Source organism: Gilvimarinus polysaccharolyticus (genome assembly GCF_001187555.1).
GTDB classification, from domain to species: Bacteria; Pseudomonadota; Gammaproteobacteria; order Pseudomonadales; family Cellvibrionaceae; genus Gilvimarinus; species Gilvimarinus polysaccharolyticus.
Window position 1 is genome coordinate 176307 of record NZ_LFIJ01000001.1, and the last position, 56676, is coordinate 232982.

General features: G+C 50.8%; 55 protein-coding genes and 1 tRNA gene (1 of these 56 cut by a window edge). 42 read left to right on the top strand and 14 right to left on the bottom strand.

Translation table 11 applies throughout. The features are described from left to right. Nucleotides 1–375: hypothetical protein (locus GILYN3_RS16690; RefSeq protein WP_198147252.1), on the bottom strand; the 375-nt coding region annotated here is incomplete at its 3' end. 600 nt (nucleotides 376–975) lie between these two features. Here GILYN3_RS16690 and carA point away from each other — a divergent pair. From carA to greA, 3 genes are read left to right on the top strand one after another with little or no spacing between them, the layout of a single operon-like run. Further along, entirely contained in the window at nucleotides 976–2121 is a 1146-nt protein-coding gene (gene carA, locus GILYN3_RS00660) for a glutamine-hydrolyzing carbamoyl-phosphate synthase small subunit (protein WP_084004981.1), read from the top strand. Nucleotides 2122–2155: 34 nt separating this feature from the next. Continuing rightward, nucleotides 2156–5377: a carbamoyl-phosphate synthase large subunit gene (gene carB, locus GILYN3_RS00665; protein ID WP_049721065.1), complete on the top strand. Its 3222-nt coding sequence runs from the start codon at nucleotides 2156–2158 to the stop codon at nucleotides 5375–5377. Beyond that, the gene (greA, locus tag GILYN3_RS00670; RefSeq protein ID WP_049721066.1) at nucleotides 5374–5850 is read left to right on the top strand and encodes a transcription elongation factor GreA; all 477 of its coding nucleotides are present in this window, start codon (nucleotides 5374–5376) and stop codon (nucleotides 5848–5850) included. Before carB ends, greA begins: the two co-directional genes overlap by 4 nt. 87 nt (nucleotides 5851–5937) lie before the next feature. Here greA and yhbY read toward each other — a convergent pair whose 3' ends face one another. Next, nucleotides 5938–6240 (bottom strand): ribosome assembly RNA-binding protein YhbY, encoded by a 303-nt coding sequence (yhbY, locus tag GILYN3_RS00675; RefSeq protein ID WP_049721067.1) that lies wholly within the window; start codon nucleotides 6238–6240, stop codon nucleotides 5938–5940. A 632-nt stretch (nucleotides 6241–6872) separates the two neighbouring features. On the opposite strand from yhbY, the gene ftsH reads away from it, so the two are divergent. From ftsH to GILYN3_RS00730, 11 genes are all read left to right on the top strand, one after another. Further along, nucleotides 6873–8807, top strand: a complete 1935-nt coding sequence (gene ftsH / locus GILYN3_RS00680) for an ATP-dependent zinc metalloprotease FtsH (RefSeq protein WP_049722496.1) — start codon at nucleotides 6873–6875, stop codon at nucleotides 8805–8807. Between the two features lie 154 nt (nucleotides 8808–8961). After that, a complete protein-coding gene (gene folP / locus GILYN3_RS00685) occupies nucleotides 8962–9867 on the top strand; it encodes a dihydropteroate synthase (RefSeq protein WP_084004983.1) in 906 nt (301 codons plus the stop codon). 2 nt (nucleotides 9868–9869) lie between these two features. Beyond that, the gene (gene glmM / locus GILYN3_RS00690) at nucleotides 9870–11207 is read left to right on the top strand and encodes a phosphoglucosamine mutase (RefSeq protein ID WP_049721069.1); all 1338 of its coding nucleotides are present in this window, start codon (nucleotides 9870–9872) and stop codon (nucleotides 11205–11207) included. 121 nt (nucleotides 11208–11328) lie between these two features. Further along, nucleotides 11329–12084, top strand: coding sequence for a triose-phosphate isomerase (gene tpiA, locus GILYN3_RS00695; protein ID WP_049721070.1), 756 nt, complete (start codon nucleotides 11329–11331; stop codon nucleotides 12082–12084). Nucleotides 12085–12105: 21 nt separating this feature from the next. Then, a complete protein-coding gene (gene secG, locus GILYN3_RS00700; protein ID WP_049721071.1) occupies nucleotides 12106–12528 on the top strand; it encodes a preprotein translocase subunit SecG in 423 nt (140 codons plus the stop codon). A gap of 155 nt (nucleotides 12529–12683) precedes the next feature. Further along, nucleotides 12684–12768, top strand: a tRNA-Leu gene (locus tag GILYN3_RS00705). 163 nt (nucleotides 12769–12931) lie between these two features. Beyond that, complete coding sequence (locus GILYN3_RS00710) at nucleotides 12932–14179, top strand: tyrosine-type recombinase/integrase (RefSeq protein ID WP_049721072.1); 1248 nt, start codon at nucleotides 12932–12934, stop codon at nucleotides 14177–14179. 288 nt (nucleotides 14180–14467) lie between these two features. Beyond that, entirely contained in the window at nucleotides 14468–15241 is a 774-nt protein-coding gene (locus tag GILYN3_RS00715; protein WP_049721073.1) for a hypothetical protein, read from the top strand. A 128-nt stretch (nucleotides 15242–15369) separates the two neighbouring features. Beyond that, the gene (locus GILYN3_RS00720) at nucleotides 15370–15660 is read left to right on the top strand and encodes a helix-turn-helix transcriptional regulator (RefSeq protein ID WP_049721074.1); all 291 of its coding nucleotides are present in this window, start codon (nucleotides 15370–15372) and stop codon (nucleotides 15658–15660) included. Continuing rightward, nucleotides 15660–16271 carry a hypothetical protein gene (locus GILYN3_RS00725; RefSeq protein WP_049721075.1) on the top strand — a complete coding sequence of 204 codons (612 nt, stop codon included), beginning with the start codon at nucleotides 15660–15662 and terminating at the stop codon, nucleotides 16269–16271. Before GILYN3_RS00720 ends, GILYN3_RS00725 begins: the two co-directional genes overlap by 1 nt. 83 nt (nucleotides 16272–16354) lie before the next feature. Further along, complete coding sequence (locus GILYN3_RS00730) at nucleotides 16355–19270, top strand: DUF927 domain-containing protein (RefSeq protein WP_049721076.1); 2916 nt, start codon at nucleotides 16355–16357, stop codon at nucleotides 19268–19270. Between the two features lie 321 nt (nucleotides 19271–19591). Here the strand turns inward: GILYN3_RS00730 and GILYN3_RS00740 are convergent, their stop codons facing one another. Both GILYN3_RS00740 and GILYN3_RS00745 read right to left on the bottom strand, forming a co-directional pair. Next, entirely contained in the window at nucleotides 19592–19909 is a 318-nt protein-coding gene (locus GILYN3_RS00740; protein ID WP_049721078.1) for a hypothetical protein, read from the bottom strand. An 18-nt stretch (nucleotides 19910–19927) separates the two neighbouring features. Then, entirely contained in the window at nucleotides 19928–20488 is a 561-nt protein-coding gene (locus tag GILYN3_RS00745) for a hypothetical protein (protein ID WP_049721079.1), read from the bottom strand. A gap of 106 nt (nucleotides 20489–20594) precedes the next feature. On the opposite strand from GILYN3_RS00745, the gene GILYN3_RS00750 reads away from it, so the two are divergent. After that, a complete protein-coding gene (locus tag GILYN3_RS00750) occupies nucleotides 20595–20810 on the top strand; it encodes a helix-turn-helix domain-containing protein (RefSeq protein WP_049721080.1) in 216 nt (71 codons plus the stop codon). 1055 nt (nucleotides 20811–21865) lie between these two features. Here the strand turns inward: GILYN3_RS00750 and GILYN3_RS00760 are convergent. The 3 genes from GILYN3_RS00760 to GILYN3_RS00770 form a co-directional block, all read right to left on the bottom strand. Further along, nucleotides 21866–22588 carry a 4'-phosphopantetheinyl transferase family protein gene (locus tag GILYN3_RS00760; RefSeq protein ID WP_049721082.1) on the bottom strand — a complete coding sequence of 241 codons (723 nt, stop codon included), beginning with the start codon at nucleotides 22586–22588 and terminating at the stop codon, nucleotides 21866–21868. Continuing rightward, nucleotides 22585–23037, bottom strand: coding sequence for a hypothetical protein (locus GILYN3_RS00765; RefSeq protein ID WP_049721083.1), 453 nt, complete (start codon nucleotides 23035–23037; stop codon nucleotides 22585–22587). Before GILYN3_RS00765 ends, GILYN3_RS00760 begins: the two co-directional genes overlap by 4 nt. A 305-nt stretch (nucleotides 23038–23342) precedes the next feature. Then, nucleotides 23343–23846 (bottom strand): DUF2141 domain-containing protein, encoded by a 504-nt coding sequence (locus GILYN3_RS00770; protein ID WP_049721084.1) that lies wholly within the window; start codon nucleotides 23844–23846, stop codon nucleotides 23343–23345. Between the two features lie 175 nt (nucleotides 23847–24021). Here GILYN3_RS00770 and GILYN3_RS00775 point away from each other — a divergent pair, with 175 nt between their 5' ends. The 4 genes from GILYN3_RS00775 to GILYN3_RS00790 are packed head-to-tail and all read left to right on the top strand — an operon-like array spanning nucleotide 24022 to nucleotide 27588. Further along, nucleotides 24022–24957 carry a dialkylrecorsinol condensing enzyme gene (locus tag GILYN3_RS00775; protein WP_232305485.1) on the top strand — a complete coding sequence of 312 codons (936 nt, stop codon included), beginning with the start codon at nucleotides 24022–24024 and terminating at the stop codon, nucleotides 24955–24957. 32 nt (nucleotides 24958–24989) lie between these two features. Then, on the top strand, nucleotides 24990–26138 hold the full coding sequence (locus GILYN3_RS00780; protein ID WP_049721086.1) for a beta-ketoacyl-ACP synthase III: 1149 nt from the start codon (nucleotides 24990–24992) through the stop codon (nucleotides 26136–26138). A gap of 56 nt (nucleotides 26139–26194) precedes the next feature. Beyond that, on the top strand, nucleotides 26195–26599 hold the full coding sequence (locus GILYN3_RS00785) for a hypothetical protein (RefSeq protein WP_049721087.1): 405 nt from the start codon (nucleotides 26195–26197) through the stop codon (nucleotides 26597–26599). Further along, nucleotides 26599–27588, top strand: coding sequence for a BtrH N-terminal domain-containing protein (locus GILYN3_RS00790; RefSeq protein ID WP_049721088.1), 990 nt, complete (start codon nucleotides 26599–26601; stop codon nucleotides 27586–27588). The genes GILYN3_RS00785 and GILYN3_RS00790 overlap by 1 nt, the downstream gene beginning before the upstream one ends. Here the strand turns inward: GILYN3_RS00790 and GILYN3_RS00795 are convergent. Genes GILYN3_RS00795 through GILYN3_RS00815 form a run of 5 tightly spaced genes read right to left on the bottom strand, consistent with a single transcriptional unit; the run spans nucleotide 27585 to nucleotide 31927 of the window. Then, a complete protein-coding gene (locus tag GILYN3_RS00795) occupies nucleotides 27585–28436 on the bottom strand; it encodes a hypothetical protein (RefSeq protein ID WP_049721089.1) in 852 nt (283 codons plus the stop codon). The genes GILYN3_RS00790 and GILYN3_RS00795 overlap by 4 nt on opposite strands. Beyond that, nucleotides 28433–29593: a beta-ketoacyl synthase N-terminal-like domain-containing protein gene (locus tag GILYN3_RS00800; RefSeq protein WP_049721090.1), complete on the bottom strand. Its 1161-nt coding sequence runs from the start codon at nucleotides 29591–29593 to the stop codon at nucleotides 28433–28435. The genes GILYN3_RS00795 and GILYN3_RS00800 overlap by 4 nt, the downstream gene beginning before the upstream one ends. Beyond that, entirely contained in the window at nucleotides 29594–29863 is a 270-nt protein-coding gene (locus GILYN3_RS00805; RefSeq protein ID WP_049721091.1) for a phosphopantetheine-binding protein, read from the bottom strand. Beyond that, nucleotides 29856–31028, bottom strand: coding sequence for an ABC transporter permease (locus GILYN3_RS00810; protein ID WP_049721092.1), 1173 nt, complete (start codon nucleotides 31026–31028; stop codon nucleotides 29856–29858). Before GILYN3_RS00810 ends, GILYN3_RS00805 begins: the two co-directional genes overlap by 8 nt. Next, the gene (locus GILYN3_RS00815) at nucleotides 31025–31927 is read right to left on the bottom strand and encodes an ABC transporter ATP-binding protein (protein WP_049721093.1); all 903 of its coding nucleotides are present in this window, start codon (nucleotides 31925–31927) and stop codon (nucleotides 31025–31027) included. Before GILYN3_RS00815 ends, GILYN3_RS00810 begins: the two co-directional genes overlap by 4 nt. 411 nt (nucleotides 31928–32338) lie before the next feature. Here GILYN3_RS00815 and GILYN3_RS00820 point away from each other — a divergent pair, with 411 nt between their 5' ends. The 21 genes from GILYN3_RS00820 (at nucleotide 32339) to GILYN3_RS00920 (ending at nucleotide 50839) form a co-directional block, all read left to right on the top strand. Then, nucleotides 32339–33088, top strand: coding sequence for a beta-ketoacyl synthase chain length factor (locus tag GILYN3_RS00820; RefSeq protein WP_049721094.1), 750 nt, complete (start codon nucleotides 32339–32341; stop codon nucleotides 33086–33088). Beyond that, on the top strand, nucleotides 33072–33860 hold the full coding sequence (locus GILYN3_RS00825) for a lysophospholipid acyltransferase family protein (RefSeq protein ID WP_198147253.1): 789 nt from the start codon (nucleotides 33072–33074) through the stop codon (nucleotides 33858–33860). The genes GILYN3_RS00820 and GILYN3_RS00825 overlap by 17 nt, the downstream gene beginning before the upstream one ends. Then, the gene (locus GILYN3_RS00830; protein WP_049721096.1) at nucleotides 33853–34110 is read left to right on the top strand and encodes a phosphopantetheine-binding protein; all 258 of its coding nucleotides are present in this window, start codon (nucleotides 33853–33855) and stop codon (nucleotides 34108–34110) included. The genes GILYN3_RS00825 and GILYN3_RS00830 overlap by 8 nt, the downstream gene beginning before the upstream one ends. Before the next feature lie 11 nt (nucleotides 34111–34121). Beyond that, nucleotides 34122–34370: an acyl carrier protein gene (locus GILYN3_RS00835; RefSeq protein ID WP_049721097.1), complete on the top strand. Its 249-nt coding sequence runs from the start codon at nucleotides 34122–34124 to the stop codon at nucleotides 34368–34370. Continuing rightward, nucleotides 34367–34927: a COG4648 family protein gene (locus GILYN3_RS16585; protein WP_157484823.1), complete on the top strand. Its 561-nt coding sequence runs from the start codon at nucleotides 34367–34369 to the stop codon at nucleotides 34925–34927. The genes GILYN3_RS00835 and GILYN3_RS16585 overlap by 4 nt, the downstream gene beginning before the upstream one ends. Further along, entirely contained in the window at nucleotides 34924–36312 is a 1389-nt protein-coding gene (locus tag GILYN3_RS00845) for an AMP-binding protein (RefSeq protein ID WP_049721099.1), read from the top strand. The genes GILYN3_RS16585 and GILYN3_RS00845 overlap by 4 nt, the downstream gene beginning before the upstream one ends. Further along, nucleotides 36312–36659, top strand: a complete 348-nt coding sequence (locus GILYN3_RS00850) for an ApeI family dehydratase (RefSeq protein ID WP_049721100.1) — start codon at nucleotides 36312–36314, stop codon at nucleotides 36657–36659. The genes GILYN3_RS00845 and GILYN3_RS00850 overlap by 1 nt, the downstream gene beginning before the upstream one ends. Next, nucleotides 36656–37429, top strand: a complete 774-nt coding sequence (locus GILYN3_RS00855) for a glycosyltransferase family 2 protein (protein WP_084004989.1) — start codon at nucleotides 36656–36658, stop codon at nucleotides 37427–37429. Before GILYN3_RS00850 ends, GILYN3_RS00855 begins: the two co-directional genes overlap by 4 nt. Beyond that, entirely contained in the window at nucleotides 37416–38384 is a 969-nt protein-coding gene (locus GILYN3_RS00860; RefSeq protein ID WP_049721101.1) for an LpxL/LpxP family acyltransferase, read from the top strand. The genes GILYN3_RS00855 and GILYN3_RS00860 overlap by 14 nt, the downstream gene beginning before the upstream one ends. Next, nucleotides 38374–39921, top strand: coding sequence for an HAL/PAL/TAL family ammonia-lyase (locus GILYN3_RS00865; RefSeq protein ID WP_049721102.1), 1548 nt, complete (start codon nucleotides 38374–38376; stop codon nucleotides 39919–39921). Before GILYN3_RS00860 ends, GILYN3_RS00865 begins: the two co-directional genes overlap by 11 nt. Further along, a complete protein-coding gene (locus tag GILYN3_RS00870; protein ID WP_049721103.1) occupies nucleotides 39914–40354 on the top strand; it encodes an acyl-CoA thioesterase in 441 nt (146 codons plus the stop codon). Before GILYN3_RS00865 ends, GILYN3_RS00870 begins: the two co-directional genes overlap by 8 nt. Further along, nucleotides 40351–41043 (top strand): outer membrane lipoprotein carrier protein LolA, encoded by a 693-nt coding sequence (locus tag GILYN3_RS00875; protein ID WP_049721104.1) that lies wholly within the window; start codon nucleotides 40351–40353, stop codon nucleotides 41041–41043. Before GILYN3_RS00870 ends, GILYN3_RS00875 begins: the two co-directional genes overlap by 4 nt. A gap of 5 nt (nucleotides 41044–41048) precedes the next feature. Further along, the gene (locus tag GILYN3_RS00880) at nucleotides 41049–43379 is read left to right on the top strand and encodes an MMPL family transporter (protein ID WP_049721105.1); all 2331 of its coding nucleotides are present in this window, start codon (nucleotides 41049–41051) and stop codon (nucleotides 43377–43379) included. Between the two features lie 10 nt (nucleotides 43380–43389). Then, complete coding sequence (locus tag GILYN3_RS00885; protein ID WP_049721106.1) at nucleotides 43390–44637, top strand: NAD(P)/FAD-dependent oxidoreductase; 1248 nt, start codon at nucleotides 43390–43392, stop codon at nucleotides 44635–44637. Between the two features lie 3 nt (nucleotides 44638–44640). Next, nucleotides 44641–45150, top strand: a complete 510-nt coding sequence (locus GILYN3_RS00890) for a hypothetical protein (protein ID WP_049721107.1) — start codon at nucleotides 44641–44643, stop codon at nucleotides 45148–45150. Between the two features lie 2 nt (nucleotides 45151–45152). Next, nucleotides 45153–46331 carry a beta-ketoacyl-ACP synthase gene (locus GILYN3_RS00895; protein WP_049721108.1) on the top strand — a complete coding sequence of 393 codons (1179 nt, stop codon included), beginning with the start codon at nucleotides 45153–45155 and terminating at the stop codon, nucleotides 46329–46331. After that, entirely contained in the window at nucleotides 46328–46810 is a 483-nt protein-coding gene (locus GILYN3_RS00900; RefSeq protein ID WP_049721109.1) for an ApeP family dehydratase, read from the top strand. The genes GILYN3_RS00895 and GILYN3_RS00900 overlap by 4 nt, the downstream gene beginning before the upstream one ends. After that, nucleotides 46807–47532: a 3-ketoacyl-ACP reductase FabG2 gene (locus GILYN3_RS00905; protein ID WP_049721110.1), complete on the top strand. Its 726-nt coding sequence runs from the start codon at nucleotides 46807–46809 to the stop codon at nucleotides 47530–47532. The genes GILYN3_RS00900 and GILYN3_RS00905 overlap by 4 nt, the downstream gene beginning before the upstream one ends. Then, a complete protein-coding gene (locus GILYN3_RS00910) occupies nucleotides 47532–48758 on the top strand; it encodes a beta-ketoacyl-ACP synthase (RefSeq protein ID WP_049721111.1) in 1227 nt (408 codons plus the stop codon). The genes GILYN3_RS00905 and GILYN3_RS00910 overlap by 1 nt, the downstream gene beginning before the upstream one ends. Then, nucleotides 48755–49984 carry a beta-ketoacyl-ACP synthase gene (locus GILYN3_RS00915; protein WP_049721112.1) on the top strand — a complete coding sequence of 410 codons (1230 nt, stop codon included), beginning with the start codon at nucleotides 48755–48757 and terminating at the stop codon, nucleotides 49982–49984. Before GILYN3_RS00910 ends, GILYN3_RS00915 begins: the two co-directional genes overlap by 4 nt. A gap of 87 nt (nucleotides 49985–50071) precedes the next feature. Further along, a complete protein-coding gene (locus GILYN3_RS00920; protein WP_049721113.1) occupies nucleotides 50072–50839 on the top strand; it encodes a sulfite exporter TauE/SafE family protein in 768 nt (255 codons plus the stop codon). 20 nt (nucleotides 50840–50859) lie between these two features. On the opposite strand, the gene GILYN3_RS00925 is transcribed toward GILYN3_RS00920, so the two are convergent. Then, on the bottom strand, nucleotides 50860–52221 hold the full coding sequence (locus tag GILYN3_RS00925) for a DUF1501 domain-containing protein (RefSeq protein WP_049721114.1): 1362 nt from the start codon (nucleotides 52219–52221) through the stop codon (nucleotides 50860–50862). A 9-nt stretch (nucleotides 52222–52230) separates the two neighbouring features. Continuing rightward, nucleotides 52231–54132: a DUF1800 domain-containing protein gene (locus tag GILYN3_RS00930; protein ID WP_084004991.1), complete on the bottom strand. Its 1902-nt coding sequence runs from the start codon at nucleotides 54130–54132 to the stop codon at nucleotides 52231–52233. Between the two features lie 406 nt (nucleotides 54133–54538). Here GILYN3_RS00930 and GILYN3_RS00935 point away from each other — a divergent pair, with 406 nt between their 5' ends. Together GILYN3_RS00935 and GILYN3_RS00940 are read left to right on the top strand one after the other, a co-directional pair. Then, the gene (locus tag GILYN3_RS00935; protein ID WP_049721115.1) at nucleotides 54539–56524 is read left to right on the top strand and encodes an endo-1,4-beta-xylanase; all 1986 of its coding nucleotides are present in this window, start codon (nucleotides 54539–54541) and stop codon (nucleotides 56522–56524) included. Between the two features lie 139 nt (nucleotides 56525–56663). Further along, on the top strand, nucleotides 56664–56676 hold the 5' end (the start) of the coding sequence (locus tag GILYN3_RS00940) for a hypothetical protein (RefSeq protein WP_049721116.1). Its footprint extends 233 nt past the window's final position; the window shows 13 of its 246 coding nt (coding positions 1–13); it begins with the start codon at nucleotides 56664–56666; its stop codon lies beyond the right edge, outside the window.

Here is a 56676-nt window from a genome sequence, read left to right on the forward strand (position 1 = left end):
TAACGCCGCGATCATGCCGGCGGCAAGCCACAAACCGAATAAGCGCCATGCGGCAACGGCGGACTCACCGCCCAAGTGCAGAAAAAATTCGGCATTAAAGCCTGCGCCGCTGAACTGGATCAGACCGAGATAGGCTAGGCGAGTGAGTAGGGCTGCGCTAAGTACAGTGAGGGTGATGATGTTGCCGATATGACGTGGTAAAGCGCGCAGCCCATAAAGTAGCAAGGTAATACCGCCGGCGCCCATGCTAATACTGAGCGTGCTATAAACATTTAGCTGTTGCATTAGCGCCGCGGCGTAAAGTATTGGTGTGGCAATCAGGCTGGTAAGTAGAAGCAATAAGAAAAAGCGCTTTTGGCTGCTGGGGCTGGGCATAGAGTGGCGCCTAATGTACGAGAGCTAAGAAAGTAATGTTGATATGGGCGCCATTTTTTAGGCGTGTCATCACAATGAAATAAAGTGGCGAATGATAGCATAATGGCCGGCACTGAGATGTGCCGAGGTTAACTCTCGGCTCAAAGAGTAGTGATAATTTTTGACTGCGACTACTGTGGCGCGCAACTCAACCAGAGGAAGGGGATTTGCCTGAGTGTGTTGTTCCGTCGGGCCTAATGCGTATTTATCTTGCGCCACTTTTGGGGATGTGCGCCCTTAGTTTTAGGTGGTGCCTGGAGGTAGGTAGTATGACTTGGGCGGATTATGCCTTTGGGCGGGTGATCTCATTGATTTAGCATTGGACAATTTGCCGTATTTCGCCTAAAATTTGCCCTCAGATTGGCTGTAACTTAAGCCGCGCCAGTGGTCGTCAGAATACTGAACGATAAGCGAGATGGAGCTACTTTGCTTTGTCTCGCTTTTTTGCAACATACGACCGGGCTTTTACTTCCGAGCAAATATATCTTAATCAGCGACGCACCTCGGTTTGTGTGGTCGTTTCGCTCGGCATGAAGAAAGTAAATTTTTGAGGAGGTTGACTTGATAACTGGGGCTCAGAGACCCGCACTACTGGTGCTTGAGGACGGCAGTGTCTTTCGCGGTACAGCTATTGGTGCCGACGGTCTGTCGGTGGGTGAGGTGGTGTTTAACACTTCTATGACGGGTTATCAGGAGATTCTTACAGATCCCTCGTACGCGCGTCAGATTGTCACTTTAACGTACCCTCATATAGGCAACACAGGTACTAACGAGGAAGACGAAGAGAGCGCGACCATTTGGTCAGCGGGCTTAGTGGTGCGCGACTTACCGCGGCTATCAAGCAACTTCCGTCAAACTCAAAGCCTTGGTGATTACCTTACTCAAAAAGGCGTTGTTGGTATTGCTGATATCGATACTCGCCGCTTGACACGCTTGCTGCGCGATAAAGGTGCGCAAAATGGCTGTATCGTGGCTGGCGAAATCGACGAGGCGACAGCTCTTGAGGCGGCCAAAGCCTTCCCTGGTATTAAAGGCATGGATCTGGCCAAAGTGGTCAGCTGCGCAGCTCCTTATAAGTGGACTGAAGGCAGTTGGACGCTGGGTGCTGGTCACTCGGCTATCGTTGAAACCAGCTTTAAAGTAGTGGCTTACGATTACGGCGTAAAGCGCAATATTCTACGCATGTTGGCTGATCGCGGTTGTGATATTACCGTTGTACCGGCTACTACCCCGGCGGCCGAAGTGCTGGCGATGAATCCCGATGGCATATTCTTGGCTAATGGCCCAGGCGATCCTGAACCCTGCGATTACGCCATCGCGGCGATTAAAGAGATTTTAGCCACGGGTATTCCTATTTTTGGTATTTGCCTTGGCCACCAACTACTGGCGCTGGCCGCTGGTGCTAAAACTCTTAAAATGAAGTTTGGCCATCACGGTGGTAACCACCCAGTACAAGATGTTGCGACAGGCTTGGTAATGATTACCGCCCAAAACCACGGTTTTGCGGTGGATGAAGCTACTTTGCCGGCCAATGTTAAAACGACTCACAAATCGTTATTCGATGGCTCTTTGCAGGGCATACATCTGACGGACAAGCCCGCGTTTAGTTTTCAGGGACACCCTGAGGCGAGCCCCGGTCCGCACGATGCCGACGGTTTGTTTGACCACTTTATTGAATTGATTGAGACGCACAAAGCGGCCCAGTGATCCCTCGGGATCGGCAACAGATTTTGGAGCGAAAATGCCAAAGCGTACCGACATAAGCAGTGTATTGATCCTTGGCGCAGGCCCGATTGTCATCGGCCAAGCCTGCGAGTTTGACTACTCCGGCGCCCAGGCGTGTAAAGCGCTGCGCGAAGAGGGCTACCGGGTCATTCTGGTGAACTCGAATCCGGCCACCATTATGACTGACCCGTCTATGGCCGATGCCACTTACATCGAGCCGGTGGAGTGGCAAACCGTTGCTAAAATTATCGAAAAAGAGCGCCCAGATGTGGTGCTGCCTACTATGGGCGGTCAAACAGCGCTTAACTGCGCGTTGGACTTAGCCAAGCATGGTGTATTAAAAAAATTCGGTGTAGAGCTGATTGGCGCTAACGAAGACGCCATTAATATGGCCGAAGACCGCAACCTGTTTGATCAGGCAATGAAGCGCATTGGTCTTGAGTGCGCCCGCGCCAAAATCGTCCACTCGATGGACGAGGCCAAAGAAGTCCCGAAAGAGTTTGGTTTTCCTTGCATCATTCGCCCATCTTTTACCATGGGCGGCTCCGGTGGCGGTATTGCTTACAACTGGGATGAGTTTGAGGAAATTTGTGCCCGCGGCCTAGATTTGTCGCCCACCAATGAGTTGCTGATCGATGAATCGCTGCTTGGTTGGAAAGAGTACGAGATGGAGGTTGTGCGCGACAAAAACGACAACTGCATCATCGTCTGCTCGATTGAAAACTTCGACCCGATGGGTGTGCACACCGGTGACTCGATCACCGTGGCCCCGGCGCAAACTCTGACCGACAAAGAATTGCAAATTATGCGTAACGCCTCGCTGGCGGTGCTGCGTGAGATCGGTGTAGAAACTGGGGGTTCTAATGTGCAGTTTGCCGTGAACCCCGTAGATGGTCGCTTGGTTGTTATCGAAATGAACCCTCGGGTGTCGCGCTCGTCGGCTTTGGCCTCTAAAGCGACGGGCTTTCCTATTGCCAAAATCGCCGCTAAATTGGCTATTGGTTATACGTTAGACGAGCTGCAAAACGAAATCACAGGCGGCGCCACGCCAGCTTCGTTTGAGCCCTCTATCGACTATGTAGTCACTAAAATCCCGCGCTTCACCTTTGAGAAGTTTGGCGATGCCGATGCTCGTTTAACCACCCAGATGAAGTCTGTGGGTGAGGTGATGGCCATTGGTCGCACTTTCCAAGAGTCACTGCAAAAAGCTTTGCGCGGGTTAGAGGTTGGTTCTGCTGGGTTTGAGTCGAAGTTGGACTTGTCCGCCGAAGAGACCCCTTCGCGGCTGCGCCGCGAGCTGACTACGCCAGGTGCCGATCGTATTTGGTATGTGGGCGATGCGTTTCGTTCGGGAATGTCTGTAGACGAAGTGTTTGATGCCTCAAAAATTGATCGTTGGTTCTTAGAGCAGATCCGCGAGCTGATTGAGTTGGAGCAAAAAGTACGCGCAGCTAAGTTGGCTGACTTAACCGCCGATGACATGCGTTTGTTAAAGCGCAAAGGTTTTTCTGATAAGCGTTTGGCTTTATTGCTGGGTGTTAAAGAGGCCAAAGTGCGCGCTGCTCGTCACGCCGAAGGTATTCGTCCGGTGTATAAGCGGGTTGACACCTGTGCGGCGGAATTCTCTACGTCGACAGCTTACATGTACTCAAGCTATGACGAAGAGTGCGAGTCTAACCCATCGAATAAGCCTAAAATTTTAGTGCTGGGTGGCGGCCCCAACCGTATTGGGCAAGGCATCGAGTTTGATTACTGCTGTGTCCATGCGGCGCTTGCGATGTGTGAAGACGGTTACGAAGCCATCATGGTCAACTGTAACCCCGAGACCGTTTCAACCGATTACGACACATCGGATCGCTTGTATTTTGAGCCGGTAACACTAGAGGATGTGTTAGAGATTGTTCACAAAGAGCAGCCCAAAGGCGTGATTGTGCAGTTTGGTGGTCAAACGCCGCTTAAGCTTGCCCGTGCCCTCGAAGCCGAAGGCGTACCCATCATTGGTACCAGTCCCGATGCTATCGATCGCGCCGAAGACCGTGAGCGTTTTCAGCAACTGATCGAGAATTTAGGTTTGTTGCAGCCGCCGAATGCGATTGTGCGTTCGCTTGAAGAGGCGTTGATCAGTGCCGAGAAAGTCGGCTACCCGCTGGTGGTGCGTCCGTCTTATGTGCTTGGCGGCCGAGCGATGGAAATTGTTTATAAAGAAGAAGAGTTGCGTACTTACATGCACTCGGCGGTTAAGGTCTCGGAAGACTCACCGGTGTTACTCGATCGCTTTTTAAGTGCTGCCATTGAGGTTGATATTGATGCAGTCTCCGATGGCCAGCAGGTCGTGATCGGTGGTTTTATGCAGCACATCGAGCAATGCGGCGTTCACTCTGGTGATTCGGCTTGTTCATTGCCGCCATACTCGCTACCTGCAGATGTACAAAATGAGATGCGCGAGCAAGTTAAAGCTATGGCGGTTGAGTTAGGTGTGGTGGGCTTGATGAACACTCAGCTGGCTTACCAAGACGGCAAAATTTACGTGATTGAGGTGAATCCTCGCGCATCGCGTACGGTGCCTTATGTATCTAAGTGCATCGGTGTGTCTTTGGCCAAAATTGCGGCGCGTTGCCAGGCGGGTATTAGCTTGGCGGAGCAAGGCTTTACCAAAGAAATTGTGCCTGAATACTTCCATGTAAAAGAAGCCGTGTTTCCGTTTAATAAGTTTCCGGCGGTAGATCCTATCTTGGGGCCCGAGATGAAATCTACCGGTGAGGTGATGGGTGTTGGTGCAACGTTTGGCGAGGCTTTTGCCAAAAGCCAATTAGGTGCCGGCAGTAAATTACCAGAGGGTGGGCGTGTGTTTATCAGTGTCCGTGACGTCGATAAAAGCGGCGTTGTAGCGGTTGCCAAAGATCTTAAAATGCTGGGCTTTTTACTGGTGGCAACGCGCGGTACCGCGAAAGTGTTGAGCGCGGCAGGGCTTGAGGTTGATGTGGTTAATAAGGTGGTTGAAGGGCGTCCGCACATCGTTGATATGATTAAAAATGATGAAATCACCATGATTATTAACACCACTGAAGGTCGTCAAACGACACGGGATTCGGCATCTATACGCCGCAGTGCCGAAGCGCGTCGGGTATATTACACCACCACGCTGGCCGGTGGCGAAGCGGTAGCTATGGCACTGCGTTCGGGCGGTGAGATTCAGGTTCGGCGCTTACAAGACCTTCACAAGGAAGCTGCACAATGAAAAAAGTACCTATGACGGTCGAGGGCGATAAGGCTTTGCGTGCAGAGCTTGAAGAGCTTAAAAAAGTTCAGCGGCCACGTATCATTCAAGATATTGCCGATGCCCGTGAGCACGGCGACCTAAAAGAGAATGCTGAGTACCACGCTGCGCGCGAGCAACAGAGCTTTTGTGAGGGACGGATTCAGGAAATTGAAGGCAAGTTGGCCGACTCTCAAGTAATTGACGTTAAGTCTATACCGGCTACTGGCAAGGTGATTTTTGGTACAACAGTTACTATTATTAATGTCGAGACTGAAGAGCAAAAAACCTATCGCATTGTCGGCGACGATGAGGCGGACGTGAAGCTTAACAAGATCTCGATCAGCTCGCCGATTGCCCGTGCGTTAATCGCCAAAGAGGAAGGTGATGTGGTTGTGGTTAGAACCCCAGGTGGCGAAGTCGAATACGAAATCGACAAGGTTGAGCACTTATAAAGCGACTGGTAAAGGTGGGGCCCACCTTGGCAGTTTTGCTGGGTGGGCATACAAGATGCGCTGGCCGCATCTTGTAAATCTTTGTTGCTAACGCAGCAGGTTTGACAGTTTAGGGTTGGGCTTTTTGGCCGCACGGAACAGCAGCAGCACTTTACCGATTTGCTGTATCACTTCAGTTTTTGGCAGTTTACGCACTTCATCAGTCACCTGCTGGCGATCTTCACGCTCAGCTAAAGCCAGTTTCACCTTGATTAGCTCATGGTCATCCAGTGCGCGATTCAGCTCCAAAAGAACGCCTTCGCTGAGACCGTTATCGCCAATAGTGACAATCGGTTTTAAATTGTGGCCGAGCGAGCGAAATTGCTTTTTGCGTTCGGAGTTTGAGGACATAGTGTAGGTTACCTTGTGCGAAACGTCGTAGAAACTTGGTGCCACCCATTAGCGGGCGGCTATTGTACCCTAAATTTAATTTACTAGGGCTAGATCAAAAAGTAGCAAGCGCTAACTTTAAGTGTATTTTACGGCTCAGTGATTAGGTTGCTTGGACAGAATCACTACCAGTAGTGCATTTGTTGGTCTTGTAATTTCTGATATGGCCCCCAGTATTGATGGTATGGCTGCGTATAAACTGGAATGTGCCGTCAAAGCAGCTCATCAGTATACGGCATCGAACTTTATCGAGTGTTTTGTCGCTCGTCTCAGAGTTGCAATAGCGTTTAGTGTTAAGGTTTTGGCTCGCCAAGGTGCGGGCCATTTTTGCTAAGGCGCCCATGCAAGTTTGGGCCTCGCTACGGTGGGCTGTTTAGTGCGATAAAGGCTTTTAATACTGAATCTCGGATGCCGAATGGGGTATCCTGTTCAGTCAAAGTGCTAATTACGGCCTATGTGAAACCTACAGGGCTATACTGTGAACCTAAGATCATTATTTGAGTTATCTGGTGTGTTTATTTTAAGCAGATGACCATACAGCGGCGTTAAGCGCCCGACTTGATGTAAATTGAGGGTTATATACCTTGAACGATATGACGAAAAATTTGATTTTATGGCTGATCATCGCCGCTGTCCTGTTTAGTGTGTTTCAGGGTTTTCAGCAGCCCTCGCAAAGCGAGCCGATGAGCTATTCCGAATTTGCCACAGCGGTTGAAGATGATCGTGTGCGTGAGGTTATCATCCAAGAGTCAGATATTCGTGGTGTGATGACGGATAATAAGGCTTTTAAAACCAAGTTGCCGTCGATACCCGATGCCGGTTTGATGACCGAGCTACGTGATAAAAACGTTAAAATCACCGCTCTTGCGCCAGAAAAACCCGGTTTGTTGTATCAGTTGCTGATTGCCAGCTTCCCCATTTTAATTATTATCGCCGTATTTTTGTTTTTTATGCGCCAAATGCAAGGTGGTGGTGCCGGCGGCAAAGGCGGCCCGATGAGCTTTGGTAAATCTAAGGCGCGTTTGTTGGGTGAAGATCAGATCAAAACCACCTTTGCCGACGTGGCAGGGGTAGATGAAGCTAAAGAAGAAGTGCAAGAGTTGGTCGAGTACCTGCGTGACCCTAGCAAGTTCCAGCGCTTGGGTGGCCGTATTCCCCGTGGTGTATTAATGGCTGGGCCTCCGGGAACGGGTAAAACCCTATTGGCAAAAGCTATTGCCGGCGAAGCTAAGGTGCCTTTCTTTTCCATCTCGGGTTCTGATTTTGTCGAAATGTTTGTCGGTGTAGGTGCTTCGCGTGTACGCGACATGTTTGAGCAGGCCAAAAAGCAGGCGCCGTGTATTATTTTTATTGATGAGATCGATGCTGTCGGTCGTCATCGTGGCGGTGGTCACGGCGGAGGTCATGATGAGCGCGAACAAACGCTAAACCAACTGTTGGTTGAAATGGATGGTTTTGAAGGCAGCGAAGGCGTTATTGTTATCGCCGCCACTAACCGTCCTGATGTGCTCGATAAAGCATTGTTGCGCCCTGGTCGATTTGACCGTCAAGTGGTTGTTGGTTTGCCGGATATTCGCGGTCGTGAACAAGTGCTTAAGGTGCATATGCGCAAAGTACCAATCTCTGAATCAGTTGAGGCCTCTGTTATTGCCCGTGGCACACCGGGCTTTTCGGGCGCCGACCTCGCCAACCTAGTTAACGAGGCCGCCTTATTTGCGGCTCGGGGTAATAAGCGTTTGGTGTCGATGGAGGAGTTTGAAAAGGCACGGGATAAAATCATGATGGGCGCCGAGCGTCGATCTATGGTGATGAGTGAAAAAGAAAAAGAAAATACCGCGTACCATGAAGCCGGCCACGCGATTGTTGGTCGCTTGGTACCAGAGCACGACCCGATCCATAAAGTGACTATTATCCCCCGTGGCCGAGCACTGGGTGTCACTCAGTTTTTGCCCGAAGGCGATAAGTACAGTATGAGCCGTCGTGCGATTGAGTCGAGTATCTGCACTTTATTTGGTGGTCGTATCGCCGAGCAGATGACCCTCGGTGATGACGGTATTACTACGGGTGCTTCCAACGATATTGAGCGAGCCACCGAGCTGTCACGCAATATGGTGACTAAGTGGGGCTTGTCGCAAAAGTTAGGGCCGCTGCATTATGGTGAAGACGAAGGCATGATGCCGGGTACGGGGCAAATTAATTACTCGGGTGATACTTCTAAGCTGATTGATCAGGAAGTGCGTCAGATAATTGATACCTGCTATAAGCGCGCCGAGCAATTGTTGCATGACAATCGCGATATTCTCGAGTCGATGAAAGATGCACTGATGGAGTACGAAACCATCGATGCTGAACAAGTTGATGATTTAATGGCTCGACGCAAAGTGCGTCCGCCACGTGATTGGCATGACGGTGACTTTAATAGCCATATGGGGGGTGGCGGCGCGAGCGAAAGTGCAGACGACGCTCCTAAAGGCGCAAGCAAAGAAGATAAAGCTGGCCCCATTGGCGGCCCTGCTGAAGATCATTAAGCTTAATTCAGATGCTAACAACCTCATATGCGTGGGGTTGTTAGCATCTGTTCGTTGTTGCGATCTGTTACATTATGACGGCCGTCGCCGGTAGATCTATGCGCGACAGCAACTCAGTGTCACACGTTTCCCCGTTGTTTTTCACGGCCTAATAATGATCACAAAACCACCGCTTTCGTCTGTCTCCAGTGTGCTTCCCCCTATTCAATGCGCCGCTCATCGGTTGGCGTTCGAGCGGCCACAAATTATGGGCGTGCTTAACGCCACCCCGGATTCTTTTTCTGATGGTGGTCGTTACTTTAGCGGTGCAGGCCTTGATCTTACCTTGGTGCTAAAGCGGGCAAGTCAAATGCTGGCCGAGGGCGCCACTATTATCGATGTTGGCGGTGAATCTACCCGTCCCGGAGCCACTCCAGTATCTGAGAGCCAAGAGCTTGAGCGCGTTGTGCCAGTTGTTGCGGCGATTACGGGTGAGCTGGGAGCTTTGGTGTCGGTCGATACCAGTAACCCCACTGTTATGCGTGAGGCAGCATCGGCCGGCGCTGGATTGATTAATGATGTTCGCGCCTTGCGGCGCGAAGGCGCTTTGGCGGCAGCGGCAGAAACGGGCTTGCCTGTGTGTCTTATGCATATGCGCGGCGAGCCAGACACGATGGCTGGAGCGCAAACCTATGCCGATGTGATGCTTGAAGTGCATGATTTTTTTACCCGGCGCCTAAGCGACTGTCAGGCCGCCGGAATAGCGCGAGACAAAATAATAGTAGACCCAGGCTTTGGATTTGGGAAATCGCTTGCGCAAAACCTAACGTTATTACGCAACTTGGCGCAGTTGCAGCGCTATCAACTGCCAATGTTGGTGGGTTTGTCGCGAAAATCTTTGTTGGGCAAGCTGCTTGGGCGCGATGTCGGTGACCGCTTGCCGGGTTCGCTGGCTTTAGCGCACGAGAGCGTGTTGCGCGGCGCTAATATTATTCGCGTGCACGATGTGGGCGCCACTGCTGATATGATTAATGTCCATCTAGCCTTACAAGACGGCTGGTTTGAGAACGAGGGTAAATAACAATGAGTCGTACATACTTTGGTACCGATGGTATCCGCGGGCGAGTGGGGGATACCCCCATTACCCCAGATTTTATGCTCAAGCTGGGTTGGGCCGCTGGCCGAGTTTTGGTGGATCGCTACGATGGCGCAGGTTTAATTTTAATTGGCAAAGATACGCGTATTTCGGGCTATATGTTCGAATCGGCACTGCAGGCAGGATTGATAAATGCGGGGGTCGATGTTGGTTTGCTGGGTCCCATGCCTACCCCTGGTATTGCTTATTTAACTCGAACCTTTCAGGCGCAAGCCGGTATTGTGATTAGCGCTTCGCACAATAGTTATTTTGATAATGGTATTAAGTTTTTTAGCGCCGAAGGCACTAAGCTGCCAGATGATATAGAGCAAGAGATCGAAGCCCAGCTAGAGCGGCCCATGATGACGGCCGAGTGCTTGGGCAAAGCGCGTCGTATCAACGATGCCGCAGGCCGTTATATTGAGTTTTGCAAAGGCACAATGCCCTGGGGGTTTAAGCTCTCTGGTATGCAAATCGTGGTCGACTGTGCGCATGGTGCCACTTATCACATTGCCCCCAGTGTGTTTAGCGAACTGGGCGCTAAGGTGATTCCATTTGCCTGCGAGCCTAATGGCACTAACATCAATCGCAGCTGTGGCTCCACCAGCCCCGAAGCTCTAAAAGAAAAAGTTTTAGAAGTGGGGGCCGATTTAGGTATCGCATTTGACGGCGATGGTGACCGACTGGTCTTTGTCGATCATAAAGGTGAGATCGTAGATGGCGATGAGCTGCTCTACATTATTGCGGCGTATCAGCACAAACATGCCGGAGGTTGCAGTGGCGTGGTGGGTACAGTGATGAGTAACTTCGGCTTTGAGCTTGGACTTAAGGGGCTTGGCGTGCCTTTTACCCGTGCCAAGGTGGGTGATCGCTACGTGATTGAGGCTATGCGTAATAATGGCTGGTCGCTGGGTGGGGAGGCATCAGGCCACATTGTTTGCGGCAATGTCACCACCACCGGCGATGGTATTATTGCGGCGTTACAGGTGTTGCTTGCTATTAGCACTATGGGGCAAAGCCTGCACAGCGCCAAACAAGGTATGAGCAAGCTGCCGCAAACCATGATCAATGTGCACCGACTAAAAGATGTTGATTTAGATCACGACCCACTTGTGCAAGCCGCCGTTACCGCCGCCGAACAACAGTTAGGTGGCCGCGGGCGCGTTTTGTTGCGTCCATCCGGCACCGAGCCGGTAGTGCGAGTTATGGTGGAGGGCGAAGATCGTGCCGAGGTAAAGAGCTTGGCAAAGCAGTTGGCCGAGGAGGTTAAGCTAGCTCTTAATTAGCCGTGTAACCTACGGTTTTTAAGGCAATTTATCGTTGTATCTTGATGTTTGTTCGGATACCATTGGCGGCCGTTTTACGGAGGACAACAAAGTGGCATTGCAGTCCAAGGGAGATCGACGAATGTTGGTCGTCGGCAACTGGAAAATGAACGGCACAGCTGCCGTTAACAACCAGCTGCTTCAAGCCATTTTGGCTGATTGGAGTCCGTTGCGATGTGTTGATGTCGCTATTTGCCCTCCGTTTGTGTATCTACCTCAAGTGGTTGAGATGCTCAGCGAAGGCCCGATTAATGTCGGCGGACAAAGTCTTAATCCGCGAGTTAATGGTGCTTTTACCGGAGAAGTTTCTGGTGAGATGCTACTTGATTGCGGCTGTCGTTATGTGATTGTTGGTCACAATGAGCGGCGTCGTATGCAGGCTGAGACGGATCTGTACGTGGCCGAGCAGTTTTTAGCGGCACAAAAGAACGGTTTAATCCCCATCTTATGTGTTGGCGAATCTGAGCAGGCGCGCGAGGCAGGACAAGCATTTGATGCGATCGCCAAACAGCTTAAAGTTGTTATCGATGCAGCGGGTTTAGAAGCATTTAGTCACGCCGTTGTAGCTTATGAGCCAATTTGGGCTGTGGGTACGGGCAAGACGGCCACACCTGATCAAGCACAAGAAATGCATACTTTTATTCGTGGCCAGTTTGGTGCCTTGGGTAAAAACCTAGTTATATTGTACGGTGGTAGCGTTAAAGCCAGTAATGCGGTGAGTTTATTTGCCGAATCGGATATTGATGGAGCCCTGTTAGGGGGAGCATCACTTAACGCAGAAGATTTTATAGCGATATGTCAGAGTGCCGAACAGGTTGCTACTGGCGTAACACAGTAAGCTCGCAAAGAGAGCGGAGTCATGGAAAAAATAGTACTGATTGTTCATATTTTAACGGCGCTGGCCATTATTGCATTGATCTTAATGCAACAAGGCAAAGGTGCTTCTGCTGGTGCCTCGTTTGGTGCTGGCGCATCACAAACCGTTTTTGGTAGTGAGGGCAGTGGTAACTTCTTTACTCGCGCCACTTCTATCTTTGCGGTTGTTTTCTTTTGCACCAGTTTTGGTTTGGCTATTATTGCTAAAAACAGTCTCTCAATAGCTGACGATACAATTCCTGCTGTGCTAGAATCCGCCCCCGCTGACAGTGACGTCCCTATGTCTGGTGGTTTTGAGGTTCCAGACACTGAGTCGGATGTTCCTGCTGCTTCAGAAGTTCCGAGCATGGGCGATGAGTCAAGCTCTGTTGACGAAGTTCCCGCAGTACCAGCTGACGCGCAGTAATAGATTAGCTCAAGCGGTACTGCAAGGATGCAAAAGCAAGAGCAGCCAGTGAGGCGTTGCCGACAACTTGGTGGATGATGTGCAGGATGCACTTATATCGCGTTAGGCAGGAGCCTGTAGCGCAGTAGTAAAAAGTTTAGATTAACCCCTTATATGCCCAAGTGGTGGAATTGGTAGACACGCTATCTTGAGGGGGTAGTGGCGCAAGCCGTGCCGGTTCAAGTCCGGCCTTGGGCACCATTTAGCAAACCGATATACTCCTATATCGTCTCAAAAGCCCCGCCAGTCGGGGCTTTTTTGTGTCTGGCCTATCCGTATCCGTCCTATATGCCCCCATTGTATCCGGTATCGAGTGGGGGCATAATTAGGGGCACATTCAAAAGCGGTGGGGGCATTTTTAAAAATGGCCAGTATTAACAAGCTCAGTGAAGCGGCGGTACGGCAGGCAAAGCCTAAAGCAAAGGCCTACAGGCTAGCCGATGGCGCTGGTATGTATTTGGAGGTCACCCCCACTGGCTCACGCTATTGGCGCTTAAAGTATAGGCATGGCGGCAAAGAGAAGCGCTTAGCTCTTGGTGTATACCCTAACGTGACGTTAGCCACCGCCCGAGAGAAGGCGCGGGATGCTAAAGACCTTTTGCAGGAAGGTATCGACCCCAGCGAAGCTAAGAAACAAGCCAAGCTTCAGCGCCGTGAGGCGGTGGCCAATACCTTTACCTCTATTGGTGCTGAGTATGTCGAGAAACGCCGTACAGAAGGCGCGGCGGCGGTCACTATCGAAAAGCTGCAATGGATAGTTAATAAGAAATTATGCCCCCACATTGGGGGCACCCCAGTAATGGAAATAACGCCTGCTATGTTACTGGGGGCATTACGCCGTATTGAGGCCGATGGCTTAAACGAAACCGCCCACCGTGCCAAACGGGTAGCGGGGCAGGTGTTACGTTATGCCGTGGTGACCGGTCGGTGTGATCGTGACATCTCTCAGGATTTAAAAGGGGCATTGGTAGCGGTTAAGGCAACACACCGCGCCGCTATAACCGACCCTAAAGAGCTTGGCCCGTTGTTGATAGCGATCGACTCTTACTCGGGCACTATGGAGGTGGCCACCGCCCTAAAGCTCACCCCCATATTATTTCAAAGACCTGGCGAGCTACGCCATATGGAGTGGTCAGAATTAGACCTTGAGCTAGAGCGCTGGGAAATACCCGCCGATAAAATGAAAATGCGGCAACCGCACGTTGTCCCGCTACCTGATCAAGCCTTAGCGCTACTGAAAGCCATACACCCGCTTACCGGCTCGGGCCGTTATGTGTTCCCTAGTGCCCGCCGTGGTGGCAGGCCATTGTCTGAGGCTGGCGTATTGGCGGCGCTGCGCACCCTTGGCTATGACAAAGACAAAGTAACCCCGCACGGCTTCAGGGCAACCGCTCGCACCTTGCTTGATGAGGTGTTGGGCTTTCGGGTTGACTATATCGAGCAGCAGCTAGCCCACGCCGTTAAAGATGCCAACGGCAGGGCATACAACCGCACAAAATACCTACCCGAGCGTAAAGCCATGATGCAAGGCTGGGCTGATTACTTGGACACCCTGAAAGCTGAAGTATTAACGCCTACCGTGGTTGCTGGTGATTTTCGTAGGGCTAATTGATGCGCCTGTATTATCGGCCAAGGGTTTATGGCACGTTACACCCGTTACTTACGTTACATTTTGTAAAAGTCTTTTATGTTCAATAGGTTAAGTGGTTTTTTTTGGTAACGGGTGCCAGTGGTGTACCCGTTACCACCCGTTACAAAAGCGGGATATTTTGGGCGAATGATAAGTATTTACACTAATTCGCCCCGCTGAAGTTTTACCAAGGCTAGGGTAGCTCCCGAAAGCGCGCAAACCCAGTGCGCTGCCTTGGTAATCTATTTTTGGGTTCCGTAGGGGTACGGTATGGCGAAGGAAAAAGGGCAGTCAAATACATCTAGAGAGCGGGATAAAGCGCGAGGCGAGATAGAAAGAAATCGCCCGCTAAAAGATTTGTTTGCCCCTCGTGTTCTTGGCGAGAATGAAACCTATGACCATATTTTGAAGCTGCACTGTGCGTTGGGCGGAAAGCCTGCGACGGTGGAGGGTGAGCCCTATCCGTATACCTGTGCGTGGTCATACCGAGAAGCCGATTTATTAAATTTTGACCTGGTGCTTTCTCGGTTGCGAGAGTTTGAGCGAGATCGGCCCGACTGGTTGGCCTCTGAGAAGCTAGGCGACCGTGCAAGGAATGATGGTCGCTTTCAGGAGCTAAGTGAATTACTGGCCAGCATTGATCGCGGGCTGGAGCATCTGAATGCAGCCCCAGCAGCGTTAAGCGATCTCCTAGTTTTGGTTGCCCAAGTCGGTTACCTGGCCGGTGCCATTGATTTTAGATATGCAGAGCATCGAATTACTGCTGGTATTGTGGCCAGTTCGAACGCGGCTGCTGATATGCAGAAAAAAAAGAAGAAAAAGGAAAATAAGAATAAAAAATGGTTGTCAGGTCGTGTTGCAGATCAGCAGGTAAAAAAAACTACTAAGGGTTACAAAATTGAAGGCACAAATAAGGGGTTTATTAACGATATAGAAATTGAGGCATCTGATAGAGGTCTCACCCGCCGTTGGCTCGAAGAAAACATAGGTTCTGTAATTAAAGAAAACGTACAAAATGGAATAAACACCATAAGTTTAGAATAAGAAATACAAGTAGGCCCCTAAACGTATTTCTTAGGGAAACAAGCAATATAAAAATCCGGCATTCTCCTAACTGTTCCTTTCCACATTGTGTAGAAAGTTGAGTATTTAACAGTATAGGAGGCTCAAATATGAGCGCATCGAAAAAGCCAACCCCACCAGAAAGTAAAGCCACCGCTAACCCCAGTATAAATCCATTACTTGAGGCCAAGCAAAAGGCCAAGTTAGACCCCGCAACGGAAGAGCTATGGCGCATTGCTCGCGTATGTGGCCGCGTAGGTGTTTCAAAAACCACTTGGTACTCTTGGGTACAGCAAGGCATAGCACCGGCTGGTGTTAAATTATCGCCTGGCATTACTGTATGGCCTAAGTCTGTTATTGATGACTTTATCGCCCGATTGATTGAGCAGGGGGCCGCGTAATGTTGAACAATAACGAAACCAAAAACCTTATAGCGCCGTTAGATAATTGGGCACGGCACGTGGCCATGAAGCGCCTAACCGCCGTAGCGGAAATTGAGTCGCTAGGTGATAACGCCTCTGATGCCGACCGTTTTTATGCGGTGGAATCTTACGAATGCGGTACGCTAGTTAAAAACCCCGCGCTTTTTGACCGAGTACTTGAATCGTTTGAGAAGGGCGCTACACGTGCCATTATGCGGCGGCTTATTTTACAAAAATTTAGCGTAGCAGAGCGGGCAACAAACCGGCATCCGCTTAAGCTACCCGCCGATGATGATACAGGTTTACGCCATTTACTTTTATTCGTTTTGCCGTCTACTGGTGAGCTTGCTTTTTTAGGCGTAACCAATGCCGAGCTAAAGCGCCACCGTGATAGCTCTAGTAGCTCCATTGCTGCACCTGGCTGTGGTCATTTTTACATGTTCAGGCCCACCGATTTAGGCCCAATAATTATAGAAAACTTGCTTGAGTACTTTGCCTGTCGTGACCTTCGCGCATGGCCGGTGTGGGGTTTGCACCCGTCGGGTAATGAATGGCTTACCGATGGCCGCTCGCTTGCTTCTTGCCGGTAAATAACAAGGCTTTAAGCGTGTATTTCCGCGCCCTGTTGGTGAACCACTGGGGCGGGGTTTGGCGAATAACCAAGGGTTGAATAATGGGTAATAAATTAAACTTTAAAGCCGTGGCTGATGCTGCGCTTAATTGTGCTGAGGCGGTGTGTAGTCACTGGGCACCGGACGGTAAAAAACAGGGCCATGAATGGGTGGCCCGTAATCCGGTGCGCGCCGATAACAGCGCCCGTAGCTTTAGCATTAACGTCAATACAGGGGTTTGGTGTGACTTTGCTACAGATGATAAGGGCGGTGATTTAATCGCCTTGGTGGCGTACCTAGAGCGCCTAGAACAAGGCGAAGCGTGTAAACGATTGGCGGCGTTTTTAGGTATGGATGCCAGCGACACTACAGCACCCCCACCAGTAAAAAGTAAACCGAAAAAGCCAGCCTTTGAGCCGGTCTATCCACCACCGGCAAGCGCCGCCAAAAGCTGCCCTAAAAAGCATTATCAGCTAGGTGATGCCTCGCACTATTGGGATTATTTAAGTGTAGCGGGTGCGCTGCTAATGCGTGTGGCGCGGTTTGATCGTACCGGTACCAATGGCGAGCGTAAAAAAGAATACCGGCCCACCAATTACGGTATTAAAAACGGTTACACCAAATGGCATTGGTTGCAACTGCCAGACAATCGCCCGCTTTATGGGCTAGAGAAATTCGCGCAATTTGATACGGCGTTACCCGTGGTGGTTGTCGAGGGTGAAAAAGCCGCTGATGCCGCCCGTTTGTTGTTTCCTGAGCGGCTTTGTATAACGTGGAGTGGTGGGAGTAAGGCCATAAGTAAAACCGATTTTAAACCGCTTGCCGGTCGGGTGGTGTGGTATTGGCCTGATAACGATGATGCGGGCGCGGCAAGTATTGGCACATTACAAGCGGCGCTTAATGCCGTGGGTGTGGCAGGTTTTGAAGTGATAGACCTGGCAAGCTTTGGGGGTGATTGGCCTGATAAAGCTGATGCGGCTGACGCACTAGAGTTAGGCTTTACCCCTGAGCAACTGAACACCCTGATTGCTGATAACAAGCTATTAGTAACAAGTGAGGGTAAGGCCGCTAGTGCCACCCCTACCGCGCCAAAATCGCATAATAAGGCCGATAGTGAGGGGCCAGATAGTGCCGCGCCGTTTGGTTATACCGTTGACGATGGCGGCGTGTATTTTTATGACGCTAAAGCCGAAAAAAAGCGCCGTATATGCTCGCGCCTTGATGTGCTGGCGTTGTCGCGTGATGGGTTAGGCTCGGGCCGTAACTGGGGTAAGTTGGTGCGCTTTTGTGACTATGACGGCGTTGAAAAGTTATGGAATATACCGGCGCGTTTGTTTGCGGCTGAAGGCGGCTCTGAGGTTGTGCGGGGTTTGCTTGATCGCGGGCTTGATATTGACAGCCACCGCGAAGCCAAGCGCAAAGTATTAGAGTATTTACAGGGCGGTGATATTAAAAGCCGTGTGTCTTTGGCTTATAAAATGGGCTGGCACCGTGGCAGCTTTGTATTACCCGCTCGCACCGTAGGCGATAGCAAAGAGCCAGTAATGTATTACTCGGAAGGTGAGCCGCTGTGTAAGCTTTCAGAAGGTGGGACGCTAGAGCAATGGCGCGATAATGTGGCCAAGTATTGCGCGGGTAATCCGTTGGCGGTGTTTGCGGTATCGGCTGCGTTTTCTTCGCCATTGGTAGAGCTATTGGGTTACGAAATAATGGGCTTTCACTTTCACGGGCCGTCTTCTTGGGGTAAGTCTACGCTGCTAAATGTTGCGAGTTCTATCTATGGCAAACCTGATGATTATAAAAAGACGTGGCGCGCCACTGATAACGCGCTAGAGGGTTTGGCGGCGGCGCACTCTGACCTATTGCTAGCTCTGGACGAAATCAACCAAGTTGACCCGCGCATTGTTGGTGAAGTGGTGTATATGCTCGGTAATGGTGAGGGTAAGTATCGGGCCAATGATCGCGGCCAAGCGGGCGGCAACCAACACCGTTGGCGCTTTACTTTTTTAAGCAATGGAGAAAAAACACTGGAGCAATACCTAACCGAGAGCGGCAAGTCTGTAACAGGTGGCCAAGAGATGCGCTTTCTCGGAATTAAAGCCAGCTTCCACCAAAATACATCTGATAGTAACCGTTATGGGGTGTTTAATACTGCACACGACTTTGACGGCGGCGCGGCGTTGTCTGAGTATTTACGCGAGGCTATGGCCAAGTATTACGGCACGGCCTTCCCTGCTTACCTGGAGGCGTTATTGTCTGCGGTTGAGGGTGATAAACGGGCGGCATTTTGTGAGCGCTTGGTGGCGAAAGTAAGCCGGTTTAAGCAAGGCCACTTAACCGCTAAGGCGGGTGGACAAGTGACTCGAGCGGCGACCAAGTTTGCGCTAGTAGGTGTGGCAGGTGAGCTGGCCACACACTTTGGTGTTACGGGCTGGCAAAAAGGCGAAGCCTTACGCGCCGCTGATGCGTGTTTTACATCGTGGATTGAAACCCGTGGGGGTGAAGGCAACCTTGAAGATAAGCAAATGCTAGAGCATGTGCGCGAGACTCTTAGCAAGTACGGTGAAAGCCGCTTTAAACGCTGGGATTCGCCCACCGATGAAAGTAAGCGGATTATTGATAGTCACGTGCCAACTACCGCTGAGATGTGGGGTTATCGCCGTGAGGAAATCGACACCGACCCGCTAGAGGGGGATACCGCCGATGTGGTGTTTTATATTTACCCTGAGCACTTCCGGCGTAGTGTGTGCAAGGGTTGGGATCACAAGCGTATTGCACGGCTGTTGCGTGATCGTGGCGCGCTTATTCTGTCTGATACTGCCGTTAAAAAGGGGGAATTCTCGGTACCGTCGCCATTACCTAACAGCGGTAAAAAGCGGGTGCGAGTGTATAAAATCCGTAACTCTATGTTGATGTGTGACGATGAAAGCGAAGCGTCACCAGAAGAACCGGCGCAAGATGTTAGCGCTAGTTTTTAAAAAAGGGCAGGTAAGTGCCTGCCCTAGCTTGCGGTAGTCAGTGCACGTAAATTATTGCCATTTTATTGCCGTACTTTTTCTTTAATAAATTTAATAACCGCATTGCATGATACTCGCGAAAAAAATAAGGCGAGCTTCGCTGCTTCAGTCGGTAGCTACCTGGGTGCCATAGGACGGTAAAGAGGTGGCCTTCAGGTGCAATAGGCGCTTGCATACTGTGGCGGTTTTGGTCGTATAGTTTTGTCTTTTCCTTTTTTAAAGCTCGCCGGTGCTTAGGTGTAATAATTTCTCGTATTGAATAGTTTTTCTCGCTGCATTGGCTCATGGTGTTACCTCGGGTAGTTGCTGGGTTGTGGCCTCGATACTCTGTAAATAATTCAGTTGATCGGTAAGCCCGCGCAATGTGGAGGCAAGCCCCAAATAGTTGCGGGTGTGAATGTTCAGGTATTCCGGTGTGTTGCCGCCTTCCGTCTGGCTGTCTTGCTCTAGTGTCAGACAGTCGTTAAGTAATCCCACCAAGGCGGTTAGGCGCTCGGTAACACAGCAATGGGCGTTGCTTACGCTGTCGGGTGTAAAGCGCCGGTGAATGTCGCCAGCGGGCGGTAGTAGTTCCTCTGGTGTGTTGGCTTCTGTTTTCATAGTGTCGTGCTCCTGTGGTTAGGCAAAGCATGCCTTGCTGGTTTTAATAAACGGTTTAGTGAATGCGCCGGCCAATAGTTCACGGGCGGCTTGTGCGGTGTTGTAGTCGGTAAAGTAAGCCTCTACCGCTAATTGATCGCGTAACTTGGTGTTGCTGGTAAGGCGTTCGTCTATGCGCACGGTGTACACAACACGGGCGGTGCGGTTATTGGTGGCGTTGATTAACCTGGCAGCCTTCACTTTGGCCCATGCTTGGCGCATTGCTTGCGCAATAAAAGCCTTAGCTGAGTAACCATAACGCTTGGCGGCGCGGCGGGCGGTTGTCCATGCGTCTGCCATTACAGCGCGGGCGGTGGCGTTGGTGCGGGCTGGCTCGGTTACGGTAGGCTCTTTACCGCCTGACCAAACAAAAGCGCTATAGGCTTTATACAGGGCGGCAAGCTCGGGCGCGGTAGCTGCAATGGCTTGCAGGCGTGTGGCGTTGTCACGGCCTTTGTAGTAGCTGGGGCCGCTGCTGTATTCATACGTCCAGTCGTGGGCTTGTAGCTGCTTCAGATAATCGTTTTGTGTTGTGCTCATGTTGTGCACGCCTTGTTTTTGTAACCATTAAGCGTAATAATAATACGGTGTAGCGTAAGTATCAATATATAATTACGCTAAAGCGTAAATAAATTACGGTGAAGTTATGACAAGTGCACAATGTAGGATGGCTCGCGCTGGGCTTGGCTGGTCGGGTAAAGATTTATGCGAGGCGGCGGGGGTGCGTACAGCGACAATAAGCGCGTTTGAAAAAGGCGGCGCGGCCCTTACCACTACGGTGGATAAGCTAAGGCAGGCGCTATTAAATACCGGTCGTGTGACCTTTGACGGTGAGCACTGCGTAACGGTTACCCCTGAGTAATTGCTCCGTGTGGCCTGCCTAACCTGCCTGCTGTATTGCCTAAACCTTCCACCTTTCCCACCTGCCGTTACCGTGTGAGCTATCCAGCTTAGGCGGTGGCGCATTATCAATACACGGTGTTTTGTTCGTATAAACGCAGTGCTTGGTGGTTTTGTGTACGATCTTAGCTTAAATGTAACGTAGGTAACGGGTGGCCAATCTGTACCCGTTACACCTCGGTAAGCTCGTAACCTATTGATATTTATAGGGTATATATTTGTTGTAACGGGTGTAACGTATGTAACGTTACTATTTTCCGCGTCTGGCTCCCACCCCCTTTAATACACCATTAACCCGCGCCACAAGCGGCGGCTTGTGCTGGTCTGTAGTTGCTTTCAGGTGTAAGGGTAAGGGCTTTTGCTTTTGGTGTGTTGGCTGTACCTGCTGGCGTTGCGTGGGCTTTGTGTGTGGTGCTCTGGTGAGTGGTGTCACGGCTTGTATTTGGCTTGCCGGTGGGTGTACTGGTACCCCGTGGGGGTGGTTAAAAGTTTGGGGGGCTGGTGCCGGACACCGCACCCTAAATGAACTTTATGCGAGGCTCAAATTTTATAGGGGGGGTATACCCAAAACCTTGGAGCCCTTCAGGTGGACACCCCCCACTTCAGGGTAATTTTTATGTGTGAGTAATTGAAAAGGAATTCACCACCTGAAGGCCACCGGAGGGGGGTAGTTGTTAATCTAGCAGGCGTTAGCAACCTAGACCGCGCCCAATCTCACTTACAGAAAATTTACCCTTTAACGAATTCTGTTAAGTGGTTTGGTTAAGTGGGCGGCTGGCAGGTTTGGGGCACGACCATATATAGGGGGTATCACTGAGTTGGTGGGGGCATTTTTGGGGGCATAAAATAATTTATTTTTGTTGAGTGGTTGCGGTTTCTGGCCTGCACGGCGTTTATCTAGTGAGGCCTTGGCACCAAATAAAAAAAGCTCTTCACGTAAGTGAAGGGCTTTTTTTATTTGTCTCAAAGCCTTGCGTGAGGGAATACTCGAGCCAATAGGTTTTTTAGCCTAGCGCTTTAATTTAGGTTGCTTAAACGCTTGATTGTAGGAGGTTGGGGGCTGCTGGTGGGGCAAGCAAACGCTAGGTGGCAACTAGAACCCAACTGGGGCGTGAGGTTCCAATAATGAAATTGCCACTGATCATCGGCAGTTAATAACTCCGGCTCAATAATGGCGGTGATGGGGTCTATGAGCTGATTAAAGCGCACTCGCGCTAAGCCTTCAGAAATTCCTGTTCCTCGGGCTTTAAAAAAAGCCTCTTTAAGGGTCCAGAGTTTATAAAATTGATCTTGCAGGGCCTGGCCTTGCAGGTTTTTTAAGTGATGATATTCGCTGCGGTGAAAGTAGTGACGAGCGATGTTGATAGCGTCTCGCGGTTTGTGCGGCTGCTCTATATCAAGTCCCACAGGGGAGTGATCACTCACTGCAAGTGCAAGCCATTGGTTGCTGTGGGTTAGATTGAAGTGCAAGTTACAGTTGGTATCGTTCAGTTGGGGCTTACCGCCCGCGGCGATACTAAACTGTAATTGCTTAGGGGCTAGCTGACAGTGCTGGGAAAGCTGCCGGCGCATTAGTGCTCGACCGAGCAGGTAGTTGTGCTGGGCTTGCGGTGATTGAAAGCGTTGCAGGCGTTCGTGTTCGGCCGGGCTTAGCCAAGCTTTGGCTGTTTGTAGTACAGGGCTCAGGGGTGGAATGTCGACGCTATGCAGAAGGTAAATGGCCGCCGGTTGCTGGCTCATAAGGCGGGCTCATCGTGGTTGATAACGGCGGTGATTTGGCCGCTAAGAATGGTGCCTTGAGGGCCGCTAAGGCAAAACTCGTACAGCGAGCTATCGTTGTTCTGCACCAATTTACGCGCATTAATGTGCAACTCACCGGGGCTTTCATCAAGCTGTTGGGCCAAGGCTTTAAGTTTAGACGCTACGGCGATAAACCCTCGGGCTGGGGCGTTTTGTTGCGGCGCGCAAAGCCTAGCGTGGGCAGCCATCGCTTGCGCGGCATATTCGACGCCGGCAAACACCGATAATACCCCCTCAATGCGCAGCGGGTTGTCGCTTTGGGTGTGACGCGTAGCGGTACATTGAATATTATCGGCATCCCAGCCGGTGATACAATCGAGCAGTATCATTGGCTCGGCATGAGGCAGTAGTGCGGCAAGTTGCTGTTTGCTGATCGGTGTTGAAGTCATTTAAGGTCGTTAAACAAATGTTAATGGTGACTCTTTTACGGAGCGGTTAAGTACATGTTAACGCAATTTAGTGTGACCGACACAGCCCCCTGTGTACAGGGGCATTTCCCGGGGATGCCGGTAGTGCCGGGTGCTTTTTTACTGGCTAAGCTGCATGAATGTTTGCTGCAGCGCTATCCCGGCTGGGCTTTGATTGAGTTGAAAAAAGTAAAGTTCTTAATGCCGTTATTGCCGGGGGCAAACGCGCAGATAAGCGTAGATGATAACGCTTGGCCTCGCGTCAAGTTGCGTATTAGTTGCGCCGATCAACGGCTGCTGGAGGCCTCGGGGACAATGTTTGCCTCCGGCTCCTCGGCGGCGGGAGCCTCGACTGAAGGCGAGCCCTTGGGGTAGCGCAGGGTTAGCGTTGCCACGGGGTGAGCGGCGTCAAGCTTTAAAATCGAACGCTCAAAGTGGACCGACGGTTGCGATCGTCCCTGGCCAATAGTGCTGGCAAAGGGTTCGGTTGGTCGGTTTAGTGAGCGAGTGTTTAGCGTTTGATCGCCATTGATATCGATAAACGCGCGCATGGCGTATTGCCCGGCGGGGATCTCCAGTGGCAGCATCAAGTCTGAGGCCAGAGGTAAAAGGTGCTTGGATTGATGGGTGGCGGTTGTCTCCCAGCTGCCTTGGGCGGCGCGATAAACCGCTAAATATAGGGTTGCTCCCGGTGATAAGTTGTTCTCTAGTCGCACGCTAAACTCGTCCGCTAGGGCTGCACCGCAGCTTAGGCTAAGAGCGAGAAGTGTTAACTGTTGAATTTTACCCATGGGGTACCTGTAATCGATTGCTTAAAAGGGTGGTTCTAGTAATCTAGGATGACTCTGGATTATTAGAGGTGCCCTTTAGGCTGTGGTAAACTAGCGCCCTGTTTGGGTGCGGGCTTTAACTGCATCATACTTAACATAGCCCCTATGCGGCAAACCTACAGTAATGGAGTGGGGCTTGGAAAACACCGATAATAAAAAGCGTGTTTTGGTGGTACATTACTCGCAAACTGGTCAGCTGGATCGAGTGGTTCAGTCTGTGGTCGGGCCATTGCAAAATGATGCCGCAATAACCGTAGATTACCTGACCATAAAACCGCAGGTGCCGTACCCGTTCCCGTGGCCTTTTATACAGTTTATTAATACTTTCCCTGAGGCTGCGCACCAAATAGATTGCCCGTTACAGCTGGACATCACGCAGTTGTACGAGCGTTACGACTTGGTTATTTTAGGGTATCAGGTGTGGTTCTTGGCGCCTTCTATTCCGGTCTCATCTTTTTTAAATTCACCGGTTGCCCATAAGTTATTGGCCGATACTCCTGTAGTGACGGTGATTGCCTGTCGTAACATGTGGCTGCAAGCGCAAGAGAAAGTGAAAGCCCAGTTGGCCACTATCGGTGCAAAACTGGTGGGCAATATTGCCTTGGTGGATGAGGCCGGCAGTATCTTAAGTTTTTTTGCCACCCCGCTGTGGGTGCTAACTGGCCGGCGTGGACCATTTTGGTTTGGTATCCCTCGGGCTGGAGTTGCCGATGCGCAAATAACGGCTGCGGCGCGATTTGGTGAGGCCTTAGTCGCAAGGTTTAGTGCCAAGCAGCCAATGGATAGTACCGTTTTACAAGGGCTGGGTGCGGTACGCATTAATGACAAACTTATTGCCAGTGAAAAAATAGGCACCCGCAGTTTTTATTTGTGGGGTAAATTGTTTTTAGCGTGTGGTAAGCCCAGCGCTTGGCTGCGTAAACCTTTGGCCTTGTTGTATGCGGTATTTTTGATCGCCATGATTGTAACGGTTGTGCCTATTACCGCGGTGTTAAAAAAACTGACAGCGCCGCTTATGCGTGGTCGTATTACTAAACAAAAGCGCTACTACGCCGAACCATCTGGTGAGTAACAACATTAGCTAATGGATTTGTCACAATTATCATGTCTGTGAAACCTGTTTATATTACTCGTACCGCTAGTTTTTTACCCAACGCCCCAGTTGCCAATGAGCAAATGGAAGCTTTGTTGGGGCAAGTGGGAGAACGACCTTCACGCTCGCGTAAAATGATCTTGCGCAGCAATAAAATACACACCCGCTACTACGCAATCGACCCTGCCACTGGATTGCATAATTACACTAATGCCCAGTTGTGTGCCGAGGCGGTGCGTCGCCTTGAAGGGGACAGTTTTAGTTTGTCTGAGTTAACTTGTCTTGCGGCAGCGACGAGCTTTCCCGATCAAATTATGCCGGGGCATGGATCGATGGTGCACGGCGAGTTGGATGCCCCAGCCTGTGAAGTTATTAGCACCTCAGGTGTGTGTGCCAGCGGTATGTCAGCGCTTAAGTACGCATGGCTTAATGTCGCCGCAGGGCAGCATGATCGCGCCGTCGCGGCAGCCTCAGAGGCTCCGTCGTACGCCATGAAGGCCGAGAATTTTACTCCCGAGGTGGCTCATAAAGTTGCCGAGCTAGAGGCGCATCCAGAGATCGCCTTTGAGAAAGACTTTTTGCGTTGGATGTTATCCGATGGCGCCGGTGCCGTGTTGTTGGATCAGCAAAAGCCAGAGGGCTTGGCGTTGCGCGTCGAGTGGCTAGAAATATTTTCGTACGCCAGTGAGATGAGCACTTGTATGTACGCTGGCGGCCGCAAAGAAGAGGATGGCTCGTTAACTGGTTGGCAAGCGGTTGATTGTACTACTCGCGGCGCTCAGAGCTTTATGGCTATTACGCAAGATGTGAAACAGCTTAATGCCAACATTACCGCCTACACCACAGAAAAACCGCTGCCCATAATCAAACAGAAATACGCTTTAAGTGCCGCTCAAGTCGACCACTTTTTACCGCACTACTCATCGGGTTATTTTCGAGAGCGCTTGGCTGAAGGGTTGGAGCGTGCGGGTTTTGCCATAGACTTTTCGCGTTGGTTTACCAACTTGTCCAACAAGGGCAACACCGGTGCGGCCTCTATGTATATTATGCTCGATGAGTTGATGGCCTCGGGCAAACTTAAGCGCGGTGAAAAAATACTGTGTTATGTTCCCGAAAGCGGTCGGTTCTCTGTGGCTTATATGCTGCTTGAGGTTGTGTAATCGCTTAGGTTGCTGTCGTTGATCTAGATAAACCCAGTTATAGCAAAGGATAAATTGTGCGCGTAGACGAGGTGCCCCAAGATAACAGCAGTACTTATGCCGGCCATAAAAAGCTGCTGTACGCGCGCGATGTCGATGGCCATTATACGCCGATACAGTCTTCTGGCTGGGAGCCCGAGGCCTGCGCCACACAAGATGCTGTGGCCCTGTACGAGTCCCAGGCGCGCGAAGCGCGCTTAGCTGTGGAGCAGGGAGTGAAGTCGCCGCTTTATTTTCATATGTATAACTGCCGAATGGATCTGCTGCTGTTGTCGCAACTAACCGGTTTGTGGCGCTGGCGTATTCGGCGGCATTTTAAACCCCAAATCTTCGCATCACTTAATAACGGCGTGTTAATGCGCTATGCCGTGGCGATGGATAAAACTCCCATTGAGCTGCAAACTTTGCCGGATAACTCTTAATGACTTTTACCCACCAACAAGCGGCCCACTGCGAAAGTGGCGTTATTTCGGCGCTGTTAAGCCAGCACGGTTTAGCGATTTCTGAACCAATGGCGTTTGGTTTGGCCAACGCTTTGGCGTTTGCTTACATTCCTATTATTAAAATCGGTGGGCAGCCGCTTATTGCTTACCGCTTGCCACCCAAAGCGATTATTAAAAATGTTTGTAAGCGTTTAGGGGTGACGGTTAAGTTTCAAAAATTTAACGACCCTATTCGCGGTGCTCAAGTGTTGGATGATTTGGTCGAGCGCGGCACTTTAGTCGGGCTGCAAACTTCAGTGTATTACTTGCCTTATTTTCCCGAGCAAATGCGCTTTCATTTTAATGCTCACAACTTATTGATTTACGGTAAAGGTGAGCGAGGCTATCAGGTCAGTGACCCGATTTTTGAGCAGCCGGTGGAGGTTGCCTCGCGGGATCTTAACAAAGCGCGCTTTGTTCGCGGCCCCTTAGCGCCCAAGGGATTGCTGTATCGTATTGAGTCGGTGCCAGAGACGATAGATTACCCCAAGGCAATTCGCGCCGCGATTAGCAAAAACGTTAAGGTGATGACCGGCGCACCGCTGCCGGTTATTGGTATAAAAGGGGTGCGTTATCTGGCCGGCAAGATCGATAAGCTGAGCGGTTCGGTAAAACAGCAGCGCTTGTACCTGGGGCACATTGTTCGTATGCAAGAAGAGATCGGCACCGGTGGTGCTGGCTTTCGGTTTATTTATGCGTCTTTTTTACAAGAGGCCGCTGAGCTGCTGCAGGACGACACGCTTGCCCAAGCATCTGCCGCTATGACCGATGCCGGCGATTACTGGCGAGAGTTTGCCTTGCTGGTTGCTCGCGAGTGTAAGCGCGGCGACAGTATTAACCGCGCGCTACTGGCCGATGCTTTGCGCGGCTGCGCCGATCGCGAAGCGGTTGTCTGGCAGAGCTTAAAGGCTTGGTGTAAGGCCGGTTAGCCCTCGATTATTACCGCGCAGTATTCACCAAGGCTATTGCGATTAAGGTGGATCGCGCGTCCGGCTTGTGCCGCTAGCGCGGTTAGGGCTGCGCCAGAGTAAACCCCTTGAATCACGGCAGCGCGAGAAAACTCTTGCCACGGGTAAGGCGCTAAGAGCGTTTGCTCGTCTGCGTTAGGGGCAAAGCTTAATTGAATGGCGGCGGCCGACTGTTGTTGCAACCAATCGCTAAGGGCCGCTAGGTTGTTAAAGTATACCGGCGTCTGCAATACGCTAGAGGCATCGTTAGATTGTTCGAGGAGCAACCAGTGGCTGCCCTCATGAAGTACTGCCGTGTTAGCGGCTAGCCCTAATCGCTCTAGCTGCTGAGCAAAAGGCAGCGTCACCTCGTCAAATCCACCTATCAAAGCTGTGCTTATTCGGCCACTATTAAGATCGAGACATGCGTGTAATAACGCCGCTTCAAAAGAAAACTCCTCTTGCGATACCACCAAAGTATTACCCGTAATTTGTAAGAGTTGGGTGAGGTAAAACCCAGCGGAATTTCCTAAGGAGTTAACAAAGTGCACCGGTTTAGGTAGCTGTCCCTCTTGCTCGATGGTACTAATAACTTGGGCCGAGGTGGCAACTGCGCCGTAGCGGGTTGCGAGATACAGGCCGGTCTCTGTTGGCAGTTCGCGCCCAGCTACGCAGCTTAGGCCGCCGGCTAAACACAATTGAATGTAACGATCGATGCGGCGAATACGCTGCGGTGTCCAGCGCGAGATAATGGCTTGCAAGTCGGGTCGCGGACCTTGCTCTGCGGTAAGAGCATTAAAAATTGAGTAGCTGCTGGCGATACGAATCATGCATTAGCTCCGCAGTCGCGAATAATCAGCGCATTGTTGTTGCCGCCAAAAGCAAAGCAGTTAAATAAATAATTGCCGCTGGGGGCAGTTTGCGTTTGACGAATCAACGCAACCCCTAAGTGGCCGTCATTTATGGCGTGAGTGTTAGCGGGTAAGCGACCTTGTTGTAGCGCGCCTAGGCTGAGAGCGACTTCGAGTGCACCCGAGGCGCCTAAGGTGTGACCACAGAAAGGCTTTAGGGCAAATGCCGGGGGCATCTGGTGCGCAAACACATCGAGTAACGCGGCGGCTTCGGCCTCGTCGTTTTTCAGTGAGGCGGTGCCGTGGACTTTAATTGCGCAGATGTCGCGGGCTTCTATATTGCTATCGCTCAGTGCTTGGCGAATGGTTTTACTGAGTTCTTGACCATCGACATGGGCGGCGGTCAGGCTGTGATTATCAGTACCAATGGCGCCCCCCAGTAATTGCCAGCGCTGCTCGTGTGGCGGTGTGTTAGAGCCACGACTTAAAAGTAAAGCGGCTAAGCTATCGCCCAATATTAAGCCGTCACGTTCGGCGCCAAACGGTTGCATGCTCTGCCCCGGCGAGATCAGCCCTAAGCCGTAAAACCCTAACTGACTGGTGTGATTGGCTTGCTCGCTGCCCAATACTAAAGCGTGATCCACTAAGCCTGCCTGCAACAGGCGGTGACCGTACAGCAGGGCATTGGAGCTTGAGGTGCAGGCTGTGGAGTAGGTGTGGTGGTGAGCCGACAACCCCAGCTCGCTGGCGAGTCGGGCAGCTAATTTGCCGTAACCAACAATGGGCATAGGCATTGCGGCGGCTCCGCGTTGTTGTAAATCCTCGCGGTAGCGCTGCTCAGAGATGTGCACATCAAACGACGATGAGCCTATTAGCAATGCCGTGCGTTGACGTGCGGTGCCATCGAGGCCACACGCTAACAATAAGTTTTCTAAAAAAACATTGAGGCGTTGATAAAAATCTTGCGCCGCAGGATCTTGCTTGCTGGAAAAATAGGGCAGCTGCAGAGGATCGTGCAGTTGCTCGAACGCTTGCGGCGACAGAGACTTTTGCTCGGCCAGTAGCGCTGTAACGCAACTGGCAAGATTTTCCCCAAGGCTACACTGAGCGTCTAGTTGACGAATATATGTAGGCATCTACGGCGCGTTATCAACAATGGTTTGGGCTAGCGTATTAATATTTTTAAGGGCTCGGTGAGCGGCGGTGTTGCCCTCGATACGCACGCCGTATTGTTTTTTTATCGCCATACAAATTTGTAAAACATCCAGTGAGTCTAGGTCGAGTTGCTCGCCTAGCAAGGGCTGCTCGTCGTCGATATCTGCCGGGGTTAAATCTTCTTTGTCGCACTCTTCAATAATAAGCTCTTTAAGAGTCAGCTTGAGAGTGTCGGTGGCCGTGTCAAACATCGTGCTTGCCTCGTGTAATTAGCGCGGTAGATATTAACCAAAGAATAAGCGCACCTACCAATAAGCGGGTGCAGGGGCCGGCAATGTCGGCCCAACTGCCACCGCGCACCAGTACAGCTAAAAACCCCTCTAACGCCCAGTTCATTGGCGACATTTGGGCTAGTGTTTGCATCAGCGGTGGCATTACAAAAGTGGGGATCATAATGCCGCCAATGGCGGCCAATAAAATATTGATTGCGCCGCTAATGGCGGTGGCCTGCTCAAGGGTGCGTGCCAGCGCGGCAATTAAACTTGCCAGTGCTAGTGCCATGGCGCTGGTGGCGCAGCCTATGGCAAACAGTGCGGGTAGTTGAACGCGCAGCGATAAACCATCGGCTCCCAGCAGCGGTAGCAAAAACGCACCTAAAGCTAGCATAAGAATAAGTTGGAGCTGATTGATTAAAAAGTAGGGCACTAGTTTGGCGCTGTAAATGATTCCCATGCTTACGCCAAAGGTGCGCAAACGGGTAAGTGTGCGTTGTTGGCGCTCTTGAATCACCGTGGTAGAAATTGGAATGGCAATAAAAAACATGGCGAAAATTAACCAAGCGGGCACGCTTTGTTGCACCGCGTTAGGGTGCTCGTCTTGGCCGTCGGCAGCGGCTTCTGCTTGAATAAAACCCACATGCATTAATTGTTGTTCGGCATAGGCGCGGTCGTAGCCTAATGATTCGGCAATCTCGGTGGTGTTAAAGTGGGCAAATGCATCCTGTACCACCGCATTAATTAGTAGGCGGTCGTGTTGTGCAAGCTCGGGGGCAAAACGCAGTGTCATTCCTGGGGTGCGGCTGGGGTCTTCGAGAGCAGCGTCAAAGTCGGCCGTAAGGGTTAGCGCAAACAGCTGTTCTTTTGTGCTTAATTCCATTTGACCGCTGTTAGTTTTGGTAAAGCTTAGGTGTTGTTGTCGGTCTAATTCGGCGATAAATTTATCGCTTGCACGGCTGTTGTTGTTATCTTGCAGCCAGCCGGACAGCTGTAGTGCGGGCTGCTCCCCTAGCTGTTCTTGTAGGGCAAGCGACATAATTACAATAAATAAGCTGGGCATTAAAAACAGTACTAATAGTGCGTGCCAATCGCGAATTAGCAGTAGAGTTTCTTTGCGAATAGAAGCTATTAATGCGCTCATGGGTGCTCCTTAAGGCCACTAATGCAATTTAGGTATACCTCTTCTAGACGCCGTTGCCCGTAGCGAATCTGCTGCACAGTAATGCCAGCCGCCTCTAGGCGGGAGAGTGCCGTGGCGGGGCTCAGCTGGCTGGCGGCTAAGTTTAGCTCCCACCAGTCGCCGGCTTGTTGTTGTGCGGCAAGCTCGGAGATGAGTGCGGCACTGGGATTGGTGTTTAACTTTAGGCTAATGGATTGCAGCTGTTCGCTTAATAGGTCGGTGAGCTGCCCTTGTAGCTGGATGCGGCCCTCGTTCATCACCGCCACCTTATGCGCTAACGTCTCTACTTCGCTAAGCAAATGTGAGGTGTAAATGATGGCGCTGCCTTCGGCGTTAAGTTCGCGCAGGGTGTTTAATAAAAAAGCCCTAGAGTGCGGATCGACGTTGGCGGTCGGCTCATCCAAAATGAGTAGCTTGGGTGATTGCAGTAAAGCTATGGCAAAGTTGAGGCGTCGTTTAAAGCCGCCCGAGAGTTGTCCGGCGCGGCGGTGCTCTACCTCAGACAGCTCGCAGCGGGCCAGGGCATGGATGATGCGTTGACGCTTTTGTGGTGTGGCTAGCTTGAGTACTCCGGCAAAATACGCAAGGTTTTCACGTACGCTCAGGCGTGGGTAAAACGCGTATTCTTGGGGCACTAAGGCAATGTCGGGGTGGCCTAGGTAAACGGGCTTGGTATTAAAGTGTACGCTGCCAGAGGTCGGGGTTAGCTGGCCGGTAATTAGCCCCACAAGGGTTGTTTTGCCGGCGCCATTGGGGCCTAACAACCCTAAAATCTCGCCTTCAGCGATATTAAGTGAGACGTCGACTAATTGTTTCTGCGGCTTTCGGTAAGAAAATGCCAGCTGGTTAACGCACAACAATGTCCCTGTCCTCATTCATATAAAGGCGCAACTATACCGCTTTTAAGATAAATATCCGAGGGCTCAAAGCAATGCTGTTCGTTTGCTTTTGGGGTTAAGGTTAGTGGAGCCTAGGAGGAGGGAAGATGTTGCGAGGTTAATGCAGCCACTTAAGTTGATACTGCTATAGCGCTCGGTTCCCGCCATGCTTAATTAATGTGGTTGTCATCTGGCTTGCCGGCGTAATGCAGAACAGTGATAGGCTATTTAATACAGTTTACGCATTAGAGTGGGCCTAGCGACTCTTGTGGTGTAAAATGTGGCCGCGTTAACTGGCACGGCCGATTGGTAACCGTTAATTTGTTACAGCTGTGGTGCCAACGGATAATAAATGTATTTGCGGCGCGGCCGCCCTAACCAACGGATGATGCTATGGCTGTGTATGTCTCTCGCAGCGCCGCTTGGGCGCCGGGTATTGAATCCATTGCCGACTGGCAGCTGTGGGCTGCCAATCCACAGCTTGTGCAGTCAGATGAGCCTCCTCAGGCGGCAGCCGTGCCGGCTATGACTCGCCGCCGCTTAACTCGTTGGGGGCGGCAGGCGTTAGAGGTGGCCGAACCATTAGCCGCAGACATCGACGATAACGTCCCCATTATATTTAGCTCTCGTCATGGCGATACCCGCCGTACGCTCAAGTTGCTACAAACCCTAGCCACAGATGAACCGTTGTCACCTAATAGTTTTAGTTTGTCGGTACATAACTCGGCGCTGGGGCTGTTTACCATCTTAAAAAAACTCAAAGCTCCCTCATTGGCGCTGGCGGCAGGGCAGGACACCTTGGCTGCGGCTTGGCTTGAGGCCGAGAGTTGGCTGGCCGATGGTGCCGAGCGAGTTTTGCTGGTACATACCGACGAACCGCTGGGTGAGTTTTATGCTGATTATGCCGATGTGCATGAAATGCCGGCCGCATTGGCGCTAATGCTAACCTCTCGCCCAGAGCCTGGTGCGGTGGCTGTCAGCCTTGCCATTCAGGGGCTCGATGATTCTGCCGCTGAGCCCAAGACGACTGAGTCGGCGCTTATGATACGATTTTTAGCTTGGTGGTATGGGCAGGAGCCGAGCTTAAAAGTGATGACTGATCAACATGTTTGGCACTGGACGCGCGATGTACAATTGGGTTAAATACCGCGCCGATAGACTCTGGCGTGTCGCCGCCACGGGTTTTTGCTTTAGTGTCTTTTCGTTGGGCGGGTTATTACAGTCATTATTAGTGTTTCCCATTATCTACGCGCTGCCGGGCAATCGCGAGCATAAGGCCCACCGGATACGGGCTTTACAGCAGCGCACTTTTGCCGGTTTTGTCTGGCTAATGGATGTTTTAGGTGTTGTGCGAGCAAAATTGCATAATACCGAGCTATTAGCAAAATCGCCGGGCTGTATTGTTATTGCCAACCATTTAACGCTGGTTGATGTGGTTATTTTGTTTGCCCATCTACCTCAAGCTAATTGCGTGGTGAAAGGTGAGTTGTGGCGCAACCGCTATCTAAAGGGCGTGATGCGAGCGGCAGGGTTTATCAGCAATGAAAGCGCCGAACACCTTTTGCGAGGTTGTCAAAAAGCTTTAAATGCTAATGAGGCGGTACTGATATTTCCAGAGGGCTCGCGTAATTTGCCTGGGCAGGGGCTGTGTTTTAAGCGTGGTTTTGCCAATGTTGCGGTACGCACAGGAGCTCCCATACTGACAGCGTTTATAACCTGCAACCCTTTGACGTTAACGAAAGGAGAGCCTTGGTACCGAATACCTCCAAAGTGCGCTGAGGTTAATGTATATTTTGCCGAAGTTTTACAGCCCGCGACCCTGATTGACGATTTTGAGGATAAACCTCGTGCGGCGCGTTTGTTAACAAGCTATTTAGAAAATTATTTTGAGGAAGGGTTAAAGCGTTATGGCTGATATAGCTGAAGAAATTAAGCAAATGATCATCGAGGAGTTGGAGCTGGAAGATATCAGCGTTGCCGATATCGATACCGATGCCCCGCTGTTTGGCGAGGGTTTAGGGTTGGACTCTATTGATGCGTTGGAGTTAGGTTTGGCCCTGCAAAAGCGCTTTAATGTAAAAGTGGATGCAAATTCAGAGCAAAACAAAGAGCACTATCGCAGTGTCGCCTCGTTGCGCGATTTTGTTTTGGCGCAACAAAGCTAATAGAGAGTGTCATGACTAAAGACGAAATATATTCAGAACTAAAAAATGTTTTAGTCAAATCTTTTATGGTCGACGAAAGCGCTATTTCGCTGGACGCCGGTCTGTATACCGATTTGGACTTTGACAGTATTGATGCCATCGACTTGGCGGCCAAAATTCACAGCGTAACCGGTAAGCAGCTAAAGCCCGAGCAGTTTAAAGAAGTTCGTACCATTGGCGATGCTGTTAATGTTGTCGATGAGCTTATGAGAAACGGTTGATGCGCTGGTTGGGCCTACTGGCCGCATTGCTCTTACTGTTATACCCGTTTCTGGTTTACTTTGGTGCCCAGAAACTTGAGCCGCGCTGGCTGGGTGTGATTTTTGCCGGCGTTTATTTGCTTCGCTTGGTTTTTGTCGTGCGTCATTGGTGGCAGCGCTTACTGTTGCTGGCAGTTATGTCGCTCGGTGCTTTTGTCTTCTGGTGGGTTAACAGTGAGACACTGCTTAAGCTTGTCCCCGTTTTTATTAACGCAGGTTTGGCGAGCTATTTTGGCTACACATTGTGGTGTCCTCCCAGCGTACCTACCCGCATGGCAACTCTAGAATACCACGGTGATCTACCGGCGGTAGTTCGCGGTTACACCGTTGCTGTTACCCGCCTATGGTGTGGTTTTTTTATTGTTAATGGCAGCATTGCCTTGGTCACCGCACTGTTTTTTAGCCGTGATGTATGGGCGCTTTACAATGGTTTAATAGCCTACATTGCCATAGGTTTATTGTTTGCGCTCGAGTACGGTTATCGGATATTGATTTTTCACAAAAAGCACGCGTTATGAGCACCTCGGTTAATTTTAGAGCGGCCGGCTTAGCTGGTGGTTCGCAAACAGTAGCATGGACGCCCCAGGGTGCAGTCAGTGCCGATGATCTGCGCGCGCGGGTGTTAACTCAAGCGCGCGCATGGAATCAGCTAGATGCTCAAAGCGTGGCTTTATGGTTGCCCGATAGCATCGAGTTTCTAGTCGCTTTTTTGGCCCTCGCGCTAGCGGGTAAACGTATTGTTTTGCCACATACCCTACAAGCTGGGGCCAGTGTGCAAATGGCTGAGCACTTTGATGCTTTGGTGGTCGATACGCCGCTGCCGGTGCTTAGTTGCCCACAGTATTCTCCGGCCGAGTTAATCGCGCGTACTAGCAGTGAGCTAGGTCGCACCGAGCTAAATGGCGAATATTGTTACGATACGCCAATAGACATTACGCTGTTTACCTCGGGCTCGACAGGTTTGCCCCAGCCGGTGCGTAAAACCTTGCGTGAGCTTGAGGCCGAAGTGGCGGTGTTGGCGCAGGATTTTCCTAGTGTTGGCACGGCTGCGGTCATTGCTAGCGTATCGCATCATCACATCTATGGGCTGTTACATGTGCTGTTGTGGCCGCTGGTGCGAGGTGCGGCTTTTGTCACCGAGCCGGCTCAATACCCCGAGGTACTGATCGAGCAATTAGCGCAATATGGTCCTGCTGTGTGGGTGGCAAGTCCGACACACCTAACACGCATGCCTGACTCTGAATTATTCTCTCAAGCAAATAGACAATTAGTAGAGTTTTTTTCATCGGGCGGATTACTGACTGAGGCGGCATCGTCAAAGCTCGTCCAAACACTTGGCTTCTCACCCATCGAAGTACTGGGCAGTACCGAAACTGGTGGTGTTGCATGGCGTAGACAAAACGATTCGCGACGCTGGCGTGCTTTATCGGGTGTTAAATTAACGCAATCGGCGCGCGGTTGCTTGCTGGTCTGCAGTGGCCATTTAGACTTACCACATGCGTTTGAAATGGGTGACAAGGTCGGTGCGTTTGACGCTAATGGCTTTGAGCTTTTAGGTCGGGTCGATAGTGTGGTTAAAGTCGAGGGTAAGCGTCTATCGCTCACTGAGCTGGAGGCGCGACTTAGCGAATCCCCTTGGGTTCAAGAGTGTCGTGCGGCGGTGATTCGAGGTCGGCGCGATGAGGTGGGTATTGTGGCCACGTTAACTGCTGCGGGCAGCCAAGAGCTTGAGCGCGCAGGTAAGCATAAAATGAATATTCAGCTGCGACATTTCCTCTCTGATTTTTTTGACCGCCCGGTGATACCACGACGTTGGCGCTACCTTGAGCAAATGCCACGCAATGCACAAGGGAAAATATTAATGAGCGAGATTATCGGCTGTTTAGAGGAGCGCCATTCGTAATGCAGCCTCCAGAGCCTATAGTGACTCAGCAAAGTGCTAATCAATTTACTTTAACGCTAGCACTGCAAGCACAAGATCCATATTTTAGCGGCCACTTCGACGGTTTGCCGGTATTGGCGGGCGTGGTTCAGCTCGGCTGGGTTGTCGCATATGCCGAGCGCCTTTTGGGCCGCCGCTATAAATTCTTGGGGTTAACGTCCAATAAGTTTTTACAGTTAGTGCGACCACCTGTAACACTGCAATTGAGTGTGCAATACGAGCCCGAGCATCAGCGCTTAAAATTTGCTTATAGTCTGCCCAATGGCGTGTGTTCTCGCGGCGCCATCAATGTAGAGGAAATGTCGTGAGCGAGCTGACTATTAAATGTTGTGCGGTTATTCCCGTGTACAATCATGCACATCTGGTAGGTTCTTGTGTCCGTCAGTTACAGGCGCAGGGATTAACCTGTGTGTTAGTCAACGATGGCGGCGATGCGGCCGCGGGTAATATTTTGCGGCAGCTGTGTGATGAGACTGGCAGCGAATTGTGTGAGCAATTTCCTAACGGCGGTAAAGGCAGTGCGGTACTGCTTGGTATGCAGCACGCGGCACGCTTAGGTTTTACCCACGTGTTACAGATCGATGCCGACGGCCAGCATAACGTGGCCGATGCGCCTAGCTTAATAGCGCTGGCCGCTCAGTATCCGCAGGCGGTGATCACCGGTGTTCCCGAGTATGACGAATCAGTGCCTAAGCACCGCTACTATAGTCGTTACCTTACCCATGTCTGGGTTTGGATAGAAACCCTGTCACTGGAGATAAAAGACTCTATGTGTGGGTTTCGAGTGTATCCGCTGGCGCCAACTTTAGCTTTGGCCCGCGATGTGCGCATTGGTGCTCATATGGATTTTGATATTGAAATTTTAGTACGTTTATCTTGGCGTGGATTAGCGATTGTCTCGCTACCCACTCGGGTTATTTATCCCGAGCACGGAGTTTCAAATTTTAGATTATGGCGTGACAACCTAGCCATTATTAAAATGCATACCTGCTTAGTCGCGGGTATGTTGCTACGGCTGCCGATTTTACTGGCTCGGCGTTGTAAAAAATCCCCGGAGCGGCCTGATGAGCGAACCTAAAGCGCAAGTAGAAGACGGCTGGACCGACGTGCGCGAGCGCGGCAGTTTATGGGCCATGAAAATATTATTTACCATATACCGTTGGGGTGGCTGTTATTTGGCGCTGCCTATTGTTTATTGCACAGTATTTTACTTCTTTATCCGTCGCGCTAGTACGCGGCGGCATTCGCGTTATTATTTACAGCGTGCGACAGGCGCTAAGCCCAGTTTGTGGCTTATTTGGCGTCACCATATGGCATTTGCCCGGGCATTGTTGGATCGTTTGGGGGCTTGGATGGGACGCATTAATATCGATCAGGTGAGCTTTCCCGATCGTCAGACCATGATCGATTTACAGGCCAAAGGGCGTGGTTGCATCCTGCTCGGCACTCATTTTGGTAATTTAGAAATGTGTCGCGCGCTAGAAGAAAATGATAACAAGCTAACCTTGAATGTTATTTTGCATACGGGTAATACCGAAAATTATAACGCTCTACTGGCGAGTGCAAGTGAGCTGTCTAGTGTGCGTTTAATTCAGGTGGCAGACATTACCCCCGCTACCGCGATTATGCTAAAAAACAAGCTGGATGATGGCGAATTTTTAATTTTATTGGCTGATCGACTGCCGCCAGGCAATGCACAGCGTTATTATACAGCGCCGTTTTTGGGCACTGAGGCACGTTTTCCTACAGGGCCTTTTTGGCTGGCGTTAATGTTGGATGCACCGGTATTTTTTATTGCCGGGTACGATACCGGTAATGGCTATAACATTCGAATTGCACCGCTGCGCGATGCGGGCCGTGTACCTCGGACCGAGCGCGATGACGTATGCCAAGCGATGCTGACAGATTATATAAAAGAGCTAGAGCCGCTGTGCCAAACTCACCCGTTACAATGGTTTAACTTTTTTGATTACTGGGGCGATGAACGCTCCACTGATAACAACTCTAGGAGTGATGTACCCAATGAGCAATAAACAGTCCGTCGAATTTGGCGCTCGACACATCACCATCGAAGATATTGTCGCTATTGCCCAAGGCCGCGGCGCGAGCTTAACCGACGATCCCGCTACTCGTGAACGTATTAATGCCAGCGCGCGTTTTGTACATGATTTGTGGCGCGAAGAAGGTGTCATTTACGGCGTAACCACCGGTTATGGTGATTCTTGCACCGTGTCTATTCCACCGCATTTAGTCGAAGAGCTACCGCTGCATTTAACGCGCTTTCACGGCTGCGGAATGGGCCGTGAATTCGATCCGACACATGGTCGTGCGATCTTAGCCGCAAGACTGGCATCCTTGTGCAAAGGTTATTCGGGGGTGCGTGAAGAGCTGCTTGAGCAATTGGTAAGCTACATCAACAAAGGTATTGTGCCGGTTGTGCCCGAAGAGGGCTCGGTAGGTGCCAGCGGCGATTTAACGCCCTTATCGTATGTTGCTGCTGCCTTAATTGGCGAGCGTGAGGTGTACATTGATGGCACCAAGCGCCCCACTGCTGAAGTACTGCGCGAGAATAATTTAACACCCATAAAGCTTATGCCTAAAGAAGGCCTAGCTATTATGAACGGCACCGCAGTAATGACGGCGGTAGCTTGTTTAGCGTTTGAACGGGCTCAGTATTTAGCCCGCCTAGCGACTCGTGTTACTGCTATGGTGAGTGTGGCGCTAAAAGGCAACACCAATCACTTTGACGCGCGCTTGTTCGCGGTAAAGCCGCATCCTGGACAAGGGCAAATAGCGGCTTGGATTCATTCTGACTTAAATGCCGCTAAAATCGAGCGTAACTCAGATCGACTGCAAGATAGATACTCGGTGCGTTGTGCGCCGCATATTATTGGGGTGCTGCAAGATTCTTTACCGTGGTTGCGTCAGTTTATCGAGATTGAGCTTAATAGTGCTAACGATAATCCGATTATTGATGGTGAAGGCGAGCACGTCTTACACGGTGGGCATTTTTATGGCGGCCACATTGCCTTTGCCATGGATTCATTAAAAGTGGCCGTGGCCAACTTAGCCGACTTAATCGATAGGCAGATGGCACTGCTTATGGATGTGAAATTCAATAATGGCTTGCCGCCTAATTTGTCTGGCGCTAGTGCCGAGCGGGCGATGATTAACCACGGTTTTAAAGCGGTGCAAATTGGCACCTCTGCGTGGACCGCCGAGGCGTTAAAACATACCATGCCGGCCAGTGTTTTTTCTCGTTCGACGGAGTGTCACAACCAAGATAAAGTCAGTATGGGCACCATTGCTGCCCGCGATTGTGAGCGTATCTTGGAGCTTACCGAGCAAGTGGTAGCGGCCGGTGTTTTGGCCGCAACCCAAGCCTTGCACTTGCGTCAACAACAGTCCGACTTTGATCAGGCCGCCATTACCGCGCCGCTAGCGGCCATGATGGCCGAGGTGCGCAAAGATTTTGAGATTGTCTCCGAAGATCGACCACTGGAAAGTATTTTGCGTCAAACGGTAGCGGATATACGCGCGCAGCGCTGGGAGCTGTACCCGAATGAGTGATAGCAGCACTTTAGTGCAAGCCAGTGTTGAACTGCGAGTGCCTTTTTATGATGTCGATAGTATGGATATCGTTTGGCATGGCCATTATTTAAAGTATTTTGAAGACGCCCGCTGCGCGCTGCTGGATAAAATTGATTACAACTACCAAACCATGCGCGACTCGGGTTATGGCTTTCCGGTGGTCGATGTCCGGTTAAAGTACGTAAAACCGGCGACGTTTAATCGCATCATTCGGGTCGATGCCACTTTAACGGAATCGGATGTGCGGTTAAAAATTGATTACCGCATTGTTGATGTTGCAACCGATACAGTACTCACCAAAGGTTACAGCGTGCAAGTGGCCGTTGCGCTTGACACGGGCGAGATGGGCTTTGCGTTGCCCGATATTGTAGGTCATAAACTTGAGCGCTATTGGCGCGGGGAGACTCAGTGACCATTAGAACTTTAGCTGGCGGTAACGCCGGTATGTCAACTTGTCTGAAAGCGAATGCCAAGCAGGCGTTAAAAGTTTTGGGTTTATGGCTGTGTGTTTGTTCGAGCATAAGTGTTGCGCAAGGTGTATTTGATTATCCGATTAAGACGGGCAGCGCCGAAGCGCAAACGCTAGAGTCTATTGCTGCTGAGCTGCGCCAAAACTTACCGCTCAATGCTGCCGTCGAACAACAAAAGTATTTGGCTGTTTTACGCGAGCCGATGATCTCTACTGGCGCGCTTAATTTAACCGCTGATGGCGATTTGCATTGGCGTATTGCCGAGCCTTTTGCCGTAAGTTATTCAATGACCGCTGGCGAGCTAACGCGAACCATGGATGGGGCTGTCGAGATCATCAGTGCCTCGGCCGAGCCTGCGCTGTATGGTTTTTTTCAGTTGTTTAGCCGTTTGTTTGAGTTGAGTTTGCAAGAGTTAAACAATTACTTTGCCGTGTATTTGTTGCCGCAAGCCGATACTGATGAGCGCTGGGTGATTGGTCTCACGCCTGAGGATACCCGGTTAAAAAAAGTTTTAGCGCACATTATTGTACAGGGTAAAGATGGCGCGATTGAGCAAGTCACGCTCACCGAACCCGGCGATGATTACACTCTATTGAAGTTTTCCAACATCCCAGCTGACAAGGTTAAATAACTGTTGTGAATGGTTTGTCGGTGGCGCGAGGCTTGAGCGGATGTTGGCTGTTGGTTATGTTGCTGTTGGCAATATGGCAGCTGCCCAAGCTAGCCCTAGATAGCAATATTTTAGCGCTGTTCCCCGATGCCGATTCACGCACGGCAGAGGCGCGTGTCGAACAGACACTCTCTAAGCGCTTCGAGCGCAGTGTGGTATTGCTGTTAGGTGCCGATGACGATGCACAAGCACGTCAACTATTGCCAGTAGTGATGGACTCATTACAGCAATGCAGTTGCTTTGAATTAACTCAAACGGATTTGTCTGGTGCTGCACTGGAGACGTTATATCGTGGCCATACGTCGGCGTTATTGACTCCGCAGTGGCAAGAGAAGCTCGCGACATTAACCCCCGAACAATTGCTTGATCAGGCGCAGCGGCGCTTACTGACACGCCCCGGCGGCATGAGTGCCGCCTCGCTTATTCATGACCCGCTGGGAACTTTAGCCGATTTTAACCGCGCCACTAAGCCTGCAACCAATATCCGAATCGATGCCTCAAGCAACCCTTATGTGGTTATCAATGAGCGACGTTTTTATGTTGTTCCGCTTACCTTAAGTGGCTCGCCTTTTAATGTTGCGCTGCAAAATCAAGCGCACGATGCACTGCAGCGCGCCGAAGGTATTTGGCGTGATTTAAGCGGCGCTAAAGTACTTAAAACTGGCGCGCTGTTTTACACCCTTGCAGGCACCGAGCAAGCACAGCAAGAGATGTCCACCGTCGGGTTAGGTTCGCTGCTCGGTATTATTGTTTTATTGCTGTTGGTCTTTCGCTCGCCAGCGTTATTGCTGTTGGCTTTTGTGCCGCTAGCTGCCGGAGTGTTGGCGGGGTTGGCCACTAGCTCACTTATGTTTGGTGCCGTGCATGTGGTGGCGTTGGTGTTTGGTGCGGCACTGGTGGGGGTGGCGATTGATTACGGCTTGCATTATTTTTCGGCGCGTATGGCGCTGGGGCCGCAGTGGCTTGCGGGCGACGGGACGCGGCATCTACTGCCGCCGCTAGCATTGGGATTGGCCACCAGCGTGGTGGGCTACTTAAGCTTTATTGCCGCAGGTTTCCCTGGCTTTACGCAAATAGCGGTGTTGTCGAGTACGGGCTTAATCACGGCATTAGCCACGGTTTTACTGTTGTATCCGCGTCTGCTGGCAAAGGCTCCGAAGCGCTCGGTGCCGGTTTATTTACAGCGCTTGGTGATGGCAGCGGGACGCTCACACGAACGCTTGTTGCGACCCGTTGCGCGACCTGTTTGGTTGTTTTTAATTTTATTGATACTGACGGTGCTGTTAACGTTTGCGCCCAGCAGCGACAGTATTCGACAAATGCAGCAGCCGAGTCCTACGCTGGTAGAAATGGAAGCTCAAGTGCGCAATAGTTTAGGCGCTGGTGCTTCACTGCAGTATGTGTTGGTGCAGGCTCCAAGTGATGCGGTGTTACTGCAACGAATCGAACAAGCTGCTGAGCGCTTGCATAGCTTACAAGCAACATCGGCGTTAGCGGGTTTTGATGCATTAACACGAGTGTTGCCATCGCCTATGCAGCAGCAGGCCAATCGTGCGAGTTGGCAGGCGGCGGTAGTCGACGCCGGCGTACTTAAACAGCTGGCCGAGCGCTTACAGCTTACCGCTGCGGCGTACCAAAAAATGCTAAAGGCCACCGGGAATCCTGTAGCTGTGTCATTGCCTGAACTGCAGTCGACGTTAACTGAGCGGCCGGATCTGCCCTTGTATCTTGCAGACAATGACGGGCATTACAGTGCTATAAGTTTAACTGCACCACTCAATCTCGAGGCAATAACACAAGCGTTAATAGGGCTCGAGGGGGTGAGCTTGGTTGACCCTGTGGCGCGCACCGATCAGCTGCTTAAACACTACCGACGCAGCGCCGCTGGCTTGTTGTTGTTTGCCTATGCTTTTATCGCTTTATTTTTGACGCGACGTTATGGCGGGCTTGGGGCGTTGATGGTGGTTTTACCTCCAGCTCTTGCCAGTGTGTTTGCTTTAACGCTTATCAGCGTATTAGGCCAGGCGTTAAATGTGTTTCATATGATGGCACTGTTGTTGGTACTGGGTATTGGTATTGATTACACATTATTCTTACGCGAGGCACGTACAGAGCAATTGGGGACGCGCTTGGCCATTGGCTTGTCGACACTGACCACCGTATTATCGTTTGGTTTGTTAGCGTTGTCGGCCACTGCAGCGATTCACAGTTTTGGTTTAACAGTTTTAGTTGGGATTATATTAGCGTATTTTCTGGCGCCACTAGCGGTGTTGGCAAAGGCGACAAAAATCACGTAATGGAGTCACTATGGCAGAGCCAATAGAAAATCTAGATGTCGTTATTATTGGTGCGGGTCCGTCAGGAGTCGTCGCGGCGATGTTGTTGTGGCAAAAAGGGTATCGTATCCGAGTGCTCGAGCGGCAACACTTTCCGCGTTTTTCGATCGGCGAAAGCTTGTTGCCGCAATGTATGGTTTATCTGGAGGAGGCGGGCCTGGCCGATGTTGTCAATAACGCTGGGTTTCGTTTAAAAAATGGTGCGGCATTTGGTTGGGGCGAGCGCTATACCTGGTTTAATTTTGAAGAAAAGTTCACTCAGGGGCCAGGCACCACGTTTCAGGTCGAGCGTGCAACGTTTGATAAATTGCTGGCCGATGAAGCGATCCGCAACGGCGTTGATATTCGCTTTGGTCAAACCATTACCGCTTACGAACAAACCGAGACTGGCTCACGTGTGACCGCGCGAGCTGATGATGGCAGCGTGACACAACTGGATTGCCGTTTTGTACTAGATGCCAGTGGTTTTGGGCGAGTGTTGCCCAGTTTGCTGGATTTAGAAACACCGTCAAATTTCCCAGTGCGACAAGCGTTGTTTACTCACGTGTTAGATGGCATTGATGGTGAAGCGTTAGATCGCGATAAAATCTTAATTACTGTCCACCCTAAAGAGCGAGATATTTGGTACTGGCTGATTCCGCTTACGGACAAGAAATGTTCTACCGGTGTCATTATTAGCCAAGAAAAACTCGACTTACGTAAAGGTGAAAATCCAAAAGAGCTGCTGCTAGAGCTTATTGCTGAGGCACCCGAGTACCAAAAATTATTTGCCAATGCTGAGTGGCCCATGGAGGTTAAACAATACGGTGGAAGCTCGCGTAATGTAAAGCAGCTGGCCACTGACCGTTACGCATTGTTGGGTAATGCGGGTGAATTTCTCGATCCAATATTTTCCTCTGGCATCACCATAGCTATGCGCTCGGCCAGTACTGCGGTGGCAACTTTAACACGTCAGCTAGAGGGCGAAACAGTAGATTGGCACAAGGATTATGATCTGCCGCTGCGTCAAGGGGTCGATACTTTTAGGGTGTTTGTTGAGGCATGGTACGAGGGTTTGTTTCAAGACATTATCTTTTTTGATCAGCGTGGCTCCAGTGTGCGGGATATGATCTCGTCAATTTTGGCCGGTTATGCTTGGGATATGGAGAATCCATTTGTGGCCGATCCGGTTCGCCGTATGAACACCTTGGCTAAATTTTGCCGAGCGGAGGGCGTATAAACAATGCGCCTGATGGCACGGAGTGTAGTGTTGTTAATGAGCTTGTGGGCGACTGCGTGTTCGACAGTGCTGCCATTTAGCGCTGGCAAGGCTTGTCTGCCGCTGCTAGATAGCACTGCTCGCTTAAAAGTGCAGTATGACGGGCACACCGAGTACCTATTGCTACGCACCGAGCAGAATGCGGGAGGCGTTGTTTTTGTCGCGCTGGATACTATTGGCTCGCCGCAATTTAGCGCTAACCTCAATAATGGCCAATTGGCGCTTGAGCGCTCGCCGCTATACCGTGGTCTCGAGCCTGCGGTATTGTTATGGGGGTATAATTGGTGGCAGTTGCGCACAGAGCCACGTGCTATTTGTGCCGAGAGTGTCGGTTTACAGTTGCATCAAACAACAAGCACGTTAAGCTTGACGCAAAATGGGCAGCCGAGCTGGCATTGGAGTTCGGCGCAGCCTATGCAATTTGATTTGCCACAGCTGGGGGCTCGCGTCAGTGTGATCCCCCTTGAGAAATAATCATGGCGACATATCTAACAGATTTAGGGCTAGTGAATGCATTGGGGGCTGGGCAACAAGCCGTAAGCCAAGCATTGTTTTCTGGAGAGCAGGCGCTATCGGTTTGCGACTGGGTGCCGGGCCGGACAACATATACGGCTGCGGTCAGCGCAAACTTGGCCCCCGTGCCTGACTCTTTAGGGCTGTTTGCTAGTCGTAATGCCCAATTGGCAATCACCGCACTCCATCAGATCAATACCACGGTTAAGCAGGCCTTGGAGCGTTACGGTAGCCAGCGTGTTGCCGTGATCGCAGGTACCAGTACGTCAGGTATTGCCGAGGGCGAAACGGCCATTAAAGCGCAACTGCAGACCGGCCAGATTCCCTCTCACTACCATTATCGTCAGCAAGAGATTGGCAATTTGTCGGAGCTGGTGGCACGGTTTACTGGGGCTACTGGGCCGGCTTACACGCTGTCTACCGCGTGTTCCTCCAGTGCCCATGCGCTGGGTTCAGCGAAACGACTGCTGGACGTCGGCTTGGCGGATGCTGTGATTGTGGGCGGTGCCGATTGTCTGAGCCGATTAACCGTCAATGGTTTTGCCGCACTCGATTCGGTGAGCTCTGAGCCGTGCGTGCCTTTTAGTGTTAATCGCGCGGGCATTAATATTGGCGAGGCCGCGGCCTTTTTTTTGGTCACCCGTGAACCGCTGCTTTACGATATAGAGTTGCTAGGGGTGGGGGCTTCATCCGATGCGCATCATATATCGGCACCGGATCCATCTGGTGCCGGCGCTGAATTAGCCATTAGAGCCGCGTTAACATCGGCGCGCTGCGAGTTGCGCGAGGTAAATTATATCAACTTGCACGGTACTGGTACTCCGCTAAACGATGCAATGGAGTCTGAGGTGGTAGCCCGTTTATTTGGCCACCAACCACTGTGCAGTAGCAGTAAAAGCCAGTTGGGGCATACGCTGGGTGCGGCAGGTGCAACCGAGGTGGCGCTTTGTTGGCTTGGCTTACAGGCAAACCGCGTACCGCCCCATATGTGGGATAACAACCCAGACCCGGCGCTGCCTGAGCTGCAATTTGCGCCGTTAAATAGCACTCTCTTTCCTACTGCGCCACGGGTCTTACTCAGCAATTCGTTTGCCTTTGGTGGCAATAATGCGGCCGTTATATTGGGGGATTCGCGCGCGTGAACTTGGCTGATTTAATTCCACATCAAGCGCCCATGCGCCTGATTGATAAACTGCTGAGCAGTTCGCAACTCGATGTCGAAGTCGCGGCTGAGGTGCGCGCAGACAACGTTTTTTACGATGCCGCGAAAGGTGGTGTACCCGCTTGGACGGGCATTGAGTATATGGCACAAACTGCTGCCGTGTGGGTGGGGTTAGAGGATTCGCGCGCGGGTAAAAAAATTGAACCGGCTTTTCTAATCAGTACTCGCCAGTATACGGCTCATTGTCCGCAGTTTGAGTTGGGTGAATCGCTGCGAGTTTGTGTCCATGTGAATTTGATCGATGGCTCTTTGGTCGCTTTTAACGGAGCCATTTACAGCGCTCACAACGCTGACAATAGATTACTGGCCGAGGCGGTTTTTACCGCGTATCGGCCCGATGACGTAGCCGCTTATTTAGCGGCAGCAGAACCTGAACTTACGCAAGGAGTAATACCATGAGTCGCCGGGTATTGGTTACCGGATCGAGCCGTGGCATCGGTCGCGAGATTGCTTTAGAGCTAGCCCGCCAAGGGTTTGCTATTACCGTTCATTGTCGCACCAACCGTGCGCAAGGTGAGGCGGTGGTAGAGGATATCCGTGCACTTGGCGGCACTGCCGAGCTGGTGTGTTTTGATGTGGCTAATCGCTCCGAGGTACGCGCTGTACTCGAGACTGTAATCGCCGAGCACGGGGCTTTTTACGGTATTGTTTGCAACGCGGGTATTACTCGTGACAATGCGTTTCCGGCAATGTCCGAAGACGATTGGGATAGCGTAATTCACACAAATTTAGATGGTTTTTACAATGTTGTGCAGCCATTAGTGATGCCTATGGTGCAGGCGCGCGCAGGCGGCCGGATTGTGACCTTGTCGTCAATTGCGGGACTTGCTGGCAACCGGGGTCAGGTAAATTATAGCGCCACCAAAGCCGGTTTGATTGGCGCCACCAAAGCCTTGGCGTTAGAGTTGGGCAAACGCAAAATTACGGTTAATTGTGTCGCGCCAGGTATTATCGAAACCGATATGACCGATGCCGTATTTGCCGAGGAAGCGAAAAAAATGATTCCGCTTAAACGCTTTGGTACCGCTTGCGAGGTGGCAAGTTTAGTGGGCTACCTAATGAGTGATTCGGCCAGTTACATTACCCGCCAAGTTATTTCTGTAAACGGCGGGATGCTCTAATGCGCAGGGTGGTGATAACCGGTGTGGGTGCCGTAAGTGCGCTGGGCAATAACTGGCATGAGGTGCAAGCGGCGCTGGCGGCTGGGCATAATAAAATTCAGCGCATTGATGACTGGGATGATATAGCCGGGTTAAATACTCGCTTGGGTGCGCCAGTCGACTTTACAACGCCGGCGCATTATCCGCGTAAAAAGCTGCGCAGTATGGGACGGGTGTCGGTAATGGCGGTTAGCGCCACCGAGCAAGCCTTGGCTCAGGCCGGCTTAGTGGGTGATCCGTGTTTAACCAATGGCAGTACCGGTGTTTCTTACGGCTCGTGTATTGGGACCCCAAGTGATGTCCCCGCGTTGACTCGCGTCGTCACCGATCGCACCACCATTGATTTAACGGCCTCCACTTATTTACGCACGATGACTCATACGGCTACGGTTAATATTGGTTTGTTTTTCAATATGACCGGACGCATTATTCCAACCGCATCGGCTTGCACCTCGGGTAGCCAAGGCATTGGTTACGCTTACGAGGCTATTAAATATGGCATGCAAGATCTTATGGTGGCGGGCGGCGCCGAAGAGTTCCATGTAACGCCGGTGGCAGTGTTTGATACCTTGTTTGCCACCAGCACTCGCAATAATGAGCCGACCTTAACGCCGCGCCCGTTTGATACCGGCCGCGATGGCTTGGTGATTGGTGAGGGCGCCTGCTCGTTAATTTTAGAAGAATATGAACACGCTCGTGCTCGTGGCGCCAATATTTTAGGTGAGATAGTCGGTTACGGCACCAACTCTGATGGCGCTCATGTGACTGAGCCTAGCGCCGCAACTATGAGCCGAGCTATGCAGTTGGCGTTAGCCGATGCCAAGCTTAGCCCGGAGCAAATTGGTTATGTAAATGCCCACGGTACAGCCACCGCTAAAGGCGATATTGCCGAGAGCCACGCAACTGTGGCGGCATTGGGTGCCGGTAAACCTATTAGCTCGCTTAAAAGTTATATCGGCCATACGTTAGGTGCTTGTGGTGCGTTAGAGGCGTGGATGAGTCTCGAGATGATGAACAGTGGCTGGTTTGCCCCGACCATTAATCTTGAACAGGTCGATCCTGCATGTGCTGAATTAGATTATATTCAACACACTGGGCGTGCTATCGAGTGCGACTATGTGATGAGCAACAATTTTGCCTTTGGTGGTGTTAATACGTCTTTAATTATTAAGCGTGGTCCATCATGAATCGTGTTGTGGTTACCGGTATGGCCGGTATCACCTCGCTGGGAAGTGATTGGGCGAGCCTTTCTAGCGCCTTAAAAAATGGTCGCAGCGGTATTCGCGCGATGCCTGAGTGGGGCGTGTTTAAAGGTTTGGATACCCAAGTGGCCGGTCCAGTGGACGATTTTGTCAAACCTAGCAGTTACCCGCGTAAAAAAGTTCGCAGCATGGGGCGGGTGGCACAAATGGCAACCCGCGCGACCGAGCTGGCGCTTATTGAGGCGGGTTTGGAGAACGACCCAGTACTGGTTAGTGGTCAGTGCGGAATTTCCTATGGCTCATCAACCGGCAGTACCCCAGCCACGCAACAGTTTGCGAAATTACTTAGCAGCCAAGATTTAACGCGGGTAACGGCCACCAATTATGTACAAATGATGAGCCACACCACGGCGGTTAATTTAAGTATATTTTTTGGCGTAAAAGGGCGGGTTTACACCACCTCATCGGCCTGTACCTCGGGCAGTCAAGGCATTGGTTACGCTTACGAGGCGATTAAAAACGGTTACCAATCGGTAATGATTGCCGGCGGTGCGGAAGAGCTTTGCCCCTCTGAGGCGGCCGTGTTTGATACTTTTGGTGCGGCCAGTACTAAAAATAACGCGCCGAATACGACCCCCAGCCCATTTGATATTAATCGTGATGGTTTAGTGATTGGCGAGGGTGCCGGTACCTTAATACTCGAGTCGCTCGAGCATGCTCGCGCCCGTGGCGCTACTATTTATGCCGAGGTGATTGGTTTTGGCACCAACGCCGACGGCGCCCATATTACCCAGCCTGATGCCGACAGCATGCAAGCTGCAATGCAGTTGGCATTAAAAGACGCCGGTTGCACGCCTCAAGCGATCGACTATATCAATGTGCACGGTACCGCTACGCCCTGGGGCGATGTTGCCGAGAGTGTAGCGACGGCGGAAATTTTTGGCGATACTGTCCCGGTAAGCAGTATCAAAGGGCATATTGGCCACACATTAGGTGCAAGTGGCGCGATTGAGGCATGGGCAAGTATTGCCATGATGCGTGAGCATTGGCTAATGCCCACCTTAAATTTATCGCAGTTAGACCCAGAGTGCGCCAAGCTTGATTATATTACCCAGTCACCTCGCGCCACCAATGGCGACACGCTTATGAGCAATAGCTTTGCTTTTGGCGGCATTAACACTTCGCTAATTTTTCGAGTGAATACTCTTTGACACCGTTAACGTGCACCTTTATTGGTGCAGTAACTTCTATAAATGGCGCCTAACGGCGATTAAACGTTTAGGCGTTATGGGTATGGCATGATCGATCAGTGGCTGTTTTACCTACTGGCAATACCGGTAGTGTTACTTGTGGGGTTATCGAAAGGCGGCTTTGGTGGCGGTTTGGGCTCGCTCGCGGTGCCAGTGCTATCGCTGGCTGTCGATCCGCGTTTAGCCGCGGCGGTGTTACTACCTATCTTATGCAGTATGGACCTTGTGAGTCTATGGAGCTTTCGCGGTCAGTGGGACAAACGTAATCTTAAGATTATGTTTCCAGGCGTGATACTCGGTCTTGCTTTTGGTGCGGCCATGTTTACTTACATGGATGCCAATATGATCCGCCTGTTGGTGGGGCTTATGGCGTTGTATTTTGTTGGCCACTACTTATGGGGGCGGCATGTTTTGCAGCGCGTTGCGGTGCAATCTGCCAGTGTGGTGCGCGGCAGTTTTTGGAGTGCCATTGCCGGTTTTGTCAGTTATATCGCCCATGCCGGCGGCCCGCCTATTTCTATTTATTTGTTGCCGCAACACTTGCCTCGCACTGTATTTGTCGGCACCACGGTATTGTTTTTTAGCGTGGTTAATTTTATTAAATTAGTGCCTTATGTGGCGATGGGGCAATTGGATATGAGTGCCCTTGTGACCTCTTTGGTGCTGTTGCCGTTAGCGCCTATTGGAGTCTGCTTGGGGGTGTTTTTACACCGCCGAGTAAGCGACAAATGGTTTTATGGTGTGTGTTATGTATTGCTGGGCGTCGCCGGTATAAAGTTGGTGGGCGAATCGCTACTGACTTGGATCGGCGGTTAGTTTTTCAAGTAAATTTGAATTTAAGTCATAAAGCCTAAATCCGCGCGATCAAACTTGACTAAGTTAGGGAACGTATTGGCAAAGTCGGCCGCTGGCAAGCCAAACCAACTGGCAAGTGTCGCGCCATACTGATCTATAGCCGTGGTAGGGATAATACGCCCCTCGCCAATATCATCGTCACTGTTCAGCTCAAGCGATGGCAGCGTGCCGTATATATGGCCACCGTTGACGGCGCCCCCAGTAATCAAATGATGACCGCCCCAGGCGTGGTCGGTGCCATCGCCGTTGCTAGTGAGTGTTCTGCCAAAATCGGACATCGTAAAAGTAGTGACTTGATTGGCTAAACCTTGCTCAGCGATAGCATTGTTAAAGGCGCTGATCCCCTGAGATAATTCATTAAACAATACCGGTTGCCTATTGGCCTGATCGCCGTGAGTGTCGTAATCGCCCATTCCCACAAAATAAATTTGGCGCTTTACGTCGAGTGCGTCGCGGGCTGAAATTAATCGTGCCACCATCGCTAAATCTGTCGCCAGCTTGCCCTCTGGAAACTGTGTATTGAGTGGCGTCTGCGTATCCAAGGCGGATTTCACATCTCCTGCCAGTGTCCATGCGCGTTCTTGCACATTGGCGTACTCCCGTTGAAATATATGATTATCAGCGCCTTGCATAAGTGCTCTGAACACTTGTGCCCGTGACACCTCTTGAGGGTCGTCGCTGTGGGCGTCAAAATGATTGAGTAGTTCGACCCCAAAACCGTTTATGGCATAAGGGAAAACTTTAGAACCACTTTGAAATATATTGTTGCCACTCAATGAGATATTCATGGAGAGCTGCTGATTGATGTTCATAGACTGCAAGATATCTGCCGCGCGACCCGCCCAGCCGGTAGTCGCAGTATCGCGAGCGAGTGATTGGACAAATGTTTGTTGATCATTGTGAGAAAAAAGTTGGGGTGGCAGTAACGCTTGGTGATTGTTGTAGCGCTGCTTGCTGACAGGCTCAATGAGCGAACCGCAATTGGCTAATACTGCCAGTTGACCAGAATTGTATAGTTGTTGCAGAGCGCTCATTGATGGGTGAAAGCCATAATCGTGGCTGCCCGCACTCATCGGCAACAGATCTCCCTGAGCAATGGCGAGGTTTTGTCTGACGTTAGCGTAACGACTGTATTCAGAGGCTGAGGTTGGCACGATCATATTGTAGGAGTCGTTGCCGCCAAATAGAAAAATACACACTAGAGCTTTATAGTCGTTGTCGCCAGCGGTTTGTGCCATGGCAAGTTGCATGCGTGAGCTTAACGCGGCAAAGCTTGCACTGCCTAAACAGGCCGCAACGCTTTTTCTTAAAAATCGACGACGTGATAGTGAATCGTATTTCATAGGTAACTCTTATCGCTGTATGGCGTAGTAGGGGGAGGCGACGATTAAGCTTGCCGCATCAAAGACGCGTAGACGCTTGGAGTACTCGTCAGTGGCGCTGTAGGCCATGTTGTCAATATGCTCGATCAGTAAATCGCGAGCCGCAGAGTCAATCTGACCGGCTGTCAGTAATAAGTCGAGGCGGTCGATCAGTGCGCTGGCATCAGACGAGATATTTTTTTCAGTGGTAATATCAATAGCGGGTACGGCGATGTCCCAATCGTATCCAGCCTGTTGGTTCTGCACCCAAGTTTCATCGATATCGCGCCAAAAAATGGCTTCAGTTAACGAGTTGGTTTTGGCGATCATCACACTCTCTGTGTGTATTTGAAATTCTGGCGCGAGTAACTCAGATGTTTTTATATTGCCCGAGTGTGAGTAATCGGGGCGGTAAAAATTAAACACTGAGAATGAACCAAACGGGCGTTGTCCTAATTTCCGGTCAGAGCTTAAGTAGCGAATACGTTTGCCAGTGGTTTGGGTTCCGGCTGCATTTAGCACGGCTATTCCTTGTGCGTTAAAAGTTCGCCAGATGTTAGCCAGTTGTAAAATGGGCTCGCGCAATTTGCCAAAGGTATCGGTTTTTTGGGTATGACCGTTTTGTGCTTCGGTATCGGTTAAAATACTACGCACAAGCGCTTGCATATCACCGCGTACGCCTAGTCCGTTGTCATTAAATACGCGTGCGGCGCGCTCTACGTAGGCTGCGCTTGGGTTGCTGGTAACAAGCCTTTGGATTAACTGCTTACTGATAAATGGGCCGACGTTTGGATGGTTAAAAAGATTGTCCAGTGCCATCGACATATCTTGCTCGGCCGTTTGGCCTGCGGGTAAGGTGGTGTTGTTTAATAAAGTTTTAGCGTCGCTATCGTGTATCTGTTGATAAGCTTTCATCGGCAGTGTTTCGCCAATGGCATCGCTGGTCCACTGCCACCACTGATTGGTTGTGGCAAAGTTCCAGCCGGTAAAGATTCGAGCAAATGCTTTGATGATGTCTTGATTGTAGGTGGGTATCGGTTTTTCTTGTGTATCTTTTTTTACAGTGCCGTCAATGTTTAGCTCAACCAGACCGATACTAAATAATTGCATGACCTCGCGAGCGTAATTCTCGTCCGGCCTTATGTTTTTTTCTGGGTTGGCTTTTTCGTTACGTACCATGCTTAGATACTCCCCCATCATTGGATGCAGGGTGACAGACTCTAACAATTCACGGTAGTTACCAAAAGCATTGTGCAGCAGCATGTCCTGATAGCTGGCGATGCCGCGAGTATCGTTATAAAGCACATCGGATACATTGGAGATGACAAATATTTGGCTTAGTGCAAAAGCCACTCGTTGACGTAATTGGTCTTCACTGCGTAACACTACCTCCCACCAGATATCACTGCGTTGTAAATCACGATAATAACCCTCCGCGCCCTCGGCCTCTGGATCGGGTGTCGCTTGCCAGCCCAGTGATAAAAACCGCTCGTCCAATAAGGGCAAATGCAATGTCGGGGGCATGTTAAGTTGTTCTTGCAGCCACGCGGTTTCGCCTTTGTTTAATACCTCAAGTACCGATGTTTGGGTGGGGCCAAAAGTTGTTTGTTGTAAAAAGCGTGCAGCTTTAACGGCATCGGGCCACAATTGGGTGTTATAAGCGGGCAGCTCGGTGATGAGGCTTGGCTCGGGTTCTGGGGTGGGTTCCGGTTCGGGAACAGGGGCTGGGGTAGGCTCGGTGCTTGGTGGAGGGGTATCGCTAGGACCTGCGTTAGAGCTGCCAGAGCCCCCGCCACAACTTATTAGTGCCAGTATTAATACAGATATAAGAGCCGGCGAAGATGGCCGAATGTAACGCCGTACTGTTGCAAGGTTAAAACTTTTAATTAACATTTTTGTGTCATCGCCTTGTTTACTTTTTACTATGCCAGTGATTGTGGTAAAAAACTATGCATGTCTTAGAGTATTTAGGTATCAAATAGAGCGCAAAGTTGGGTGCAGCGGTATTACGATATTCGAATGATTCAGCTGTCACCTCGGCCGATCAGTAAGTACAGATTACAAACCGCTGGTATTGAGTTATTTTTGAGTATTTCCGTATGCTTATTTAGCAGTAAATTGCGTATCTGTGAGTTTTTGTATTGTGCTCTGAATAATGCATCCCGTAGCCCGAGTTAAGTGGTCCTTTGGTGGATCGCTATGCTTTGTATGCAAAAGTTAAGTTAAAACGTGAGCCTATTTACCAGAGCGGCAACCTAGCTTATAGTGCTTTTAACTATAATGAAATTAGGAGGTCGCCATGCGCACCGGTCACACTCGTGCCTCACTCTGGGGTTTGTTATTTATTGTATTTTTTGCATTAACATCAACGGCCTGTGGCGGTGGCGGCGGTAGTAGTAACGGTGGCGGCTCGACGGTAACGCCGCAACCACAACCTGAACCGCAACCCGAGCCTGAACCAGAGCCCGAACCAGAGCCTGAACCAGGGCCCGAACCTGAACCTGGCCCGGTAACAGATATACCGGCCGGTGGTGTCTCGGTGATAAGTCAAACTCCCGCCGTTGATTATGTTTTTTGGGAAGGTAACAACCAAGGTCCTGTGGGCTCGGCGGCGACTGTTGATGTCGAGCACGAGCAGTTTTCTCAGGCGGTACGTGTATCGGTTAGTAATCCATCGGGTGAGTTTTACAATGGTCAGCTGCAGTTTCCCACCAATGTGGCATTAAACAATGGCGATGTACTGTTGCTGCATTTGTACTTTCGCTCAGTAGAAAACACTTACGAAACCGGTGCCGGTTTTGCAACTGTATTTATGGAGACGCCAGACTTTAGTAAGTATGTACAGCATCCGCTGAGCAGCACCGGTGAATGGAACGAGTATTTTATACCATTGCAAATGCCGCGCTCTGAAGCCGCAGGTGAAGCAATAATTAAAGTTGGTTTTGGCGATGGAGATCGCGCTCAAGTGTTTGAAGTGGGTGGTGTTCAGCTGCTTAACTATGGCAACTCTTTAACTTATGACGATCTTCCCATTACCCAGCTAACCTATGAGGGCCGCGCTTTAGATGCGAGTTGGCGAGCAGGCGCAGAAGCGCGTATCGAGCAGAATCGCAAAGGTGATTTTACCGTAAAAGTAGTTGATGCCGATGGCCTAGCCGTCAGTGATGCTGAGGTTAATGTTGAGTTTGTGCAACATGCCTATCACTTTGGCTCAGTGACAGTGGGTAGCCGGTTAGTGGGCGAAGGTGCAGATAACGATAAGTACCGTGAAAAAGTACTTGAGCTATTTAATCAAAGCGGCCCCGAAAACGATTTAAAGTGGGGTCCGTGGGAGGGCGAGTGGGATTCGAGCTTTAATCAAGCTACTACCATTGCGGGCTTACAGTGGCTTAAAGATCACGATTTTTATACCCGTGGTCACGTTTTAGTTTGGCCCTCAAAGCGTAACCTGCCAGAGTTAATGCAAAGCTATTTGCCCGAGGATAACCCAGCTGCGGCAGACCCCGCTGCCAAGCAGGTGATACTGGAGCATATTGATGACATTACCAGTGCCACCGCCGGTGTATTAGACGAGTGGGATGTGCTGAACGAGCCGTATGACAATCACTATTTAATGGATGCTTTTGGTGATGAGGTTATGGTGGATTGGTTTAACCAAGCACGGGCCAACTTGCCGACTCATTTGTTGTATATCAACGATTACTCAATATTGTCTGGTGGTGGGCGCAATTTTTCTCACCAAGATCATTACCAGCAAACGATTCAATACTTAAAAGACAGTGGTGCGCCGATTGATGGCATTGGTTTGCAGAGCCATTTTGGCACTTCACCGACCTCGATAGCGCGTATTTACGATATTATTGATCGCTATCATCAGGCGTTTCCTGAGTTAAAGATTCGTGCTACTGAGTTTGATGTAAACACCAAAGATGAAGCGCTGCAGGCTGATTTCACTCGTGACTTTTTAACCATATTCTTTAGTCACCCCGCCACAGTAGGCGTGCAAAATTGGGGCTTTTGGGCCGGTGCTCACTGGAATCCTGACGCCGCTATGTTTACTCGCGACTGGCAAGAGAAGCCCAATGCCGTAGCTTGGAAAAAAGCTGTTTATGACACTTGGTGGAATGATTTCTCGGGTATTTCTAATGAGCAGGGTGAGTACGCCAATCGTGGTTTTTATGGCAAGTATCAAGTCACTGTCAGTTCGGCTGGGAGCGAAACCGTTCATATGATTGAGTTGTTGCCCGATGGTGAGTCGGTGTTTACGTTGCCAATGGCGCCTTAACGGGCGCTTATAAGTGGCTATCTGGCCGATAGTGCTCTATCTTTAAAAGTGGTACTTTAAATAGCGGCACATCACCATTTGCCGCTTAACTGCCCCGGCTAATGGGTGCACAACGCAAAGTTAAATTGAGGATAGCTACATGGCGTACGTCA

What these genes read in the sequence shown, in the direction of transcription:
- glmM (WP_049721069.1), top strand. Translation starts at nt 9,870, where the DNA reads ATGAGTCGTACATACTTTGGTACCGATGGTATCCGCGGGCGAGTGGGG.
- GILYN3_RS00770 (WP_049721084.1), bottom strand. Translation starts at nt 23,846, where the DNA reads ATGGGTAAAATTCAACAGTTAACACTTCTCGCTCTTAGCCTAAGCTGC.
- secG (WP_049721071.1), top strand. Translation starts at nt 12,106, where the DNA reads ATGGAAAAAATAGTACTGATTGTTCATATTTTAACGGCGCTGGCCATT.
- GILYN3_RS00920 (WP_049721113.1), top strand. Translation starts at nt 50,072, where the DNA reads ATGATCGATCAGTGGCTGTTTTACCTACTGGCAATACCGGTAGTGTTA.
- GILYN3_RS00730 (WP_049721076.1), top strand. Translation starts at nt 16,355, where the DNA reads ATGGGTAATAAATTAAACTTTAAAGCCGTGGCTGATGCTGCGCTTAAT.
- GILYN3_RS00895 (WP_049721108.1), top strand. Translation starts at nt 45,153, where the DNA reads ATGGCGACATATCTAACAGATTTAGGGCTAGTGAATGCATTGGGGGCT.
- yhbY (WP_049721067.1), bottom strand. Translation starts at nt 6,240, where the DNA reads ATGTCCTCAAACTCCGAACGCAAAAAGCAATTTCGCTCGCTCGGCCAC.
- folP (WP_084004983.1), top strand. Translation starts at nt 8,962, where the DNA reads ATGATCACAAAACCACCGCTTTCGTCTGTCTCCAGTGTGCTTCCCCCT.
- GILYN3_RS00795 (WP_049721089.1), bottom strand. Translation starts at nt 28,436, where the DNA reads ATGATTCGTATCGCCAGCAGCTACTCAATTTTTAATGCTCTTACCGCA.
- GILYN3_RS00870 (WP_049721103.1), top strand. Translation starts at nt 39,914, where the DNA reads ATGAGTGATAGCAGCACTTTAGTGCAAGCCAGTGTTGAACTGCGAGTG.
- GILYN3_RS00890 (WP_049721107.1), top strand. Translation starts at nt 44,641, where the DNA reads ATGCGCCTGATGGCACGGAGTGTAGTGTTGTTAATGAGCTTGTGGGCG.
- GILYN3_RS00710 (WP_049721072.1), top strand. Translation starts at nt 12,932, where the DNA reads ATGGCCAGTATTAACAAGCTCAGTGAAGCGGCGGTACGGCAGGCAAAG.
- GILYN3_RS00915 (WP_049721112.1), top strand. Translation starts at nt 48,755, where the DNA reads ATGAATCGTGTTGTGGTTACCGGTATGGCCGGTATCACCTCGCTGGGA.
- GILYN3_RS00790 (WP_049721088.1), top strand. Translation starts at nt 26,599, where the DNA reads ATGACTTTTACCCACCAACAAGCGGCCCACTGCGAAAGTGGCGTTATT.
- GILYN3_RS00930 (WP_084004991.1), bottom strand. Translation starts at nt 54,132, where the DNA reads ATGTTAATTAAAAGTTTTAACCTTGCAACAGTACGGCGTTACATTCGG.
- GILYN3_RS00725 (WP_049721075.1), top strand. Translation starts at nt 15,660, where the DNA reads ATGTTGAACAATAACGAAACCAAAAACCTTATAGCGCCGTTAGATAAT.
- GILYN3_RS00740 (WP_049721078.1), bottom strand. Translation starts at nt 19,909, where the DNA reads ATGAAAACAGAAGCCAACACACCAGAGGAACTACTACCGCCCGCTGGC.
- GILYN3_RS00905 (WP_049721110.1), top strand. Translation starts at nt 46,807, where the DNA reads ATGAGTCGCCGGGTATTGGTTACCGGATCGAGCCGTGGCATCGGTCGC.
- GILYN3_RS00830 (WP_049721096.1), top strand. Translation starts at nt 33,853, where the DNA reads ATGGCTGATATAGCTGAAGAAATTAAGCAAATGATCATCGAGGAGTTG.
- greA (WP_049721066.1), top strand. Translation starts at nt 5,374, where the DNA reads ATGAAAAAAGTACCTATGACGGTCGAGGGCGATAAGGCTTTGCGTGCA.
- GILYN3_RS00765 (WP_049721083.1), bottom strand. Translation starts at nt 23,037, where the DNA reads ATGACTTCAACACCGATCAGCAAACAGCAACTTGCCGCACTACTGCCT.
- GILYN3_RS00760 (WP_049721082.1), bottom strand. Translation starts at nt 22,588, where the DNA reads ATGAGCCAGCAACCGGCGGCCATTTACCTTCTGCATAGCGTCGACATT.
- GILYN3_RS00925 (WP_049721114.1), bottom strand. Translation starts at nt 52,221, where the DNA reads ATGAAATACGATTCACTATCACGTCGTCGATTTTTAAGAAAAAGCGTT.
- GILYN3_RS00720 (WP_049721074.1), top strand. Translation starts at nt 15,370, where the DNA reads ATGAGCGCATCGAAAAAGCCAACCCCACCAGAAAGTAAAGCCACCGCT.
- ftsH (WP_049722496.1), top strand. Translation starts at nt 6,873, where the DNA reads ATGACGAAAAATTTGATTTTATGGCTGATCATCGCCGCTGTCCTGTTT.
- GILYN3_RS00885 (WP_049721106.1), top strand. Translation starts at nt 43,390, where the DNA reads ATGGCAGAGCCAATAGAAAATCTAGATGTCGTTATTATTGGTGCGGGT.
- GILYN3_RS00745 (WP_049721079.1), bottom strand. Translation starts at nt 20,488, where the DNA reads ATGAGCACAACACAAAACGATTATCTGAAGCAGCTACAAGCCCACGAC.
- GILYN3_RS00810 (WP_049721092.1), bottom strand. Translation starts at nt 31,028, where the DNA reads ATGAGCGCATTAATAGCTTCTATTCGCAAAGAAACTCTACTGCTAATT.
- GILYN3_RS00805 (WP_049721091.1), bottom strand. Translation starts at nt 29,863, where the DNA reads ATGTTTGACACGGCCACCGACACTCTCAAGCTGACTCTTAAAGAGCTT.
- GILYN3_RS00860 (WP_049721101.1), top strand. Translation starts at nt 37,416, where the DNA reads ATGAGCGAACCTAAAGCGCAAGTAGAAGACGGCTGGACCGACGTGCGC.
- GILYN3_RS00835 (WP_049721097.1), top strand. Translation starts at nt 34,122, where the DNA reads ATGACTAAAGACGAAATATATTCAGAACTAAAAAATGTTTTAGTCAAA.
- GILYN3_RS00715 (WP_049721073.1), top strand. Translation starts at nt 14,468, where the DNA reads ATGGCGAAGGAAAAAGGGCAGTCAAATACATCTAGAGAGCGGGATAAA.
- GILYN3_RS00825 (WP_198147253.1), top strand. Translation starts at nt 33,072, where the DNA reads ATGTACAATTGGGTTAAATACCGCGCCGATAGACTCTGGCGTGTCGCC.
- GILYN3_RS00865 (WP_049721102.1), top strand. Translation starts at nt 38,374, where the DNA reads ATGAGCAATAAACAGTCCGTCGAATTTGGCGCTCGACACATCACCATC.
- tpiA (WP_049721070.1), top strand. Translation starts at nt 11,329, where the DNA reads ATGTTGGTCGTCGGCAACTGGAAAATGAACGGCACAGCTGCCGTTAAC.
- GILYN3_RS00845 (WP_049721099.1), top strand. Translation starts at nt 34,924, where the DNA reads ATGAGCACCTCGGTTAATTTTAGAGCGGCCGGCTTAGCTGGTGGTTCG.
- GILYN3_RS00780 (WP_049721086.1), top strand. Translation starts at nt 24,990, where the DNA reads ATGTCTGTGAAACCTGTTTATATTACTCGTACCGCTAGTTTTTTACCC.
- GILYN3_RS00935 (WP_049721115.1), top strand. Translation starts at nt 54,539, where the DNA reads ATGCGCACCGGTCACACTCGTGCCTCACTCTGGGGTTTGTTATTTATT.
- GILYN3_RS00910 (WP_049721111.1), top strand. Translation starts at nt 47,532, where the DNA reads ATGCGCAGGGTGGTGATAACCGGTGTGGGTGCCGTAAGTGCGCTGGGC.
- carB (WP_049721065.1), top strand. Translation starts at nt 2,156, where the DNA reads ATGCCAAAGCGTACCGACATAAGCAGTGTATTGATCCTTGGCGCAGGC.
- GILYN3_RS00800 (WP_049721090.1), bottom strand. Translation starts at nt 29,593, where the DNA reads ATGCCTACATATATTCGTCAACTAGACGCTCAGTGTAGCCTTGGGGAA.
- GILYN3_RS00820 (WP_049721094.1), top strand. Translation starts at nt 32,339, where the DNA reads ATGGCTGTGTATGTCTCTCGCAGCGCCGCTTGGGCGCCGGGTATTGAA.
- GILYN3_RS00750 (WP_049721080.1), top strand. Translation starts at nt 20,595, where the DNA reads ATGACAAGTGCACAATGTAGGATGGCTCGCGCTGGGCTTGGCTGGTCG.
- GILYN3_RS00850 (WP_049721100.1), top strand. Translation starts at nt 36,312, where the DNA reads ATGCAGCCTCCAGAGCCTATAGTGACTCAGCAAAGTGCTAATCAATTT.